Here is a 57671-nt window from a genome sequence, read left to right as displayed (position 1 = left end):
CCGCTCAGGCGGTCGACAGGGCGAAGGTCACGCTGCGGCGGACGATGTCGAGCAGCTCGTCGAGATCCGCGTCCGGGATGGTGAGCGGCGGGGCCACGTAGACGACGTCGCCGAGCGGGCGCAGGTAGGCGCCGAGGCGGCGCGCCTCGGCGTAGGCGCGCCAGCCGAGCTCGCCGAGGTACCCGGCGCCGCGGGAGAGATCGATGGCGCCGATCATGCCGAGCGCGCGGGCGCGCGACGCCCCCGGGATCGCGCCCATGTCCGCGAAGGCCCTGGCGATGCGCGCCGCCTTCGGCGCGGCCCGCGCGAGGATCTCCTCCTCGCGGTAGACCGCGAGCACCTCCCGCGCGACCGCGGCGCCGAGCGGGTTGCCGCAGAAGGAGTGGCCGTAATAGAAGGCCCGCTCCGGGGCGCCGAGGAAGGCGTCGAAGATCCGGGCGGTCGCGAGCGTGGCGGCCATGGGGAGCATGCCCCCGCTGAAGCCCTTGCCGGTGCACAGGAGGTCGGGGGCCACGCCCGCCGCCTCGCAGGCCCACATCGGCCCGGTCCGGCCGTAGCCGGTGAAGACCTCGTCGATCACGAGCAGCGCGCCGTGCGCGTCGCAGAGGGCGCGCGCGCGGCGGAGGTACTCGGGGTCGTAGATGCGCATGCCCGCGGTCCCCTGCACGAGCGGCTCGAGCACCACCGCGGCGATCTCGCCCGCGCCGCGCGCGAGCACGTCGGCGAGCGCCGCGAACGCGGCCTCGTGGCCGTCCTCGCGCGCGTGCGGCGGCGGCACGAAGATGCAGTCCATGAGCACGCCCCCGTACTGGCGCCGGAAGATCTCGACGCCGCCGAGGCTCGCGGCGCCGAGCGTGTCGCCGTGGTAGGCGCCGTCGAGCGCGACGAAGCGGCGGCGCCCCGGCTGGCCCTCGTTCCTGAAGAACTGGAGGCAGAGCTTCAGGGCCACCTCGACCGCGGTCGAGCCGTCGTCGCTGTAGAACACCCGATCGAGCGGCCTGGGCGCGACGGCGATCATCTCGGCGGCCAGCTCGGCCGCGGGCGCGTGGGTGACGCCGGCGAGGGAGGTGTGGCACATGGTGCGCGCCTGCCTGCAGAGCGCCTCGACGAGCCGCGGGTGGTTGTGGCCGAGCGTGGCGACCCACCAGCTCGAGTTCCCGTCGATGTAGCTCCTGCCGTCGGCGTCGAAGAGGCGCGCCCCCTCGGCGCGCTCGATGACGAGCGGGTCGACCTCGTCGATGTACCGCCGCATCGGGGTGTAGGGGTGCCAGATGTACCGCTTGTCGAGGGCGACGATGTCCGCGCGAGAGAGGTGGGCCATGGCGTGGCGGGAGGGTAGTGGGCGCGTGGCGGGGGGCCAAGGCCCGGGCAAGGGCGCGAGCCCCGCGCCGCCGCCGGGCGGGCGCCGCTCAGCCGCCGCTCAGCCGCCGCGAGCCGCGGGCGCGCCAGGGGCGGGCGCCGCCATGCGCGGGTTGCCGTGGGCGGGCGCCGCGCGTACTGCATGGCGCGCCGAGGTTCACCTCGAGCCCCCACGGAGGACGGAGACGATGACCCCTTCCCAGGACCTGGTCGATCTGGCCCAGCGGCTCGCGGACGCGAGCGGCGCGGTGATCCGGCGCTATTTCCGCAAGGGCATCGAGGCCGACGACAAGGAGGACACGAGCCCTGTCACGATCGCCGACCGGGAGGCCGAGGCGGCGATACGTGCGCTGCTCGCCGCGCACGCGCCGGGCCACGGGATCGTGGGCGAGGAGCTCGGCCGCGAGAACGAGGGCGCGGAGCTCGTGTGGGTGCTCGATCCCATCGACGGGACGAAGGCGTTCCTCACGGGCAAGCCGCTCTTCGGCACGCTCATCGCCCTGCTGCACCGGGGAGAGCCCGTGCTCGGGATCATCGATCAGCCGGTGCTCGGCGATCGCTGGCTCGGCGCCCTGGGGCGGCCGACGCTGTGGAACGGCGAGCCGGCGCGCGTCCGCGCCTGCGCCGGGCTCTCGCAGGCGCGCCTCTCCACCACCGGCCCGCAGTATTTCCCCCCGGCGGAGGCCCGCGCCTTCGAGGCGGTCGCGGCCCGGGCGAAGCTCCTGAGCTACGGCGGGGACTGCTACCAGTACGGCCTCGTGGCGAGCGGCTGCGTCGACGTCGTGGTCGAGCACGGCCTCAAGCTCCACGATTTCGCGGCGCTCGTGCCGGTGATCACCGGGGCCGGAGGGGTCATGACCGACTGGGACGGGCGCCCCCTCGGCGCCGCGAGCGCCGGCGACGTCGTGGCCGCCGGCGATCCGCGCACCCACGCCGAGGTGCTCGCCGCGCTCCGCGCCGGCCACCCGGCGCGGAGCGCGCGCTGACCTGCGGCGCCGGCGCGGTCTCCCGGCGCCGCGGCTCCCCTCCCCGGGCGCCGCGCGCTCGTCTCACCGGCGCCCCGCGCTCATCGCATCGACGCCGCGATGGCGGTGACCTCGTCCGGGGACAGCGCGATCGTCCTCGCGGCCCAGTTCTCCTCCAGGTGCTCGAGCGAGCCCGTGCCCGGGATGGGCACCATCACGGGCGACCGCGCGAGCAGCCAGGCGAGCGCGAGCTGCGCGGGCGTGGCGCCGTGCCGCTCCGCGGCCGCGGCGAGCGCGGGGCTGTCGCCGAGCTGCCCCATGACCAGCGGGAAGTAGGGCAGGAACGCGATGCCGCGCGCGGCGCAGAGGTCGAGCACCGCGTCCGGCGACTCCCCCTTGAAGTGCGGCTCCTGGGGGACCCCGGGCAGCCCGCCCGCGAGGTTGTAGAGGTTCTGGACCGCGACGATGGGCACCCGCGCGAGGGCCTCCTCGAGCTGCGCGGTCGACACGTTGCTCAGCGCGAGGTGGCGGATCTTGCCCTCGCGCTTTAGCTCGATCATCGCGTCGAGCGACTCGGCGAACGGCACGTCGGCCGGCACGTAGCGGAGGTGGACGACGTCGAGGCGCTCGCGCCGGAGCAGCTGCAGGTCCTCCTCGCAGCCGGCGCGCAGCTCCTCCGGCCGCAGCGCCGCCGCCCAGCTCTTGTCGGGCAGGCGCTTGCCGCCGAGCTTCGTGGCGATGACGAGGTGCTCCGGATAGGGGAAGAGCGCCTCGGCGATGAGGCGGTGCGCGACGTGCGGCCCGTAGTACCAGGCCGTGTCGATGAGGTTCATCCCGAGCTCGACCGCCCGCCGGACCACGGCCCGCGCGCGCGCCGGATCGTCGGGCTCGCCCCAGACGTCCTTGCCGGGGAGGCGCATCGCGCCGAAGCCGAGGCGGGTCACCTCGAGATCGCCGAGGCGGAGCGTGGCCGGGGGCACTGCGAACGAGGTTGCTGTCCGTGTCATGCGGCGAGCGTAGCGCCCCGCGCGCGGCGATGGATCGACGTCCGCGGCGACGCGGCGCCGGGTGGCGCAGGCCGGGGCGCGCTCAGGCCCGGAGCCCGCGGTGCTGGAGGGCGAGCGCGTTCTTCAGCACCGGATCCAGCGCGGCGCCGAGCGTCACGAAGCCGCTGAGCCAGGACAGGAGCGCCGCGAAATAGAGGGCGAACACGTTGTGCGCCGCGGCGAGCGGGTCGATGTCGGACGCGACCTCACCCCGCGTCTGGGCGTCGCGCACCAGGCCCGCGATGCGGTGCAGGAAGGCGAAGGTGAGCGCGCTCATCCGCTCTCCGTTCGGGCCGGCCGCGCCGGGGTACGCCCTCACGAACGCCTGCGCCACGCGCGGGTGCTCGCCGTACATCGCGAACAGCGCCTGGAACACGTGCATGAGCTGGCCGAGCAAGGGCTCCCTGCGCGGCAGCGACTCGAACGCCGCGTCGACCACCGCGCCCAGCCGGTCGTGCATCACGAGCATGAGCAGGTCCGCCTTGTCGCGCGCGTGCACGAACACCGTCCCCGCCGCGACCTCCGCGCGCTCGGCCACCGCCTTCGTCGTCGTCTCTTCGTACCCGAGCTCGGTGAAGAGCGCCCACGCGGCGTCCCGGATCCGGCGGCGGGTGTCGAGCTTCTGCTGCGCGCGCCCGCCGCGCTCGACCCCCTGCGCCTCCGCGCCGGGCGCGTCCGGCGCGGGCGCGCCCTTCCTTCGCGTCGTTCGCCGTGTACTGACCTTGCTCACTGAACCAGCAACGTGTGTGCCGCGTTGAATTCAGCGTCAAGCCTCATTTTCCCTTGACGCGCCCAGCAACAAGAATGACCATGGTCAGTGACCGCAGTCATTGAACGAGGTGCTGCCATGGTGCTGGTGCATTACGACGAAGACCTCACGATGCGAGAGGCGCGGGCGATCTACTTCGAGGTGAACGGGTTCGGCCCGGATGGCGGGTACGGGGACGCGTGGGTCGACTTCAAGCTCGGTCCGATCCCGGTGCCGTTCCCGAACACGAAGGCGCGCGTGCGCGCCGTGCGGTATCACGACCTGCATCACGTGCTCACGGGCTACGACACGAGCACGATCGGCGAGTTCGAGATCTCGGCCTGGGAGCTCGGCGCCGGCTGCAAGGACTTCGTCGCGGCGTGGCAGCTCAACCTCGGCGGCCTCGTCGCAGGGCTCGTCTCGGCCCCGCGCCGGACGGTGCGCGCGTTCCTCCGTGGGCGCCGCAGCGAGAGCCTGTACGGCCGTCCTTTCGAGGCGCTGCTCGATCGCACGGTGGGCGATCTCCGCAGGGAGATGCGCGTGGACGAGCCGGTCGCCGGGCCGACCGCGGGCGACGTGCTCACGCTGGCGCTCGCGAGCCTCGGGGGCCTCGTGTCGGCCGCCATCGGCCTCCCGGCCGTCGTCGCCGTGACGCCGATCGGGCTCGCGACCCTGGCGCTGCGCCGCCGCCGCGCGCAGCGCGCCGCGGAGGCGGGCGCCTGAGGGCCACCAGCGCCCCGCCCGCACGGCCGCCGCGTCGAGGTCCGGCGCCTGGCCCGCGGCCGGCCAGCTTGACCCGGAGCCCGCGCCGCCCGAGGATCCGCCTCGTGCCCCAGCGAAAACGCTATCTCTTCGTGTGCCTCAACCGGCGGCCGGACGGGGTCCCCAAGGGCTCCTGCGCCCAGCGCGGCGCCGAGGGCATCTACACCCAGCTCAAGGTCGCGCTCGCCGAGCGCGGCCTCGCCAAGGTCGAGGCGCGCGCCTGCTCCGCGAGCTGCCTCGACGTCTGCTGGGCGGGCCCGGCCATCGCCGTGCAGCCGGACGGCTACTTCTACGGGCGCGTGACCCCCGAGGACATCCCGGAGATCGTGGACGCGCTCGCCGCGGGCCGCCGCGTCGAGCGGCTCGTGCTCCCGCCCGAGGACTTCACGGAGGCGACCGCCGGCCCGCCGCTGCCCGCGCCGCCCCGGCGCACCCCGCCGGAGGCCTGATGCCCGGCTTCGAGTTCTGCGAGACCATGGCCGGGAGCTTCCACCTGGTCGAGTCCCCCGCCGACGAGCGGCCGATGTCGTTCACGATCCGCGCCCGCTCGCGCGGCCTCCGCAAGTTCCTGCGAAGGCCCGAGGTCGAGATCGAGGGCGAGATCGACGCCGAAGGGTTCGCCGACCACCGCTACCTGTCCGGGCGGCTCGGGCTCGACGTCGCGCGCACCGGCACCCTGCCCTACGCCTTCGAGTTCACCGCCAACGACGGCCGCCGCTGCGCCTTCGCGGGCCGCAAGACGCTCCGGGCCGGCGACCTCCTCTCGTCGATGACCGTCCTGCCCGGCGTCCTCGTCACCGACGGCGGCGCCGTCATCGGCGAGGCGCTCCTGCGCTTCGACCTGCGGAGCGACCTGCTCCGATTCCTGAGGAGCTTCCGGACCACGAGGTGAGCACCATGCGAAGGCTCGAGCCCGCCGCGAGCGCGGTCATCGTCGTCGACGTGCAGGAGAAGCTCTCGGCCGCCATGCCGGCGCCCCGGATGGAGGCGCTCACCCGCGCGGCGACGGTGCTCATCGAGGCGGCGCGGCGGCTCGGCGCGCCGGTCCTCGCGACCGAGCAGTACCCCGCGGGGCTCGGCCGCACCCTCGCGCCGATCGCCGAGCGGCTCGAGCAGGCGGGCGCGCCCGTCTTCTCCAAGATGGAGTTCTCCGCCTGCGATTCCGCCGACTTCGAGCGCGCGTGGAGCCAGCTCGGGCCGCGCGCCGCGATCGTCGTCGGCCTGGAGGCGCACGTCTGCGTGTTCCAGACCGTGCGCGACCTCGCCGCGCGCGGCGTCCCCGTCCACGTGCCCCTCGACGGCGTCGCCTCGCGGCGCGACGACCACCGGCTCGCAGGCCTCGACCTCTGCCGCGCGGCCGGCGCGACCATCACCACGGCCGAGACGGTCGTCTTCGACTGGCTCAGGGTCGCCGGGACGGGCGACTTCAAGCACCTGTCGAAGCTGATCCGCTGATCCTGGGCCCGGGAGGAGGGGCCCCCGGGGTGCTCACCTCCGGGGCTTGCGTTCCGGCGAGCCCCTCTCGTGGCTCGCCTGCACGAAAGCCCCTCCGGTGAGCCCCCCAGGGGCCCCTCCTCCCGGGCCTGCCGATCCCCTCGATGCGAATCAGCACACCGCGCGTTGCCAGTTTGTCACGGCCGCGCTCGGACGTTGTCAGACCTGTGCTCAACTCGACAGCGCGCCGCCGCCTGTGACATGATGACGTATGGCTGACGATCTGGCACAAGGCGGAGAGCCGTCGAGCTCGCCTGCGCCCGCGGGCGCCGCGCCGCCCGGCGCGCCGACGGTCCTCGTGGTCGACGACGAGCCGTCGAACCTCGCCTCGATCGAGAAGATCTTCCAGCGCGACGGCATGCGCGTCATCACGGCGGACAGCGCGAAGGCGGCGCTGGAGATCGTGCGGAGCCGCCGCGTCGAGGTCGTCCTGACCGACCTGATGATGCCGGGCGTCAGCGGGCTCGAGCTGCTGCGCGCGCTGAAGCAGCTCTCGCCCGACACCGAGGTCGTGATGATGACCGCGTACGGGACCGTCGAGACCGCGGTCCAGGCGATGCGCGAGGGCGCCTACGACTTCGTCGAGAAGCCGCTCAAGCGGATGACGATCATCAAGAGCGTGCGCAAGGCCGCCGAGCGCCAGTCGCTCGTCGCCGAGAACCGGTCGCTGCGGCAGGAGATCAAGCTGCTCACGAAGCGCGAGATCGTCGGCTCGAGCCCGACGCTCCGCCGCGTGCTCGACATCGCGACCCAGGCGGCGCCCTCGAGCGCCACGGTGCTCGTGCTCGGCGAGAGCGGCACGGGCAAGGAGCTGCTCGCCCGCTTCATCCACGAGCGCAGCGCGCGAGCGCGGGGGCCGTTCGTCGCCGTCAACTGCGCGGCCATCCCGGAGACCATCCTCGAGGCCGAGCTCTTCGGCCACGAGCGCGGCGCGTTCACCGGCGCGCTCGCCCGGCGCGACGGCCGCTTCGCCCGGGCCGCCGGCGGCACGCTGTTCCTCGACGAGATCGGCGAGCTGTCGCCCGCCGTGCAGGTGAAGCTCCTGCGCGTGCTGCAGGAGGGCGAGTACGAGCCGGTCGGCGGCGACACCGTGCGCGCCGACGTGCGCCTCGTCGCGGCCACCAACAAGGATCTCCGCGCCGAGGTCGCCGCGGGCCGCTTCCGGGAGGACCTGTTCTACCGGCTCAACGTGATCGCCATCACGGCCCCGCCGCTCCGGTCCCGGCGCGAGGACATCCCGCTCCTCGTCGACCACTTCCTCGGCGTCTACTGCACCAAGAACAACCGCCCCCGCCTGGAGGCGCCGCGCGACGTGCTCGCGCGCCTGACCGACTACCCGTGGCCCGGCAACGTGCGCGAGCTGGAGAACGTGATCGAGCGCGCCGTGGTGCTCTGCCGCGGCGAGCAGCTCTCGGTCGACGACCTGCCCGACTTCATCCGCGAGGCCGCCCCCGCCGAGCCGAGCTCGCTCACCTTCTCCGTCGGCACGCCGCTCGACGAGGTCGAGCGCAGGCTGATCCGCGAGACGCTCCGCCACGCCCGCGGCGACAAGTCCGTGGCCGCGCAGCTGCTCGGCATCTCCACGCGCACCATCTACCGAAAGCTCGGCGAGCTGGAGTGACGCCGCGCTCGCCGACCGGGGCACAGGGCGCGATCCGGCGCGCGGGGACCCCCCCGCGAAGATCCGTTTGTCACTTTGGCAGGGGGGGCCGCCCCGCGCGGCTGGGGAGCGTCACCTTGGCGGGGTGGCCTCCGCATTTCCGCGAAAATGCGGGCTGGCGCCGGCGATTGACCGCTGGCATGGAGCTCGCTTAGAGGAGCATGGGCGCATGGGCATCGACGCGATCCTGAAGCGGTATTTTCCCTGGGTAATCGGCGTGCTGATCGCGCTCGCCGCCTATTTCCAGGCCTCCGGCATGGGCCAGCTCGTGGCCTCCAGCGTCGCGGTCGACGCGCCGCCGGCCCCGCCCCCGCCGCCGCGGCGCCCGGGGTCGCTCGCGTCGACCGCGAACCAGGACCACGCGACCAACGCCGGGCCGATCCTCTCGCGCAACCCGTTCGACTCCGTGACGGGGCCCCTGGACGGCAAGCCGGTCGAGCTCCCGAGCGTCCAGCAGGAGCTCATCAACAGCGACCCGTACCAGGACCCGTCGTGCGACAGCGCCCGCGTCCTGCTCATCACGCAGGCCGATGATCCCGAGTGGTCGTTCGCGGCCATGGCCGGCTCGGACGGCAAGGCGATCCTGCGGCGTCAGGGGGATGAGATCGGCGGGCAGAAGGTTTACTACGTCGGGTGGGACCGGGTCTGGCTGACGTCCGGCAGCGCGCGGTGCCAGGCCATCGTGGGCGGCAAGGGTCCCGGCCCGCGCGTCAGCGCCGCGCCGGCGCCCCCGCCCCCGCCGACCGCGACGGGCACGCGGAAGCCGGTCACCACCCGCGGCGGCAGGAAGATCCCGCCCGAGATCGCGTCGAAGATCCAGCGGGTCAGCGAGACGGAGTTCAACGTGGAGCGCAGCGCCGTCGACCAGATCCTCGAGAACCAGGGAGAGCTGATGCGCTCTGCGCGTATCGTCCCCGAGAAGGAGGGCGACAAGGTGGTCGGCATCCGTCTGTTCGGGATTCGACCGGACTCGCTGCTCGGGACGCTCGGCCTGGAGAACGGAGATCGGCTGTCCAGCATCAACGGGTTCGAGATGAGCGATCCGCAGAAGGCCCTCGAGGCCTATGCGCGGCTCCGGACGGCGGACCGGCTCACGGTGAGCATCAACCGCAAGGGCAAACCGATGAACATCGACTTCAACATCAAGTGAGCTCTGCGCACTGAACTCCAGGGACGAAAGCAGGTAATGGCATGGCGCGATGGATCGGGAGCCTGAACGAGGGGAGCTTGCTGCGGAGGACGCTGCTGCATGTCGGCACGTTCGTCCTCGGCTCGCTCACGTTCGTCGGGGTCATCAGCCTGGTCCTCGTGTCGATCGCCAAGGCCGTCCTCCCGCCCCACGGCGACGGCGCCGCGGGGGGCTCCGCGGAGGAGGCCGGCGGTGAGGCCACGACCGGGACGAGCAAGACCGCCCTGGGCAAGACATCCCGCTCGAAGCGGCCGCGGCTCCCCGCCCAGGCCGGGCGCGAGAGCGCGCCGAGCGCCGACTGAGCGGCGCCGCCTCCCCCTTATCAATCAACGCAGAAACATCGAGCCGACTGATGGTGATGACGACCTTCGAGCGATCCCGCTGCCCCCGGAAGAGCCTCCTCGCCGCGCCGGTGGCGGCGCTCGTGTTCTCCGCGGCGGCCCTGCCCGCCGCGGCGCAGCCCGCGAACCGCAACGCCCCCGTGCTGCGGACCCCTGGCCAGGCCGCGCCGCCCGCCCCCGCGCGCCCTGGCGCGCCCGCCCCGGGCGCCGGAGCGCCGGGCGCCAATGACGACCCGCTCGCGGCGGTCAAGCAGGGCGTCCAGGAGATCGAGTTCAAGCCGAAGCCCGGTGGCTACAAGGTCAGCTTCAACCTCGACGACGCCGATCTCCCCGAGCTGGTGAAGGCGATCAGCAACATCACCGGACGCCGCTTCATCTACGGCGGCAAGCTCCGGCAGATCAAGGCCACGGTGTACGCGCCGGAGAAGGTGACCGTCGCCGAGGCGTACAGCGCGTTCCTGTCGATCCTCGCCTCCAACGACCTCACCGTCATCCCCCACGGGCGCTTCCTCAAGATCGTGGAGACGCCCGGCTCCGTCTCGGAGACGACGCCCGTGTACGGCACCGCCGCGCCCGTGCCCGGCGAGGACCGGTTCGTCACCCGCATGTACCGGCTGAACCACATCGACGCCAACGACGCGGGCGGCGTCCTCAACAAGTTCAAGTCGAAGGACGGCGACGTCACCGTCTACCCGCCCGGCAACCTGCTCATCATCACGGACACCGGGACGAACATCCAGCGCATGCTCCGGATCGTCGAGGAGATCGACGTCGGCGGCGCGGGCGATCAGCTCTGGGTGCAGCCGGTCCACTACGGCTCCGCCGCGGAGGTCGCGACGAAGCTGAACGAGATCGTCGACCCCGGCAGGGCAGGGCCGGGCGGCAGGCCGGGCAGGCCCGGCGCCGGCGGCACGGGCGCCCGCATCATCGCGGACGACCGGACCAACTCGCTCATCATCACGGCCTCGGAGCCCGACTACCTGCGCGTCCTCGGCATCCTGAAGCGCCTCGACGTGCCGCAGTCGGGCGAGGGGCAGGTCCACGTGCTCTCGCTCCAGCACGCCGGCTGCAAGGAGCTGTCGCAGACGCTGAACCAGGTCCTCGGCGGCAGCGCGGGCGGCCCGGCCGTGGGCGGCAGGGGCGCCGCGCGCAACGCCCCGCCGGTGCCCGGCTCGACCGACGACATCTTCGAGGGCCAGGTCAAGGTCACCTGCGACGAGGCGAGCAACAAGCTCCTCATCACCTCGTCACCCCATGATTTCGCCCAGCTCCGCAAGGTGATCGACCAGCTCGACGAGCCGCGGCGGCAGGTGTTCATCGAGGCGGTGATCATGGACGTGAACGTCAACCGTTCGCTCGACTTCGGCATCGGCTACCACGCCGGCACCACCTTCGAGGCGCTGAACGCGGACGACAGCCTGATCTACGGCGGCAACAACCCGCAGCCGTCCATCCTCGGCGTGCCGACGCAGCTCGGCGCGCTCGCGCTCGGCGTCCGGGGCCCCGAGATCCCGGGGTCGAACAACATCCTCGGGACGGGCATCTCGATCCCCGCGTTCGGCGTGGTCCTGCACGCGCTGGCCCAGGACAGCGACTCCAACGTCCTCGCGACGCCGCACATCCTCGCCACCGACAACGTGCCGGCCGAGATCTCGATCGGCCAGAACATCCCGCTCCAGACCAATGTGGGCGGCGGGCTCGGCTCGCTCGCCGGCCTGGCGGGCAACGGCGCCGCCGCCGCGGGCGGCCTCGGCGCGCTCGGCGGCCTGCTCGGCGGCCTCGGCGGCATCGGCGGCACCGCCGCGCGCCAGGACGTCGGCACGAAGATCAAGGTCATCCCCCACGTCAACGACTCGGACCAGGTGCGGCTGGAGCTCACCGAGGAGATCTCGGACGCCGGCCCGACCCTGGAGGGCGCGCTCGGCGCGATCCCCATCAACAAGCGCACGGCGAGCACGACCCTCGTCGTCCGGGACCAGCAGACCGTGGTGATCGGCGGCCTCGTGCGCGACTACACGACCACCGCCGAGACCAAGATCCCGGTGCTGGGCGACATCCCGGTGCTCGGGGCCCTCTTCCGGCAGCGGACCAAGAAGAAGATGAAGACGAACCTCCTGCTCGTGCTGACGCCCTACGTCATCCGCGACCAGGAGGACCTGCGCGCCATCTTCGAGCGCAAGATGCAGGAGCGGCAGGAGTTCATCGACCGCTACCTGGTCTTCAGCGACAGCGCCGCCTGGGAGCCGCCGCGCGACTTCAGCCGGGCGAACGGGCTCGTGGAGGACATCCGGCAGTCGATCCTGACCGAGGAGGAGCGGGCGCGCCTCGAGGAGGAGGCCCGCCCGAAGCAGCCGCGCGAGCACGCGCCGGTCGAGCCGGTCGGGCTGCCCACGTTCAGCGGGCAAGACGGCGGGCCCGCGGGCGCGATCGAGATGGACGGCGACATGCCCCCGCCGGGCAACGTCCAGCGGCCCGCGCGGCCCGCGCGGCCCGCGCGGCCCCCGCGGCGCACGCCCGGCACGCGGCAGATGGAGCGCGTGGAATGAGCGTGCAGCAACAGTACCTCGGCGAGATCCTCGTCCGGCGGGGCGTCGTCCCCGCCGAGCGGCTCGCGCCGCTCTACGACACGGTCCGCGAGCGCGGGCAGCCGCTCGCGGACCTCATCGTCTCGTCCAACATCGCCGACGAGGCGGCCATCGCGAAGGCGCTCGCGGAGGAGTGCGAGGTCGGCTTGCTCCAGCGCATCGACTCCGACGCCGTGCCGCTCGAGCTCGCGAGCCGGGTGCCGATCACCTACGCCAAGCAGCACAAGATCCTGCCGCTCGCGGAGAACGACGGGGTCGTCTACTGCGCGGTCGCCGACCCGCTCGACACGACCGCGGTCGACGACGTGCGGGCGCTGTTCGGCAAGCCGGTCGAGATCGCCGTCGCCACGAGCGACGCGGTGCTGAACGCGATCAACCGCGTCTGGGAGCGCAAGGAGGACGGGGGGGCGAAGCTCGAGGGCGACACCGCGCTCGAGGAGGACAACCTCGTCGACATCATCGACTCGGACGACGACGCCCCGATCATCGCCTGGGTCAACGGCCTGTTCGCGCAGGCGGTCCGCGAGCGGGCGAGCGACATCCACATCGAGCCCGAGGAGCGCGACGTCGTCGTCCGCTACCGGATCGACGGCGAGCTCTACGTCGCCAAGCGCGCCTCGAAGCAGTTCATGGCGCCGATCATCGCGCGCGTGAAGATCATGGCGTCGCTCAACATCGCCGAGAAGCGGCTCCCCCAGGACGGCCGCATCACCCTGAAGATCGCGGGCAAGAGCGTCGACATCCGCGTCTCGACCGTGCCGACGAGCCGCGGCTTCGAGCGGATCGTGATGCGCATCCTGCACAAGGCGTCGGTCCTGCTCGGGCTCGACGACCTCGGCTTCGCGCCGCGCGAGTACGCGCTGATGGACGGGCTCATCCAGCGCCCGGACGGCATCATCCTCGTCACCGGCCCGACCGGCAGCGGCAAGACGACCACGCTCTACGCCTGCCTCAACCGGATCAACGAGCCGAGCCGGAACATCCTCACGGCCGAGGATCCGGTCGAGTACGAGATCGGCGGCATCCACCAGGTCCACGTCCACCCCGGCATCGGGCTCACCTTCGCGTCGGCGCTGCGCGCGTTCCTCCGGCAGGACCCGGACGTGATCATGGTCGGCGAGATCCGCGACAAGGAGACCGCCGAGATCGCCATCCACGCCTCGCTGACCGGCCACCTCGTGCTCTCCACGATCCACACGAACGACGCCGCCGGCGCCGTGACGCGCCTCGTCGAGATGGAGATCGAGCCGTTCCTCGTGCGGAGCAGCGTGATCGGCATCCTCGCCCAGCGCCTCGTGCGCCTCCTGTGCCCGAGCTGCAAGGTCCCCTACCGCCCGTCCGACCACGAGCTCCAGCAGCTCGGCCTCGACCGCGACCGGCTCGCCTGGAAGGCGCGGCGGAAGCTGTCGAACCGCTACAGCGTGCACGGGCAGAAGTACGAGTACATCGGGCAGGACATCGACCGCGCCGTGTTCCACAAGCCGGGCGGCTGCGACGCGTGCAACCACAAGGGCTTCATCGGCCGGCGGGGCATCTACGAGCTGATGGTCATCGACGACGCGGTGGGCCCGCTCATCCTGAAGAGCGCGGACGCGCAGACGATCAAGCGCGTCGCCATCTCCCAGGGTATGGACACCCTCCGGGACGACGGGGCGCGCAAGGTGATCCAGGGCATCACCACCGTCGAGGAGGTGCTCGCGGCGACCCAGGAAGACGTCATCGTCGACGAGTAGGGAGAGCCGTGGCGGTATTCGAATACAAGGGCATCCTCGTCGCCAGCGGCAAGCCGGTCAAAGGGGTCCGCGACGCGGAGAACGCGAAGGCCCTGCGGGCCGCCCTGCGCAAGGACGGCATCATGCTCACCGGCGCGACCGAGGAGCAGGCGGCCAAGGAGAAGGCGAAGCGCGACATCCAGCTCTTCGCCTTCGCGAGCCGCCCCTCGACGACGGACGTCGCCGTGATGACCCGCCAGCTCGCGACGCTCATCGGCGCCGGCATCCCGCTGTTCGAGTCGCTCAACGCGCTGATCGAGCAGGTCGAGAAGGAGTCGCTGAAGAAGGTGCTCACGCAGGTGCGCGAGCAGGTGCGCGAGGGCACGAGCTTCGCCAAGGCGCTGGAGGGGCACCCGTCCGTCTTCCCGCCGCTCTACGTGAGCATGGTGCGCGCCGGCGAGGCGTCCGGCACGCTCGAGGGCGTGCTGAGCCGCCTGACCACGTTCATGGAGAACCAGGCGAAGCTCGTCGGCAAGGTGACGGCCGCGCTCGCCTACCCCGCGTTGATGGCGGTCATCGGCACGGGCCTCATCTCGGTGCTCATGGTCGCGGTCGTGCCGAACGTGACGGGCATCTTCGCGTCGATGGACCAGGCGCTGCCCTGGTACACCGCGCTGCTCATCGGCACGTCGGAGTTCGCCGCGAGCTACTGGTGGCTCGTCATCCTCGCGCTCGTCGGCGCGGTGTACGGGTTCCGCCGCTGGGTGCGCACGCCGAAGGGGCGCCTCCGGTGGGACACCTTCGTGCTCGGCGCGCCCATCTTCGGCAAGCTCATCCAGATGCTCTCCATCGCGCGCTTCGCGCGGACCCTGGCGACCCTGCTCTCGTCGGGCGTCGCGCTGCTCAGCGCGATGGACATCGTGCGGAGCGTGCTCGGCAACGCGGCCCTGGAGAAGGTCGTCACCGACGCCATCGGGTCGATCCGCGAGGGCCAGAGCATCGCCGATCCCTTGAAGCGCAGCGGCCGGTTCCCGCCGATCGTCACCCACATGATCGCCATCGGCGAGCGGAGCGGGCAGCTCGAGTCGATGCTGGAGAACGTCGCCGACGCCTACGACTCCGCCGTCGAGACCCGCGTCCAGGTGCTCACGAGCCTGCTCGAGCCGCTCATGATCGTCGTCATGGGCGGCGCGGTCGCGTTCATCGCGATCTCGATCCTCATGCCGCTCATCCAGATGTCGAGCTTCGTCGGGTAGGGGGGATCATGGGGCGGCGCAGGCAGCGAGAGAGCACGATCTTCTTCCCCTGGGAGCGCGGCGGCGGGCTCTTCCGGCGGACCGGCATGGCGCGCGCGACGCCGTTCGCGGCCGGCCTCGCCATGGCCCTCTTGCTCCTGCTCCTCGGCGCGCGCGAGCGGCGGCTCGTGGGAATCCGGTCGACCCGCGCCACGTTGTCCGTCGTCCACGGGGCCGTCACGCTCTACCGCGCCGATCACGAGCGGCGGTGCCCGGCCTCGCTGGAAGAGCTGAAGCGCGAGGGATACCTCGCGATGGACCCGGTCGACGCGTGGGGGCGGCCGCTCCGGCTCACCTGCCCTGGCAGGGCGGATCCGGAGGGATACGATCTGATGAGCGACGGGCCTGACGGCGAGATCGGCGGCCTGGACAGGGTGGAGTGAGGACGATGGGAATGAACAGAGCGAAGAACATTCGAAGGTTGGGCCGGAAGCTCTCGCGGGGCGTGACCCTGGTCGAGGTGCTGATCGTGGTGACGATCATGGCGATCATCGCCGGCGGCGCGACGCTCGCGCTGTGGCCGAAGCTCAAGGAGTCGCGCATCAAGAGCGCCTACACCGGCGCGACGGTCATCAAGAGCGCGGCGGAGCAGTACCAGCAGCTCGGGAGCGGCGGCGACACCTGCCCGACCCTCCAGACGCTGGTGAGCGCGAAGCAAATCGACGCCAACAAGACGGACGACCCGTGGGGCGTGCCGTACAAGATCAAGTGCGAGGAGGGCGAGATCCGCGTGATCTCGGCCGGCGACGACAGGAAAGAGGGCACCCAGGACGACATCCGGGACAACATGAAGCAGTCGGACCTCTCCAAGATCGCGGAGATGTAGCGCCGCGCTGGTAGCGAGGAGAGCGCCCATGGCACGCCGTCGCACGAGGGGACTCACGCTGGTCGAGGTGCTGATCACCGTCACGGTGATCGCGGTCATCAGCGGCTCGGTGATCCTCGGCATGGGCGCCGTCACGAGCGCCCGGCTGAAGCGGAGCGCGGCGCTCGTCGCGGGCGCGGTCCGGGTGGCCTACGCCCACGCGAACGCCCAGTCCAAGCCGGTGCGGCTGGTCTTCGATTTCGAGGAGCGGATGATCGCGCTCGAGGAGTCGACGAGCGCGCTCGCCATCGAGCGGAACGACCGGACCGGCGGCGCCGCCGCCGCGACGGACGCAGAGCGGGCGGCGGTGGAGGAGGCCGAGTCGATCCTGAAGGGGCCGCGCGCGCCGCGCCCCGCGTTCCAGCCGGCGAAGGCGTACGGCTTCAACCCCGAGGAGGGCAGGGCCGGCAAGGAGCTGTCGAGCGGCGTCCGCTTCCTCCAGGTCGAGACCGCGCACCAGGACGACCCCGTGGCGGAGGGGCGCGCCTATCTCTACTTCTGGCCTGGCGGCCAGACCGAGCGCGCCGCGATCCAGCTCAGCCTCGGCGCCGGGGGGACCGACGACTCGGTGATGACGGTGCTCGTCTCGCCGCTGACCGGCAAGACGGAGCTCCGGCGGGGCAAGGTGAGCATGCCCAGGCCGCGCGACGACGCCGAGGCGTCGGAGCGCGAGGACACGGGGTTCTGATGGGAGCGCGAGGACACGGGGGTCTGATGCGCGCCCGCGGCTTCACCCTGCTCGAGGTCATGGTGGCGGTCGCCATCCTCGGCCTCGGGCTCACGGCGATCCTCTCCGCGCAGGCCGGCGCCTTCTCGAGCGCGGCGCACGCGCGGAGCCTCAGCGTGGCGACCGGGCTCGCGCGCTGCAAGATGACCGAGCTCGAGGAGCGGCTCGCCAGGGACGGCCTTCCGGCGCTCGACGAGGCCGACAGCGGGCCGTGCTGCGAGGGCGACGAGACGCCGGGCATCAAGTGCTCGTGGCGCATCGAGAAGCCGGAGATGCCCGAGCCCAGGTACGGCGAGCTGGACCTCGACGCGGATCTCGACGGGCTCGGCGCGCTCGGCGATCTCGCGAAGCCGTCCGAGTCGACCGGCGCCGCCGCCCCGAGCGGCAACCTGAGCGATCTCGCGCAGTCGCTCGTCGGCGCCGAGGGCGGCGAGGGGGGCGGCGACGCCGCGGCCGCCGGCGGCATCGCGGGGCTGCTCCAGCCGTTCATCGACATGCTCGCGCCGACGATCCAGCCGATCTTCGAGGCGAGCGCGCGGCGGGTGACGGTCACGCTGACGTGGAAGCAGGGGGCGCGCGAGCACGATCTCGAGCTCGTGCAGTGGATCACCGTGCCCCAGCTCGGCGCGCCCGAGGGGACCGGCGAGGGCGGCGCGGGAGGTGGAGAGTGACCGCGGCGGCGCGAACGGCGAGCGCCCGGCGGCGCGGCGGCGCGGCCGGGATCACGCTCCTCGAGGTCCTCGTCTCGGTCGGCATCCTGGCGCTCATCGGGACGCTCATCTACGGCGCGTTCGACGGCATGAGCCGGGCGCGCACGGGCATCGCGCGCATGAGCGACCGCTACCACCAGGGCCGCGCCGCCGTCGCGCGCATCTCGCGCGAGCTCCAGGCCGCCTTCCTGTCCCGGCACCAGCCGGCCGACAAGAACATCGTCGTGCGGCTCACGGCCTTCACCGGGGAGGACTCCTCGCCCGCCGACCGCGTCGACTTCACCGCGTTCGCGCACCGGAGGCTCCTCAGGAACGCGCACGAGTCGGATCAGTGCGAGATCGGCTACTTCGCCTCGCGCGACCCGGAGCGCAGCGACAAGCTCGACCTCGTTCGTCGGGAGGCGAAGCACATCGACCTCGAGCCGACGCGGGGCGGGGTCGTCAACGTGCTCGCCGAGGACATCGAGAGCTTCGACGTCCAGTACCTCGATCCCATCACCGGCGAGTGGACCGACTCGTGGGACTCGACGCAGCCGGCGGCGCAGCTCGACCGGCTCCCGGCGCAGGTCTGGGTGACGCTGGTCCTGAAGGGCGGGCCGGGCGACGAGCCCATCAAGTTCGAGACGAAGGTCACGATCCCGATGCAGGTCCCCATCGCCTTCGGCGTGAGCAACTGAGCCATGACGCACCCCGCAGCACCCCACGCCGAGGAGCGCGCCTCCCCCACCCCGCCGGGCCCCACCCCGCCGGGCGGACGCGCGCGCCGCCGCCTGAGGAGGCGGCGCGACCGGCGGGGCGTGGCGCTGGTCATGGTGCTCGGCGCGATCACGGTGCTCACCGTGTTCCTGACCGAGCTCCAGGAGGAGACGTCCACCGAGCTGTCCGCGGCGCTCGCCGACCGCGACGCGCTCCGGGCCGAGTACTACGCGCGGAGCGCCGTGAACCTGTCGCGGATGCTCATCGCCGCCGAGCCGACCGTCAGCGCGGCGATCGGGCCGATGCTCGCGATCGTCGGGGTGCGGGGCGAGATCCAGGTGCCGATCTGGAGGTTCACCGACATCTTCCTCGGCCCCTTCAACGCGCAGCTCGTCGCGCCGGGCGAGGAGCCGCCCCCCGGGGCGGCCGACGGCAGCGCGGCGGGGGGCAAGAACCTGGGGCTCACCGGCGGCGGGCGCTTCGAGCTCAAGATCGTCGACGAGGACGCGAAGCTCAACATCAACCGCGCCGCCGACGACATCGCCATCCAGGACCAGCTCGCCGTGGCGGGCCAGCTGTTCGCCCTCATGGGCCCGGCGCAGTACAACCCGCTCTTCGAGGAGCGCGACGGCGACGGCCAGTTCTCCGACCGGACGGCGATCTGCAGCGCGCTCATCGACTGGGCCGATCCCGGCGACCAGCTCTTCAACTGCGATCTGTCCGCGAACGCCCAGGGCTCCACGGGCGCGGAGGACAGCATCTACCAGACGCTCGGCCTCGCCTACCAGCGCAAGAACGCCCCGTACGACTCGCTGGAGGAGCTGCGGCTCGTCCGCGGCATGGGCGACGACTTCTGGGCGACGTTCGTCGATCCGGACCCGAACGACCCCGACAAGCGGGTCCTGACCGTCTGGGGCAACCGCAAGCAGGGCATCAACGTGACCACGGCGAGCCCGCAGGCGCTCCTCGCGCTCACGTGCAGCCCCAACCTGGTGGATGTCGCCACGACGCCGCTCTGCAACGACCCGATCCAGATGACCGCCTTCCTCACGGTGGTCTCGCTCGTGCAGGGCCTGACCGGGGGGCTCATCTTCCCCTCCGCGGCCGATTACTACGCGGCGATGACCCAGCAGGAGGGCAAATCCATGTCCCTGGGATCCATGCTCGGTCAGCAGCTCAAGGCCATGGGCGTCGAGCCCGTCAAGTTCAAGACGAGCCTGAAGTCGATGCAAAGGCAGGGGCTCATCGGCAACAAGACCAAGTTCCTGAGCATCTACGCCGACGGCGTGGTCCCCGGGAACAAGCGCGAGACGCGCGTGCGCATCCACGCGGTGCTCGATATGACGGGGGCAGGGAAGCTCAGCGAGCCCGGCGGTAGCGGTAGCGGCGGTGGCGGCGGCGGTGGCGGCGCTGGCGGCGCTGGCGGGGGCGGCGCCGCCGCGACCCAGGACACTTACGAAACCCTGGTCCGGTCGAACCCCGCCGGGACGATCATCTACTATCGCATCCAATAGGACACCCCTCCGGGAAGAAGCGCGGAAATGCACAGGCTGCTCGGGATAGATGCTGGAAAATCGGTGGTGCGGACGGCGCTCATCCGCACCACGTACAGGCGGGTGTTCGTCGAGGCGCTCGGCGAGGCGTCCATCTCGGACGCCGGCTCCGAGGCCGAGGCGATCCGCGCCGCCGTGGGGCTCGTCCGCCCCGACGGCGCGGCCATCGCGCTCTCCGGGGAGAGGTCGTTCTACCGGCGCCTCGAGCTGCCCGCGGCGGCGCAGAAGGAGGTCGAGAACGTCCTCGGCTTCGAGCTCGAGGCCACCGTGCCGTTCGAGATGGAGGACGCGGTCTTCGACTACCGCCTCCTCCGGCGGCCGCCCGGCGCCGAGGCGCTGCCGATCTTCGCCGCGGCCGCGCGCGCGGACGACGTGCGCGAGCGCATCGCCGTCGTGAAGGAGGCGCTCGGCTTCGAGCCGGAGCGCGTCGCGCTCGGCGCGGTGGCGCTCGCCAACCTCGAGGCGGTGATGCCGGAGCTCACCGCGTCCGGCGCCGGCGCGAGCGCGCCGATCGCGATCCTCGACCTCGACCAGCTCACGTCCGAGATCGTGATCCTCTCCGGCGGCGAGCCGGTCTTCGCCCGGACGCTGTCGCGCGGGACGGCCGGGCTCCCCGACACGGCGCCGGCCCTCGCGCGCGAGCTCCGGCAGACCCTGGCGGCGTGGCGCAACCTGGGCGGCGAGCCGCTCGCGGGGCTGTACCTCGTCGGCGGCGGCACGGTCGTGCAGGGCGCGGAGCTGTTCCTGTCGACCCAGCTCGGCGTCGCCGTCCTGCCGCTGCCGCCCCCGCGCATCGAGGGGCTCACGCCCGAGCAGGCCGCGGCGCTCCCCCGCTTCGCCAAGGCGCTCGGGCTGGCGCTCGGGCTGACCCCGAAGACGAAGGGGTTCAACCTCCGGCGGGGCGCGCTCGAGGCCGAGCGCAGCTACCCGTTCCTGCGCGAGAAGATCCCGATCCTCGCCGGCCTCGGCACCGTCATCGCGCTGAGCTTCGGGTTCTCCATCGTCGCGGAGCTGCGCACGCTCGACGCGGAGCGGGAGCTCCTGCTCGCCTCGCTCGCGACCGCCTCGCGCGACGTGCTCGGCGAGGAGACGAGCGACCCTGACAAGGCCCGCGAGCTGCTCGAGCAGGGCCCCGGCGCGGCCGACGAGGACCCGATGCCCCGCGTCGACGCGTTCGACGTCATGGTGCAGCTCTCCAAGGCGGTGCCGAAGGAGATCACGCACGACGTGGTCGAGCTCGACGTGAACCGCGGCCACGTGACCCTCCAGGGCGTCGTGCCCTCGGTGTCGGACGCGCAGATCATCGCGGATCACATGAAGGAGCACCGCTGCTTCCGCGACGTGAAGATCGCGCGGACGAGCCAGTACGTGCAGGGCAAGCACAAGTACGTCCTCGAGCTGGACCTCAAGTGCGAGGACAAGAAGAAGAAGAAGACCGGCGCCGACTCGGCGGACAGCGCCTCCGCGGGCGCGCCGGAGAGACCCGAGGGATCGCGATGACGCTGCGCGAGCGACTCGACAAGCTGGAGCCGCGCGAGCGCCGGCTCCTCAACATCCTCGTCGGCTTCCTCGTGGCGGCCGTGATCCTGCTCGTGCCCATCGGGCTCGCCAGCATGGCGTCGAGCCGGCGCGCCAAGAACCAGGAGGTGCGCGACCTGCTCGAGTCGATCTACGAGGCGTCGGGGCGGGTCAGCGAGCGGAAGGCGCAGCGGGACGCGCTGCTCGCGCGCTACGCGCGGCCGGCGCCGCCCCTCGCCGGCTTCATCGAGGACGCGGCGAAGCAGCAGGGGCTCACCGCGGCCGAGTCGCAGGACCGCCCCGAGGTCCCGCACGGCAAGAAGTACACCGAGCGGATCACGGTGGTGAAGATGCACCGGATCGGGATGCTCGGGCTCGCCAAGATGCTCGAGCGCATCGAGAGCTCCGGCCACCCGGTCGCGATCACGAAGCTGAACCTCAAGCCCCGCGCCGGTGAGCCGGACTCGTACGAGGTGGAGCTCGGCGTCTCGGCGTACGACCGGAAGGCCGATCCGCCGCCGACGAGCCCCGCGTCGACCGGCGCCTCCGGGGGCGACCTCGAGGAGGAGGAGCCATGAGAGCGCGGCTCATCAAGATCGCGAAATGGGCGGCCTACCCGCTCTTTTACCTCTTCTGCCTGGGTCTCTTCGGATACCTCACCTTCCCGTATGACCGGCTCAAGGACCGGCTGATCGCCGAGTTCGATCGCACGCAGCGGAAGCGGGGCGCCCAGGCGCAGCGCCTCGAGATCGACGAGCTCGACTCCTACTGGTTCACCGGGGTGGAGATGACGGGCGTGCGGCTCATCATGCCGCCGAACGAGCTCGGACCGATGAGGCGATCGAGCGCCGCCGCGTTCACGTCGGGCGACGCGGCCAAGGACGGCCCGCCCAGGCCGACCGTCATCGAGATCGACGAGGCGCACGCCCGGGTGAAGATCCTGCCGCTCCTCATCGGGCGGATGCGGGTCTCGTTCTGGGCGAGCGTGTTCGGCGGGGAGATCGAGGGCGTCGCCCCGATGGATAAGTCGGGCGGCGACATGCACGTCGAGGTGTCGGACGTCGAGCTCGCCAAGGTGACCCCGCTCGGGGACATCCTCGGCCTGCCGATCGCCGGCACGCTGACCGCGAGCCTCGACCTCAGCGCGCCCGAGGGCAAGCTCAACAAGGCGAGCGGCGCGCTCGAGGTCTCGGCCAAGGACGTCTCCGTCGGCGATGGCAAGACGAAGATCCAGGGGCTCATCGCGCTCCCGGAGGCCAAGCTGGGCGAGCTCCTCCTGTCGGCCGAGGCGAACGACGGCGTCCTCAAGGTCACGAAGCTGAGCGCGAACGGCACGGATCTGGAGCTCGACGGCGACGGCAAGATCACCATGCGTGATCCGTGGAACAACTCCACGGCGGACCTCTACGTCCGCTTCAAGTTCTCCGACGCCTACCGCGGGAAGAACGATGTGACCAAATCGCTGCTCGGCGCGCCGGGCTCGAACGTGCCTGGGCTCATCGAGATGCAACAGCCCAAGATGAAGCGCTCGAAGCGGGCAGACGGATTCTACGGCTGGCACGTCCACGGCGTGCTGAGGCGGCCGCGGTTCGATCCGCACGCCGCGGACTCGCCCGCGGCGCGTGGCCGCGGAAAGACCGAAAACGCGCCGGGCGCGGGCCCGACCACGAGGCGGGCAGGCGCCGTGCCCCGGCCGCCCGACCTCCCGGAGGTGCCGGCAGCGGGGGACAGCGAAGAACCGGAGAGCGACGATACGCCTCCACCTCCACCGCCTGTGACCCAGACCCCCGCGCCGCCGCCTCCGCCGCCCCCCGCCGCCGAGGACGACCCGGTCGGGCGAGCGCCGCGCATGGTCCCGCCGCGTCCCCCGCTGGATCCGAACGCCGAGGGCGAGGGCGAGAGCGCTCCTCCCGTCGAATAGACCTGGACCTCACGCGCGACATGGCCGAGGATTGACGGCTCGGCGATGCGGGATCTCGGCTGGCGGCAGAACAGGCGCATCCTGCTGATCAGCGACAACGAGGCATTCCGCGACGACTGTCACAGGATCTTCCGCGCCGACGACGGCGCGCCGGCGCCCGCGCCCCTCGGAGCGGCGCTGTTCCGCGACTCGACCCCTCGCGGGCACGTGAGGTTCGAGCTCACGACCGTGACCCAGGGGGCGGACGGGCTGGAGCAGGTCCGGGAGGCGCAGCAGCGCGGCGCGCCGTACGCGCTCGTGATCGTGGACGTGCGCACGCCGCCGGGGTGGGACGGCATCGAGACGCTCGCCCGCATCTTCCGGGAGGACGCCGCCATCCAGGCGGTCCTCTGCGCGGCGCGCGCGGAGGATCCGTGGGGGGAGCTCTCCAGCCGATTGGCCCCCTCCGACAACCTCCTTGTCCTCGCAAAGCCGCTGGACCCGAGCGAGGTCCGTCAGGCGGCGATCGCGCTCACCGAGAAGTGGAGTCAGCGCCGCGCCCTCTCCGCGGCCAACTACAAGCTGTCGGCGCAGTACACCGTGACCAGGATCCTGGTCGAGTCGACGACGCTGCCGGAGGGCGCCGCGGCGCTCCTCGGCGCGCTCGGCGAGACGCTCGGCTTCCGGTTCGCGGCCCTGTGGCTCGGGGACGACGAGAGCGGCGCGCTGCGCTGCGAGCACACGTGGAGCGCCGCGCCCGACGAGGCGGCCGGCCTCGACGCGGCGACCCGGGGGAGCCGGTTCGCCCGGGGCGCGGGCCTGCCCGGCCGCGCGCTCGCCCAGGGGGAGCCGAGCTGGTTCAGCGAGCTCGACGCCGTGGACGACGACCCGCGCGCGCAGGCGGCGCTGGGCGCCGGCCTCCGCTTCGCGATCGAGCTGCCCGTCGCGGTCCGGGCCGACGCGGAGGTCGCGGCCGTGCTGGAGCTCATGGACGCCGAGCCGCGCGAGCGCGATCCGGGGCTGCTCGACGTGCTGCTCACGGTCGCCGCGGAGGCGGGGCACTTCATCGGCAGCAAGCGCGTGGAGGCCGCCCTGCGCCGCAGCGAGGCGAACAACCGCGCGCTCCTCTACGCGATCCCCGACACCATCCTCCGGATCAGCGGCGAGGGGGTCTGCCTGGACTTCAAGGCGTCGAGGGAGTCGAGGCCGTGGCTCCGCGCCGAGGACTTCCTGCACAGGCACGTCGCCGACGTGTTCCCCGCCCGCGTGGCCGAGCAGATCACCGAGCTCGTGGCGCGGGCGCTCGCCGACGAGGCGACGCACGTCTTCGAGTACCAGGAGCAGCGGCGAGAGGGCGCGCGCGATTACGAGGTCCGCATCGCCGGCAGCGACCGCGCCGAGGCGGTCGTCATCGTGCGCGACATCACCGAGCGCAAGCGCGCCGAGGCGGAGACCGAGGCGCGGCGCGCCCGCGAGGAGTCGCTCCGCGCGCAGAACGAGATCCTCGCGGCGCTGTCGACCCCGCTCATCCCCATCAGCGACGAGATCGTCGTGATGCCGCTCGTCGGGGCGCTCGACACGCAGCGGGCGCGGCGGGTGCAGGAGACCCTGGTCCGCGGCGTCGCGTCCCGCCGCGCGCGCGTCGCGATCCTCGACATCACCGGGGTGCCGCGGATCGACGGCCAGTGCGCGGACGAGCTCCTCCGCGCCGCGACCGCGGTCCGCCTGCTCGGCTCGGAGGTGATCATCACGGGCCTGAGCCCGGACGTGGCCCGGACGCTCGTCGAGCTCGGCGTCGACCTGAAGGGGATCATCACGCACAACACGCTGCAGAACGGCATCGCCTCGGCGATGGCCTCCTCGCGCTCGCGCTCGCTCGACAGGGGCCGGCGGCGGCGCGCGCGGCGACGCTGATCGATCCGGAGCGTGCGCCGATCGTCTCGCGCCGGGATGACCCGGCGCGCCGACGGGGGCGCTCAGCGCGCCTTCGCGGCGTGCGCCGCGTGCTGGTCGAGGGCGGCGAGGACGCGGTCGTAGTCGGGCGGCAGCTCGACCGGCGGGTTGGCGTGCCGGCTCGTCACGTCCGCGAGCGCGCGCTCGTGGTACTTCACCTTGAACTCGGTGAACTTCAGCCCGTTCGCGGTCGACACCACGACGACCCGCTGGCGCTTCTCGACGAGGCCCTTCTTCGCGAGCTTCTCCAGCGCGGCGAGCGCGACCGCCGTGTGCGGGCACGTGTACATCCCGGTGCGATCCGCGCGCGCCGCCGCGTCGCAGAGCTCGTCCTCGGTCACCTGCTCCGCGACGCCGTCCATCGCCTGGAGGGCCAGCATCGCCCGCGGCGCGCTCACCGGGTTGCCGATCTGGATCGCGGTCGCCAGCGTCTCGCCCGCCTTCATCGGCGCGACCTCGCGCCGCCCCTCGGTCCACGCCCGGTAGAGCGGGTTGGCCTGCGCCGACTGCGCCACGCACAGGCGGGGGAAGCGCGTGGTCAGGCCGAGGTCCTTCAGCATCTTGAAGCCGGCGTACAGGGCGTAGGCGTTGCCGAGGTTGCCGCTCGGCAGGATGACCCAGTCGGGCAGCGTCCAGTCGAACTGCTGCACGATCTCGATGGCCACCGTCTTCTGGCCCTCCAGGCGCAGCGCGTTCATCGAGTTCGCCAGGTAGACCACGCCGTCGGCCGACAGGCGCTGCACGATCGCCATGCAGCCGTCGAAGTCGGTGTCCAGCGAGAGGACCAGCGCGCCCGACGCGATCGGCTGCACGAGCTGCGCCGTCGACACCTTGCCCCGCGGCAGCAGCACCACCACGGGCAGGCCGGCCGCCGCGCCGTACGCCGCGAGCGAGGCCGAGGTGTCGCCCGTCGACGCGCACGCGATCGCGCGCACCTCGAGGCCCTCGCGGATCGCCTTGTTCACCACCGAGACGAGCACCGTCATCCCGAGGTCCTTGAACGACCCCGTGTGGCTGTTGCCGCAGAGCTTCACCCACACCTCGTCGAGCCCGAGCGAGCGGCCGTAGCGATCGGCCCAGAACAGGTTGGTGCCGCCCTCGTCCATCGACACGATGGCCTCGTCCGGGACCTCGGGCGCGACCCACTCCCGCTTCCCCCACACCCCGGAGCCGTAGGGCCACACGGTGCGCTTGTAGCGCTCGTCGAAGAGCTTCATCCAGGTGGCGGGGCTCCGATCGCGGAGCGCGTCGACGTCGTGCGCGACGTCGAGCAGGCCGCCGCAGGTGGGGCAACGGTAGAGCGGCTTCGTCAGCGGATAGCGCCCGGGGCAGCCGGTCAGACATCGGAATGCAGCAGTGTAGGCCATGGCAATACGGATCTCCTGGGTGACGGGAAGCGCTCGCGGGAGGTGGTGTCGTTCAGTCGCTGAAGCGTGGGGCTTCCATCCCGAGCCGCCTATAGAAGTAGATCGCCGCGTTTCTGGCAAACGATCCCTGCGGGACGTACACGTCGTCCGGCGCGGCGAGCGGCGCCTCCGCCGAGAGCGGCCCGTCGCGGTCGCCGGCCAGCCGCTCGAGGTCCTCGATGAACGCTTCCATGGAGGGATAGCGGTTCTCCGGGCGCTTGCGGATCGCCTTGAGGATCACGGACTCGAGCGGCCGGTCGATGCTCCGGCGCCGCTCCGACGGGCGGGGCGGCGGGGTCACGAGCTGCCGGGCGAGGAGCTCCGACTGCTGCGCGCGCGGGAACGGGAGCACGCCGGTGAAGGTCCGGAACATCACGACGCCGAGCCCGTACACGTCGGTGCGCGGGTCGGGCAGGTCGCTCACGACCTGCTCGGGCGCCATGTACTCGATGGTGCCCACGGCGGTGCCGCTCGCCGTGATGTGCTCGGCCGCCTGGATCTTCGCGAGGCCGAAATCCAGCACCTTGACCGCGTACGGGTCGCCCTGCGCGCCCACGAGGAAGATGTTGTCGGGCTTCACGTCGCGGTGGATGATCCCGGCCCGGTGCGCGGCGGCGAGCCCGGACGCGGCCTGGCAGAGCACCGGGAGCGCGAGGTCCGCGTCCATGCGGCGCTCGCGCCGGAGCCAGTCGCCGAGCGACTCGCCGAACAGGTACTCCATGACGAGGTACGGGGCGCCGTCGTCCGCGCGCGTGCCCGCGTCGAGCACCTTGACGATGTTCGGGTGCCCGATCATCGCGGCGCTCTGCGCCTCGCGCACGAACCGCTCGCGCGTGCGCTCCGCCCGGGCGGAGAACGACTCCAGGACCTTGATCGCGACCGGCTGCCCGGTCGCGCGCTCGATCGCCAGGTAGACGCGCGCCATCGCCCCCTTGCCGATGTAGCCGCACACCTCGTAGCGCTCCCCGAGGACCGTGCCCCGCAGCCGGGTGGGCTTGAACCGGAGGAGCTCGATGCGCCGCGCCTCGGCGAGCTCCGCGCCGTCGTAAGGGCAGAACCGATGGCCCGCGTCGTACTCCCGGTGGCAGCGCGCGCAGAACATGGCCCCGCATCGAATAGCGCCCCGCGCTCCGGCCACGCAAGCCCGGGGTGTGCGCGCCGTCACACGAGCTGCGGGCGCGGAGCCGTCGCCCCACCCCCCGCGGCGCGCCGTTCAGGCCCCCCTCCGCGGCGAGCGCCCTGTCAGCTTCGTGTACACCTGGTAGCCCAGCCAGCGGAGCGGCTCGGGCGGGATGCCGCCGAGGCGGGCCATGTAAAAGGGCATCGCCCGCCACCGGTCATGGTCGCCCGCGTAGAGATCGCAGAGCACGCGGCCCGCGAGGTTGGCGAGGACCACGCCGTGACCGCTGTAGCCGAGGGCGTAGTACACGTTCCGGTGCTCGCCGCGCACCCCCATGCTGCAGAGCCGGCTCATCGTGATGCCGAGGGTGCCGGTCCACCGGTGCGCGATCCGCAGGCGCTCGGCTGCGGGGAAATAGCCGACGAGCCGGCGCCGGATCGCCTCGAACGCCCGCCGCGCCGAGTCGGGGGAGCCCGGGTAGGAGGTCCGGCCACCGTAGAGGTAGGCGTACGCCGCGTTGCTGCCCCCGCCGAAGACGAGCTCTCCGGCCGGGGTCATGCTCGCGTACGCGATGCGGTCGTGATCGTCGCTGAAGCCCGCGACCTGCCCCCAGCCGAGCGCGGCGCGCGCGCCCTCGTCGAGCGGCTCGGTCGCGAGCACGTGCGAGTGCAGCGGCAGGACGCCGCCCTTGAAGTAGCCGAGCCGCGGCGTGTAGCCGTTCGTGGCGAGCACGAGCGCCCGGGCGCGCACCCGCCCGCCCGGCGTGGTCAGCGCGATCGTGCGCCCCTCCTCGACCCGGAGCACCGGCGTGTCCTCGTGGAGGGCCACCCCCCGCGCGAGGAGCAGCGGGCGCAGGCCGCGCAAGAGGTCGACGCCGTTGAGCTGCCCCTCGGTCTCGTCCAGCACGGCGCCGGCCGCCCCGCGGATGCCGAGCCGCCGCGCGACCGCCGCGCTGTCCAGGTACCGCAGCGGAATGCCCCAGGCGGCGAGCTGCTCCGCCCGCGCGTGGGCAGCCTCGGCCCGCCGCGCGTCCGTCAGCACCTCCAGGCAGCCGTCGCGCCGGTACCGCACCGGGAGCCCGTGCTCCTGGATCAGCCCGACGATGCCGTCGATGCCGTCGCGCGTCGCCTCGTAGACGCGGCGCGTGAGCTCGGGCTCGCGGTAGCTCACCCCGTTGATCCAGTTCAGCATCATCCCGCCGTTGCGCCCGCTCGCGCCGTTCGCCAGGCGGCGCGCCTCGAGGATCATGACGCGGAGGCTCGGAAATCTGCGGATGAGGTGGTATGCGGTGGAGACGCCCGTGAACCCTCCCCCGACGATGGCCACGTCGGCCACGGCGTCCCCGCGGAGCGGCGGGGCGGGCTCGTAGGCCGGCTCCGCCGCGCTCCACACGGAGAGCGCGGAATCGATGTGCGTGAGCGTGTGCATGTCGCCGAGAGATCCCGAAGCCACGAGGGTCACCTGTCAGCGTAGCGCTTCGTCTGGCATCATGGACCCCTGGAACCCCCCTTGAAGAGGCGCGTCCGGCTCTGCATGAAGGATCTCTTCCACCAGGACGTGGTGGAGATGATCGAGCGTGAAACCCGCAAATACCAGATCTGGTCCATCGAGGACCCCTCCGACCCGGACTTCGACGAGGCGTATCAGATCCTGTGGGATTGCTTCGGGCCCCACGGGGAGATGGAGCGCAAGGAGGCCATCCACGCGTTCCTCCGCGACGACCCGTTCACGCCCGAGCCGTCGGGCACCTTCATGCGCTACTTCCTGCTCGTGGCGCGGGGCCCGGACGGGAGGCTGCGCGGCGTCCGCGACGGCACCGTGCTCATCAACCCGGCGTACTCACCGGATCTCTGCGTCATCTACCTCGCCCACATCTTCATGATGCCCGAGGCGCGCGGGACGGTGCTGTCCTACTGGCTGCGGATCGCGCCGGTCGAGCTCGCCATGCAGTACCTCGCCGACCTGCACGCCATGGGGAAGATCACGCTCCCCGCGCCCTCGGCGCCGGGCAAGTACTTCGGGATGAGCCTCGATCTCGCGGCCGAGGTCGAGTACTTCACGCCGGAAGAGCGCCTGTCGTGGCAGCGGATCCTGTTCTACGGCCGCGGCGGGTTCGACGCGATCAACCCGCGCCACTTCCCCTACCGCCAGCCGGATTTCCGCGATCCGGAGCTGATCCGCGCGACCGGCAACCAGCCCGCGCCGTTCATGGTGCTCGTCCGGCGCATGGGCCGCGAGCGGCAGGCGCAGCTGCCGATCGACGAGGCGAGGGCGCTCATGCGGCTGCTCTACGACGACTTCGCCGACCACTGCGCGCCGCACCTCCTCGAGAACAGCCTGCAGCTCGTGCTCGACCGGCTGGAGGAGCGGGCGAAGCGGAAGAGCTTCGTCGAGCTCCTGCCCCTGCCGACCGGGGCCAGGGACCTGCACCGGCTGAAGCCGCTGTTCCGGTACAACGTGTTCAACAAGTACTACCCCGACACCCCGGACGTCCGCGGCTACCTGAACAGCGGCGTCCGCGAGCGGGTGCTCGCGAACCCGCGCTACCTCGACGAGGAGCTCGCGCGCATCGCGCGGGAGCTGGAGACCCGGCTGCCGTTCGTCTACGGCAGCCGGGACAGGAACGCGACCTGGGAGGGCACGCCGATCACGCCGGGCTCGGAGCCGCCCCCGCCGACCGACGGGGCCGACGCGGGCGCGGCCGACGCGGCGGAGATCACCCGCGACGTGCCCGCGCCGTCCTCGACCATGGTGCCGCGGTGATCGCGCGGGCGCGCGGGCGTGCCTGGAGCCCCCTTCCACCATGAACGTCATCACCGCCGGTCCGCTCCCCGCCGCCTCGATCCTCTGGCAATCCCAGGCCGGCTCCTGGGTGCTCACCGTCGTCTGCAAGGCGACGTTCCTGCTCCGCCCCGGCGAGGCGCTGTTCGCCCCCGAGCAGGACCCGCCGAGCCAGGGCGACGCGACGGGCGAGGAGGCGCCGTCGAGGAGCCTCCAGTCCGCGAGCGATCTCGCGCCCGCGAAGCCGCGCGCCGACGTCGTGCTCGTCGGCTTCGCGTTCGCTCCGGGCAAGGTGCCGGTGCGCTCGCTGATGACCAGGATGATCGTCGGCGACGTCGACAAGTCGATCGAGGTGTGGTGCGACCGGGTCTTCTCCCAGGACGGGGCGCTCCACGAGGGCCCGCCGTTCGCGCAGATGCCGCTGGTCTACGAGCGCGCCGCGGGGGGGCCGGGGTCGTGGAACCCGGTCGGGGTGAGCGGCGCCTCGCGCAACGCCTACGGGCAGATCGCCGTGCCCAACCTCCAGCCGCCGGGGCTGTTCATCGCCGAGCCGGGCAAGCCCATCGAGCCCGTCGGCTTCGGCCCGATCGCCCCCACGTGGCCGTCGCGCGTCGAGAAGCTCGGCCGCCACGCGGCCGGGTGGTCCCACCGCGACTGGAGCCGCAAGCCGCTGCCCGCCGGGCTCGACCTCGCCTACTTCAACATCGCCCCCGCCGATCAGCAGCTCCCGTCGCTGCGCGAGGACGAGCGCCTCGTGCTCGAGAACCTCCACCCCGAGCACCCGCGCCTCGTGACCAACCTGCCCGGCCTCCGCCCCGTGGCGACCGTCGAGGGCCGGCGAGGCGGCTCCCGGCAGGTCGCCATGCGCTGCGACACGCTCTGGATCGACGCCGCGCGGGGGCGCTGCTCGCTGACCTACCGCGCGCAGATCGCGCTCGAGCACCCGGAGGAGCGCGGGCGCGTCGTGGTGAGCCTGGAGCCGTCGCAGCTCGCGAGGACGGAGGCCGAGCGGTCCATGCCCCCGACCTCCCGGCGCGCCGGCCTGAGCGCGACCCAGACGCAGGTCCCCGCGCTCAAGCCCGAGCAGGCGCCGGTGCTGCCCTGGAAGACGGAAGAGCGCGGCGCCGACGGCGCGCCCCACTCGGGCCGCTCGAGCGCCGGGCTCCCGTTCCGCGCGCCCGGGGCCCCGGGCAGCCTCGCGGCGCTCCCCGTCTCGTCCGTGGTGCGGCAGGCCCCGCCGCCTCCGCCTGCGCCGCCTCCGCCTGCGCCCCCGCCGCCGCCGCCTGCGCCCCCCGTCGAGCAGGCGCCGCTGAGCGCCCTCGCGCCCGCGCCCTGGGCGGCGGACGCGGCGCCGCCGATGACGGTGGGCCAGAGGATCGGGGCCTCCGAGAGCGCGGCCCGCGCGCCGCTGCCTCGCCCGACCGAGGGCGACGGCGATCCCAGGGTCAGCGCGCCGGCGCCGCGGCCCGCGGCCGCGCCGACCGACGACATCGTCGAGCTCCTCTGGTTCGACCCCGACGCGCTGCCGCGCGTCCGCGCCCGGTGGCGCGAGCTGATCCTCGAGCTCGACTTCGAGGAGATCGACCCCCGCCACGACCTGCCGGCCGACGACGCGGCCGCGGCGAAGGATCGCCACCACGTCCTCGGCGTGCTCACCGACGGCTCGCTGATCGATCCGGGCGGCGTGCACAAGGCGATCCTCGCGTCGCTCGGCGACCGGAAGCGGTTCGCTCCGCCGCTCGTGCTCGTGACGGGCGAGGCGCGGTTCCCGTTCGATGAGCTCGAGGCGCTCAAGGCCACGGTCGCCGTGGTCACGCCGCTCGCGGGCCTCGACAAGCAGCTCAAGGACGCCATCGACTCGGTCGGGGAGCTCTTGAAGTCGCCTTACCTCCAGAGCTCGACCGGCGTCGTGGACCGGCTGACCCAGCAGCTCAAGGAGCACCTCGCGCAGTCGCACCGCGCGCTGCCGGCCGGCCAGATCGAGGCGTACACCGAGCGGCTCCTGCTCGAGCAGCGGCGGTACCAGACCCGCAAGGTGCTCGGCGACGAGTGGATCCGCGCGCTGCTCGCGGCGGGCGGGCAGGCCCCGATGCCGCTCTACCTGCCGAGGGCCCTGGAGCACCGGCTGCCCATGATGACGAGCCTCAAGGTGCGGGTCCTCGCGGAGGCGCACCTCCGGCAGGACCAGATCGAGCCCAGCCGCTACGCCCTCAAGGCGCTCGCGCTCGGGAGGGTCTTCACCGCGGACGAGCTGCGGCCCGCGCGCACGTCGGACTGAGTCGGACCGAGCCGAGTCGGACCGAGCTGGGTCGGGCCGAGGGGGGCGTCAGTCGAGCGGCTCGGTCGTGTCGACGTCGCGCGCGCCGACGAGCGGGAGCACCTCGACGATGAGCCGCTGCTGGGCCGCGAGGAGCTGCGCCCTCACGTCGCCGCCCGGCGAGGAGAAGCGCAGGTGCACCACGAACCCGGGGCCGTCCTCGTAGATGCGCGCCACCGCCTCGGGCGTGAGCCGGCCGGCCACGTAGTCGCCGTGGCGACCGCTGTCCGAGATCGACCACGTCGACGGCCATCGCTCGTCCAGCCGCCGGAGCATCTCGTCCTGGGAGAGATCGCTCTTGAAGGACCACGCGAGCGTCGTGCTGGCTGCCTTGCTCATGATCGCCTCCGCTCAGCCGTCGCCGTCCCCTGGCGTCGAGACGCTCGTCCCGCCGGCGCCGGCCGTCCCGGCGCTGCCCGCCGGCGCCCGCGGGGCGGGCGGCGTCGCGCCGTACGCGTCGGGACCCCGGTAGATCGTCGGGAAGTCGCCGCTCGGCTCCCGCGCCCCGTTGAGCTTGAAGTCGAAGCCGCCGTTGCTCGGGTTGGGCTCACCATAGATCTCCACGTTCCACCTCTCCGCCAGCGCGTTCAGCTTGCTCCCGAGCGACGTGTTGGAGAGCCCCGGCCTCCCCTCCGGGTTGAGCGCGCTCGGCGCCTCGCCGTTCTTGAAGATGCCGTACCTGGCGTTGTACGGCGCGCCGACCTGCTGCGCTTGCACGAGCGCCTGGTCGCTGAAGATCGCGAAATCCGTGTCCGACTTGGGCGACCAGAACCCGAACGGCTTGTCCGGGTTGCCCTTGAAGCCGTTCGTGGCCGAGCCGAGCTGCTGCACCGTCGCGTCCGTGATCCCCTCCGACTCGAAGACGCGCCGGACGTCGGACTGCAGCCTGTCGAACTGCGCGCGATCCCTGTACGTGAGCGGGACGCGCTGGCCGTCGGCGTCGCCCTCGACGGCCATCCTGAGCCGCTCGGGGGTCGTGTTCGGGTGCTCCAGCTCGCCCCGCTGCACCCGCTCGTACGCCGCGCGGTTCTCCGCGTTCCTCGCCTGGAGCCGGGCGTTCGCCGCGGGGTCCGGGGGCGGCGCCTCGGCCATCCGTTCATTGGTCCAGGCGCGCGCCCGCGCCACCTCCTCCGGGCTCGGCGTGGCCCTCCGCCCCGGCGGGCCCGGCTGCGCGGCGGGCGGGCGGACCCACCCGAGCCGCTCGCCGATCTTCACGGCGCGGATGCCGCCGACGAGGCTCCCGCCGAACTCGCCGACGATCTCGCCGATGCGCGCCCCGCGCTCGCCGAAGAGGCCGCCCACCGCCTCGCCCACGCGCCCGCCGAGGAACCCGCCGGCCAGCGAGCCGCCGAGCCCCAGCGCCGCCACGGCGACGCCGGCGCCCACGCCCGTCAGCACCAGCGCCACCCCGCCCGCGAGGAGCGCGGTCCACTGCAGCGTCGTGGTGAGCCACGACGGCACCTCCTCCTCGATCGGCACGAGCGTCAGCGTGTCGCCGCCGATGAACGTGTAGCTCGCGCCCTGGCGGATGACGCCGCCGCACTCGGCCTTCTCGGTCCTGCGCGCCAGGTGCTCGCCGTTGACGAAGACGGTGGAGCTGCCCTGCGCGACCTTCTTGCCGCCGTGCTCGATGACGTCGAGCACCGCGCGCACGGCGGCCCTCGCCTCGATGAACGTGTCCGGAGATCCGGTCTCCGTCGTCCCGCACGGGGACCCCTCGAACATCTTGCCGATCTCGGCGCCGGCCAGCGCGCCGGCGGCGCCGAGCCCGACGCCGCCGGCGATCGCCGCGCCGATGAGGACCGCCCCGGCGCCGCCGGTGACCGCGGTGAACAGGATCGCGCCGCCGATCGCGAGCCCGATGCAGGCCCCCGCGATGAGGCCGGCCCACGCGGACGTGTGGCCGATCTCGTCGCCCAGCCGGGCCGCTTCGAGGGCGCTCACGGCGTCACGGCTCCATCACCCCTCGCCGAGCTTCACGCTCGCGAGGATGCGGTCGAACACCGGGTTGAGCCGCGCCGCCTCGCTCTTCGGCATGGTCGCGGTGAAGGTCAGGACCGCCGGCTTGCGCCCGGCGACGAACACCAGCCGCTGCTCGAGCGGCCCGCCCTGCCCCCGCCACGCGAACCGGAGCTCCAGCGCCGGCTGCCCGTCGACCGCGATCTCCTGCCGGGCGTGGAGCTGGAAGCCGTCGAGCCGCCGGGCCACCTCGACGAGCTGCCGGTCGCCGTACCGCCGGATGTCCTCGCCCGCCGCGAGCGTGTCGCGCGTCATCACCAGGTTGGCGGCCATCGCCTGGGCGGCCCTGGCCGGCGCCGAGAAGGCCACCACCGAGCGGTCCTCCCAGTCGCGCGGCACGTCGAAGGACACGTCGCTGTGCTCATAACGCGGCATCGTTCTCGTCTCCACGCCGCGAGGGGCGGCGCGCGCGCGCCGACATCCCGCGGGCCTCCGGGATCACGGCTCCACCTTGGCGAAGCCGCCCTGCATGTCGCCCTGATACAGCGCCACGCCCTGCGTGGACAGCGCCCGCGCGTAGGCGCGCTCGGCGGGCACGCCCGAGGCCTCGGTCGCCTGCGCCTCGGCCCGCACCGCGCCGCCGTTCACCGACCGCGGCGCCGCCGCGGTCCGCAGCGCCAGGAACTGCGCCACCTGCCCGCCCGCGCCGCCCACGTGGACGATGCCGGCCGCGCTGCCCGCGTTCACGAGCGACCCGAGGTCGCTCGCGCTCAGGCCTCCGAGCGCGGCGCGCGGCTCGGTGAGCACCGGGCCGAGCACGTCCAGCGTCGAGGGCAGCGAGGCGAGGCTCTCCCCCTTCGCGAGCCTGAACAGCTCCACGGCGCCCGTCCCCGTCCTCACGAGCGCGGCGAGCGGCGAGGACGGCGCGCGGACCTCCTCCTGGATCGCCGCGCCGGCGGCGGGCCCGATCTGGAGCGCCGCCGGGGCCGCGGCCGGGGTGAGCGGCAGGGAGGAGGCGGCGCGGGCGAGCCCCAGCGCGGCGCCCCTCACCTCGACGTCCGCGATGCCCCCCGGCAGCTCGACGGCGCCGCCGCCGCGCAGGATCTCGGCGGCGACGCTCGTCGCGCCCCCTCCCCCCGGCCCGCCCGGCGCGCTCGGGGCCTTGGCCTTGCCAATCGTCGCCACCGAGGGCGCCTTCGCGGACGTGGTGTTGATGAACACGTTCGGCCCGCCGTCGATCTGGACCTCGGCGCCGGACAGCTTGAGCAGCCCGCCCGCCGAGATCTCGAGGTTGCCGTTCGCGTCGATGAAGATGCCCTCCGGCGTGATCCGGATCGACGCCACGCCGTTCGTGATCTGGACGGTCTTGTCCTTGTTGATCGTGTACCCGACGCCGTCGCCGACCGTGACGTTCTGGCTGTCGCCCGCGTCGACCGTGTCGGACGTGCCGATGATGGACGTGCGGCCCGCGCCGATGTTGTTGGTCTGCTGCTCGCCGATCGTGTGGCTCTGGCTCTTGAGGACGCTGAAGCTCTGGCTCCCCCCGACGGTCACCGCGTCGCTGGCGCCCACGCTGGCCGAGCGGTTCGAGAGCACGGTCGAGCGCTGATCGTGCTTGATGATCTCGGAGTAATCGCGCTGCGCCTGGACGTGGATGAGCTCGCGCCCCGCGGCGTCGTCGAACGAGAGCTCGTTGAAGCCGTTCGAGCCCGGCGAAGAGTCGCTCTTCCAGCCGCTCTTGGTCTTCTCGGCGGGCAGGGTGTACGGCACGCGCGTCGTGTTGTTGTAGACGCGGCCGACGATCACCGGCCGATCGGGGTCGCCGTCGAAGAAGTCGACGAGGACCTCCTGCCCGACGCGGGGGATGGCGATGAGCCCGTAGCGGCTCCCGGCCCAGCCCTGGCTGACGCGGATCCAGCACGAGCTCTCGTCGCTGAAGCGCCCCTCGCGGTCCCAGTGGAACTGCACGCGCACGCGGCCGAACTCGTCGGTGTGGATCTCCTCGCCCGGGGGGCCGACCACGATCGCGCTCTGCACGCCGACGACCCGCGGCCTCGGCGTCCGCCGCGCGGGGCGGTAGGGGTGACTGGCGAACACCGCCTCGCCGGTCGTGGTCCACTCGCGGTTGTGCTCGCCCTCGAACGAGGAGGCGACGACGAGCAGCGCCTGGCCCGGGGCGAGCTCCTTGCGGGGGTGCTGGCCGATCGACAGGACGACGCCGGGGCACAGGTCGAGGGCGTTGGTGCGGTACCGGACGGAGCGCCGGCCGCGCCGCTCGCCCTCGAGGCTCCGCGTCGCGAGCGCCTCGGCCTCCTTCATGTCGACGCGCGCGACGCCCCTGTCGTCGGCGACCGGCGTGTCCCCGCCCTTGCCCGGCTCGACCACGAACGCGCCCGGCAGGTAGTGGTAGTGCTCGTAGCGGAGCTCGTCGTCGGGCCCGTCCTTCGCCTCCGCGAGGAGCTGGTAATCGGGCCGCATCCTGAAGTCGAAGTCGCGGAGGGTGACGTGGCCGGGCCGGACCTCGTGGCTCACGACCACCTCGCTCACGAACTCGCGCCCGGCGGCCTCGTTCGGGTTGTCGACGTAGGCGATGGGCCCGGCGGAGCGCGGCTCGTTGCGCTGCGGGGCGTCGCAGAGGACGAGACGGGTGAGCTCGGCGCCCATGCCGTCGCCGGGCCGGTGCGCGAAATAGAAGGAGATGCCCGCCTCCTCGAGCAGCCGGCACAGGAACGCGAAATCGGTCTCGCCGTACTGCACCCGGTACTCGTAGGCCGGATACTTGGCGTTCAGCCTCACGTCCGGCTCGATCTCCCACTCCTTGAGCAGGAGGAGCACGATGTCGGGGATCGACAGGTGCTGAAAGATGCGGTTGTTCCGCCGGAGCGTCGCCCGGAACAGCGAGGGGACGATGCGCAGTCGGTACGTGGAGAGCCCTGTCGGCTCGGCCTGCACCTGCTCCATCTGGGCGCAGAGGCCGGCCCAGACCCGGGCGGGCACGAGCGAGTGCAGGACGTTCGACTCCACCTTGAAGGCGGCGGCCTTGCCCACGATGCCGTCGAGGTTGAGATCCTCGACCTCGGACACGGCCAGGATCGTCACCTCGAAGAGCGACGACATCTGCTCCCGGACCGCAAAGCGCCGTACCGAGAGCGATTCTTCTCTTGACGCGAACCACAGCGAGAGGCGCGACATGGGGCGGACGCCCAGTGTAAAGTACGTACGCGCTGCAATCCAGGCCACCGAACGCCGCCGCCCGGGGCGGGTCATCTGCGGTGGGTGGGTTGAATACATCCTCGCTCGGCGCGGGCAGCATGAGTGCCATGGGCTGCCGCGCGGAGGGCTCCATGGGCTGCCGCGCGGAGGGCTCCATGGGCTGCCGCGCGGAGGGCTCCACGGGCTGCCGCGCGGAGGGCTCCGTGGGCTGCCGCGCGGATTCGCGGCGCTCCTGCGGCGCTCTCGCGTTATGCCGCGCTGCCGGTCGGCGCCGCGGCGCTGCCGGCCGGCGCCGACCGCATGCGCTCGAGGCGCGCGCGGATCTGGCGCACCGCCGCGGAGGCGGCCTGGTGCGCGTCGGAGGCGCTGCGCACCGCGCGCGTCCCCTTGGCGGCGGCGGGGCCGTCGAGCACTCCATCGAGCACGCCCTCGGCGAGGCGGACGAGCGGGCCGAGCTCGGCCAGGTCCCGCGCGAGCGCCCGCGCCGCCGCGGTCATCCCGGACGCCGCCTCGAACGGGGCGTCGCGTTCGAAGGCCGCGGCGTCCTCGCAGAGCTCCTCGGCGACCGGGCCCATGTCGTGCCAGCACCCGACGGCCGCGCGCAGGTCGCCGGGCGTCACGCCCGCCCTGCCGGCCGGCGACACCGGCGCCCACGCCGGCGCCGGGCCCTGCGCCACCGCGACGACGGGCGCGATGGCGAGGAGCGCGCGCTCCAGCACGCGCGTGGCCTGCTCGATCCGGACGAGGCGCTCCTTGGCGGCGGCGCAGGTCTCGGCCGAGCCTCTCCGGGTGCAGGACGCGGGCACGCCCTCGACCAGCGCGGAGAGCCGCTGTGAAACGTCGAGGGCGAGCTGATCGAGGCCGCCCTGGACGCGCGGCTCGAAGCGGCGGGGCACGACGTCGAGCACGCAGAGCGAGCCGACCACGTGTCCGTGCACCCGCACGGGCACGCCCGCGTAGGCGCGGATGCCGAAGTGCTCGACGAGCGCCTTGGGCACGCGCGCGTCGCGCAGGGCGTCCTCGACGATGAGCGGCGCCTCGTCGAGCACGACGAGCTGGCAGAAGGAGTCGCTGCGCGACGTCGCGCAGCTCACGGCGAGCTCCAGCGGCAGGCCGTGGTGCGCGCGCAGGAGCTGGATGTGGCGGAGGACGAGGCTCACGAACGCGATCGGCGCCCGCGCGAGCCGAGCGGCCTGCGCCACGCAATCGTCCAGGATGGCGTCCGCGTCGGTGCGCAGCATGGCGCCGTGCAGCGCGGCGAGGCGGGCGGGGTCGTTCAGATCGGCCATGGCGGTCGCAGATTACCTTGCTTGCGGGTCCCGGCGCTCGCGCGCCGCGGAAGCGCAAGATAGCTTACCTGGCGCCGTTCCTGGACGGGGCGCCCGAGTTCCTGGACGGCGGGGTTCGGTTCCTGGACGGCGGGGTTCGGTTCCTGGACGGCGGGGTTCGGTTCCTGGACGGGGCGCCCGAGTTCCTGGACGATGAGGCTCCGTTCCTGGACGGGGCGCCCGAGTTCCTGGACGGGGCGCCCGAGTTCCTGGACGACGAGGCTCCGTTCCTGGACGGGGCGCGCGCGTTCCTGGACGGGGCGCCCGAGTTCCTGGACGACGAGGCTTCGTTCCTGGACGGCCTCGTTGCCGCAACGCCTCCCGCCGGGCAGGATCCCGGAGATGGCTGCCCCTGCACGCAGGCTCGACCCCGCCACCATGGCCGACCTCGAGGCGCTCCCGCCGCACATCAAGGGCGAGATCATCGAGGGGGTGCTGTACACCCAGCCGCGCCCGCGCTCGCGCCACCAGCGCGTGCTGTCGCTCATCGATCATGAGCTCATCGATCCCTATGACCGCAGCCGCGGCGGCCCGGGAGGATGGTGGATCCTGCCGGAGCCTGGCATCGAGCTGAAAGGATCACCGGAGTTCTCCCCCGACCTAGCGGGCTGGCAGCGCGAGCGCCTGCCCGAGCTGCCCGAGGACGATCCCATTCGCATCGCCCCCGACTGGCTCTGCGAGATCTTCTCGCCGAGGATGCGCGCCTACACGCAGGGTATCAAGCGCCCCTTCTATGCGCGCATCGGCGTTCGCTGGATCTGGTATGTCGATCTTGACGCGCAGACGTTCACCTGGAGCCGGCTCCACGAGGGCAAATGGCTGGAGCTTGGCGTGGCGGTCGGGGAGGCACGGGTACGCGCGGAGCCGTTCGACGCGGTGGAGCTCGATATCGCGGAGTGGTGGATGCGGGGTCCGGTACGTGAGGACATTCCGGGGTGACACGGTGGAGGTCGTGATCAGCGCGTCGCCAGGAGGCCCGGAGGCTCGCATGGCCCCCCTGCGCGCGCGGGTGCGCCGGCGTCCCCCGCGGCGCGCCTGCGCCTCCCGCGCCGGCAGCGCCTCGAGGAACGTGCCGAGGTGCACCTCGACCACCTTGCTCACGTCGGGCGTGTAGCCGCCCGCGAGCCCCCACGCGATCGGGATCGCGCCGCTCGAGCGCCGCCCGGAACACGAGCGCGTCGCGCGCGCAGGTCGGCTGCCCGCCACCATGCGCCCCCGCTGCCCGTACTCGTCGTACCCGATGTGCTCCAGGTACTCCGTCGTCCTCGGCTCGTTCGGGCGCTGCTGATTGATGCCCTGGTTCTCGCCGGTTGCCGAGATGAGCAGCCCGCCGCGGTCGTACCCGTAGCGCACGACCTCCTCGCCCGACCCGGGGAAGCGCAGCTCCTGCATCCGCCCCAGCGCGTCGAACGCGTACCGCATCGTCGCCTCGTGTTGCCCTTCGCGTCGCCGCCCTCGTTCGGCGCGCCGTACGTGTAGACGACATCCTCCGTCACCGGATAGTCGATCTTCCTCAGCCGGTTGTGATCGTACTCGTACCGGATGAGCTGCCCCCGCTGCGCGAGCTCCGCGTCCTGCTTCGCGCGCAGGTTGCCGACCAGGTCGTACCGCCACTCGGTCCGCCCAGCGTCCGGGCTCACCAGCTCCACCATGCGGCCCACCGTGTCGTAGGCCGCCTGCGTGTAGCCGCTCCGCAGAACGCGTTCTGAAGCGTGCTTGTGGAAGGCGACCCCGTGCGTAGAGTCGCGGTGCGATGACGAAGCGACGGAGCGGGGAGGAGGGAGTCGAGATCCCGAGCCTGACAACGGCGGTGCTGACGCTGTCTGCGCCGCACGTCGCGTGGCAAGGTCGCGAGGACGCCCCCGCCCGCGCGAAGGGGCAACCGCGTCGCGCGGCCGGGCAGAAGGAGCGCGCGGGAGCAGCCGACGCCGCAGGCGTGCGGCGCCGCGAGAGCGCCGCCCTCCCGTCCGCGGAGGAGGTGGGCGGACGGCGGCCGACGCGAGGCGCGGACAAGCAGCGCGGAAGCGATGCGACCCGAAGGCCCCCCGCCAGGACGAGCTCGACGGCGGCCGGGCAAAGCGACGACAGCGCCGGCTCGACGAGCCGACGCTCCTCGGCGCGGAAAGGACGCGCGCCTGGCTCGGCCGCTCCGAACGCGACGAGCGCTGTGGGCGCGATGGAAGCGGGCGACGCGGCGCGATCAGCGAGCGCGCAGGACGAGCCGCGAGCCGGTGATCCGAGCCAGGTCCAGGTACTTCAGCCGCCCCTCGGCGATGAGGCGTTGTCGCGTCGCGACCCAGTTCTTGGGACTCAGGTCGAGGATGCGGCTGAGCGGATAACTCGGAGCCACGGTCAGGATCTCCTGCAAGTAAAGCTCGGGATCGAGCCCGTGCACCTGGCAGGTCGCGATGAGCGACGTGATGGCGCACGCCCGGACCGCATGCTCGTCGCTGCCGTGGAAGAGCCAGTTGCGCCGCCCCTTGACGACGCGGCGCAGCGCCCTCTCGGAGGCATTGTTGTGGATGGGGATCTCCCCGTTGGAGAGGAACTCGCAGAGCGCGGCCCTCTGGTTGTGCAGATAGACCAGCCCTTCGCGCAATGGCGAATGCTCCGGGACGACCTGCCGCCGCGCCTCGACCCACGCGAAGAGCTTGCCAATCAGCGGTGCGGACTCGCGCTTCCGGATCTCGAGGCGCTCGTCGGGGCTGCACAGCGCGCATTCCTCCTCGACCCGGAAGAGCGCCTGGAGGGTCTGGAGCGCGAACGCCGCCTCCTTGCCCGCCCCGGCCTTGAACGCCTTGAAGAAGCGCCTTCGTGCATGGCTCCAGCAGCCGGCCTCGCGCGCCTTGCCCGGCCCGAACAGCACGTTGTGGTTGGACGAGGCATCGGCGACGAGCGTCCCCTGGTAGCCGCCGAAGAGCTTCGTGACGGTGGGGCCGTCGTACGTCGGTGTATAGCGAAACAGCACCCCATCGCCCGGCGCGACCAGGACGAAGACATGCCCGTAGCGGTGCTTCTCCTTGGCCCGGATGGCGGTGCCCGTCGCATCCATGGCGAACCACGACCTCGAGAGCGCGTCGCTCCAGATGGCATCGGCGATGCGCATCGCGATGCCACCACAATCGTACTGCCAGCGTGTCATGTTGCCGCGGCCGATGCGGAAGCCGTGGCGCTCCGACTCCACCTCTTGCCGGTAGTAGGGCGTGTGGTAGTCGAGCTTGTGGACGAACAGGTGGGCCAAGAGGCTCGGATCGGCAAGGCACCTGTCGATCGGGCGCTCCGGCAGCGAGGCGATCTTCACCGGTCCGCCGCTGTCCTCCGCAGCGTCCGACTCGGGCGTGTAGCGAACGAGGACGCCGTCGACGAAGGGGCTTCGCTTGAAGCCCGTGTCCGCGGGGATCCCCAGGAGCTCGTGCTCCCGCACGACGAGGGGCTCGTCGAGCTCGCGCGTGAGGGCCGGTCCACCGGCTGGCAAAGGAGCAGGCTCCTCGCCCGCTCCGCTGCTCGCCGCCGGCGCTTCCGCCTTGGCCACGTACTTGGGGCGACGCCAGATGATCTCCACGGGGCCGCCGCGCCGGTGGCCGATCACCGAGCTGTCTTCGGCGCCCACACGCTCGAAGCGCTCGATGCCTTTGAGCAGCACCTCCGGCGGCAGCGACTCGATGACTACCCGCGGAATGACACTGATGCGGCGGCGCCCGTGCTCGTGGCGCTTGGCTCGTTTGCCTCCTCCGGGATCCGAGCCGGAGGAGGATTCTGCCGTCCCCGCGCGCTCCGGCGGGCTCGCGGGGCCCGGCGGCGGGCTGCTGACCTCGTCTGCGTCTGCTTCGGGCGAGGCGTCGAGGCCCTCGGCCTGCGGTGCAGCCGCCCCCGAACAGGCATCGGGCTCCCCGGCCAGCGAAAGCCGCAGCTGGTCAGGCGAGACTCGCTCGGAAACATGGCGCCGGAACCCGATCTCCAAGGTCCGGATCGTCTCCTGCAGCTGTTGATTATACGCCTTGAGCGACTCGACAGAGCGAGCGAGCTCTTGCGCCTGCTGCGCCGCCGTCGAGAGGTCGGCCAGCCTCGCCTCGAGCTCCTGCACCCGCCGGAGCAGCGCGTCGACCACCGACGCGGCGTCGGCGGGGCTCCCCTGTCCTTGTCCCCTGGCCTGGAGATAGCCGAGCACGAGCGCCGCGCCGTCAAGGCGCTCTGTCTCCGCTGGCTGCGGCAGCTCGGTCTCACCGGGTCGGGTCGTCGAGGTCAAGGCGCGCCATGAATGCCCCCTTTGCTTGCGCTTGGCAAGTACCTTATGTAGACAATATTCGCTGTCTTTGATGAGAATTTCTCACCGAAGACGGGAATGCAAACAGGCATGGTGCGCCCTCGGCGCCGCGCTCTCGCGAGGTCTTCGGGATGATGCAGCTCGTGCCCTGATCCATCTCCGCATCGGGCTGCGCCGGCCACCATCGGGCTGCGCTGGCGCCGGCAGCGCGGTGAACGAGCGGCGGCGCAGACGCCTCAGTGGACCACCCGGCGGCGGCTTGCCAGCTCTTCCACGGGTAGACCGGCGAGCAGTTGCGCGAAGTCGTGTGCTGACAGCTCGATACACTTGCCGTCGGCCTCGGTGAACGAGGGCAGAACAAATGCACCCTTCGAGAGACGCTTGTACAGGATTGTATACCCGTTGCGGTCCCACCAAAGTGCCTTCAGCCGGTTGCGCCTCTTATTGAGGAACAAGAACAGCGCGCCACTGGCCGGGTCCAGACACAGCACCTGCCGGGTGATCGCGGCGAGCCGGTCGAATGCGCCACGCAAGTCCACTGGACCGACCGCCAGATAGACGGCTATCGTCGCGGGGGTCACCGTCCCCTCCGCAACGCTTCGATCGCTTCCACGAGGTCGCGCGCGCCTATCCCACATACCTGCATCCGCGTCCCATCGGTAAATGCGACGTTGAGCCGCAAAGACGGCGCTTCTCGGCGCTCCGGGCGCACCACGACGGGTAGGAACGGAACATCCTGTTGAGCCGCCTTGGTGGCTCCTGGCAACGCCCCGTCGTCTACGCGCTCACCGCCAGCCAGCCATCGGTCGGCAGTCATCTTGTGGACACCGAGCTCCGTGGCGATCTCGGTCGGCGTCGCCCCCGCGCGGGAACGCTCCCTGGCGTACGCCTCGGCTCGCTCCCGCAGCTCGCTCGGGTACTTCCCACGGCTCTTCTGCTCTCGATACCTCGACAGCTCCGCACGCAGCTGCACCAGCTCCCTGCTTCCTGGCATCGCTCGCTCCTCTTCGCTCGGCGAGGGCACGGCCCTCACCGGACGTCGCGTAGCGTGCAACCGAATCTGGCCAAGGGAAAGACGTGGTCTGCGGAGCGGCTACGCCTGCGTCACGTTCCCGTTCGCGTCCGTTACACGCTCCAGCTCGTCGAGCGGGTTGTGCTCGTACCGCGTCACGATCTGCCGCTCCACCCCTTCGATCCGATTGAACTCCTCCACCCCCCGATCCGGCCACCGACGTCTGAGCAGCGCCTTCAAGATGGAGGGGCGTTCGCGTCGATCACCATTTCCTCGAACAGCAGCCGCCCCTCGAACATCGACAGGTCGTGCTCGATCGCCGTCCGCGCGTACCCGTCCGACCCGTTCGTGTCCGGCCGCTCCACCAGCCGCACCCGCGACAGCACGTCGTGCTGCATGTGCGTCGGGCGCAGCATCTCCACCGCCACGAACGCCGTGTCCGGCTCCACGCTGAACACCGGCTGCCCCTGGTCCACCACGCGACCGAGCGCGTCGAACGCCACCGCCCCGCTCACGCTCATCCCCACCTCGGTCCCCGTGCCCGTGTCCCGCTCCAGGTCCTTCCTGGTCTGCAGCACCCGCCCCAGCCCGTCCGCGAACGTCACCGTCACGATCGGGTCGCCCGGATGCTGCACGTCCTTGTGGCTCGTCCTCGCCCACGCAGGCAGCGCCACCGACAGGTCCGGCTGCAACGCGTACTCGAACCCGACCGTCGGCTCCTCCGCGGCGCCCAACTCCTCCTCACGCAGCACGGGCTCCACCCCGACCGGCGAAATGTCGACCAGCACGTGCACCAGCAGAAAGGTGCGATGCCTCTAACGACGGTGCCGAGCACTGTGGGGAGCAATCAGCCCGCAGCTTCCAGTGAAACCAGTACAGCTGCTTCGGCTTGTACACCTCGCACCGCGCGAGCCTCTCGGCACTCCGGCCGCTCTGCTCGAATCCCTCCACCCGCTCGGCCCGCTTCACTCTCGTCGCCATCGCTTCCTCCTTCGCGATGGGAACAGGCAACCGGCGCTGCACCCGGCATGAAATCCGATGGGCTGACACGTCAGCAGGAAGCCCCTATCTCCTCAAACCAGCTCGACACAAGCTTTCGCATTCCTTCATCAGCAGACTCTGACAAAAGCTTTCGGAAATACCAGCGAACCCGCTCTCTCAAATCAGTATCCACCCTACACGACAAACCAAGTAAATCTACACAGAAACCACGCTCATCACCACTACCGCGCTCTAGAATATCAACATAGATCGAAAACCCTCGAGAAATCTCCCTCAGACACCGCTCAACAAGATCGACTTCTCCCAACATAAGCTCAGACGGCGCAGTCTCACCTCCTCCGATCTGAACGAGGAGCTCAAGGACGTAGCAACGAGCAACATCAGTACATCGAAGCAGCACTCCCAGGAGACACGACACAGTGGCAACAGCCGATTGATACACGCGCCCCTGCACAACGGCACAGTTATCGATCTTCCAATACGCATGCAGAGCCTCATCTTCTGTAGATGCGGATTCAAGCTCCTTAAGAGCTCGTGGAATATGCTCTGCGCCTCCTTCTGCACGCAAGCTTACCCAGTCATGACGAGACATTTCCCATTCCATGCTACTTCACCTTATCGGAGGCAAACTGCGTTTTTTCAGGAAATGGATCACGCCCATGCTTCATCTCACATCTGACACATACTGGAACCTCTCTAAATGGAGCGCCGCCGCGTCTTGGACGAACGGCCTCGGTAAACTTTACCTTGCTTGGGTCATTACCCAGAGCTTCCACAACTCGGTCCTCGGCACACAAACCTCCTCCGGAACACCCAGTCGCAACCTGACCGGTTTCCGTATTATAACCACCAGTGACTGCCGCAGGTCGCTCCGGTGGCCTGAGAGGCCCCAGTTCTGTAGCTTTCGTGTCGCGCGCAGCTCGTGCCGCAGCTCGGCCGGCGTCTGTCTTTTCAGCCTTCTTCGTCGCATCCCGAACGGCGTCCGCCCCGTCAATGGCGCGCTTGACATCCTTCAAATCGCTGGCGCTGACCGGCAAGAACTCGCTAGCAAGCGAGGCCCCTGCGATGAGCTTATCAACCACGGATGCATTCGGATCGACAACCGTCTTGACGTCCTGAATATTGTCCGCGAAGGCATCAGCAGCGTCCGCCCCCTTGAGCAGCTTTCGGCCGACCTTGATCACCTTCGTCAACCACGAGCGGCCATCCGGATCCCCATAGATGACGGGGTTGTTTCGCGCATAGGTATAGAGCCCGAGATTCACCGGCTCGTAGAGTCCGCCGTTGGGCGCGCCCCGCATGTACTGGTCCAGGATCGGATCCGGGCTCAACCACACCCCGAGCCGCGGCTCGTAGCTCCGCGCTCCGTAGTGGTACAGCCCCGTCGACAGGTCGAGCTCCTTGCCGTTGAACAGGTACGGCTGCCGGTTCTGGAACCGCGAGTCCGTCTGGTCGGCCCACAGCTCCCCGCTCGGCAGGTACTCCGCGTGCTGGCTCAGCGCCTGGTCCGCGTCCGTGACGTACTGCGTGCTCCCGAGGTGGTCCGGGTGGTAGTACAGCACCGGCGGCACCGGGAGCCAGTCCGCGTCCAGCTTGCTCGCGATCCGCGTCTCCCCCGCGAAGATGTGCTTCGTCGCGTATTGCCCGTTCCGCAGCACCAGGTGCTGGTCGACGTACGCCGTCTCCTCCTCCCCGGCGACCCGGTGCAGGTGTACCCGCCGCTCGCCCGCGCCGTCGTACAGCGCCCGCGAGATCTCCTGGGTGTTCTCCTTGACCAGGACCAGACGACCATCCTCGTCCCACTCCAGGCTGCGCTGCTGACTGCCCCGGTACCGCCACTCGATCTGGCGACCGCTCGCGTCGTACCGCAGCTCCCGCAGCCGCGGCTGCGACTCCGCGACCACGTACTCGTCCACCTCTCTCGGCGCGTGCGGCCTCGGGCCGTTGTACCGATACGCGTTCCGGTACGTGCTCTCCCGGATCTCGTACTGCTTGTTCCAGCCGCCGCGGCCATCGGAGGCGTACTTCGCGACCTCCTGGCCCTTCTCCTCCACGTTCCCGAGGACGTCGTACTTCAGGCCCAGGTCGTACCGCTCCTGCTCGTTGCCCCGCTCCTGGTAGATCCCCGACGCGTCCGTGAGCTGATTCAGGTCGTCGTACTGGAACCTCTGCTGCGTCGCCGCCACCATCACGCTGCCGCCGAGGCTGTCGTCGTATGGCACCTCGTTGTTCAGCTCCAGGATATTGCCGACCAGGTCATACCGGTAGCGCAGCCGCTGGAACGGCCTCGGCGCCCGCCCCATCCACCGCATCTGCGCGCTCTGGTGGTCCGCGTCGACGTCCTCCAGCCTCCGCGTCGACTCGTCGTAGCGGTACCGGGTCTCGACCCCGTTGCCCGCCACCATGCGCACCCGCTGCCCGTGCTCGTCGTACCCGATGTGCTTCAGGTACTCCGTCGTCCTCGGCTCGTTCGGGCGCTGCTGATTGATGCCCTGGTTCTCGCCGGTTGCCGTGATGAGCAGCCCGCCGCGGTCGTACCGGTAGTTGCGCGTCCCCCTCGCACTCGTCTCCTCCCGAGCCCGCCGTACGCGCGACGCAGCGACGATCGCGCCCTCGTGTTCGAGTAGCACAGATCCAGGGACAGTCGCGTCCCCGTGCTCGGAGGCCGCAGCCCAAGCCGAGGCATCCACGACGAGTGTGCTCACCGCTCGCTCGGGATCGATCTGCGGCGCCGTGCTCATCCGGAACTACCGTCTTGTCGCGCCGACACGACTAGCAATGGCTCGTGGCATTGCAGCGCCAGATGAAGCATAAGAATGGCGACCATCCGACTCGGCTCGCAGACGATAGCGTCCGTTTCATAGTTCACATCGCCGTAGATCAACGCACAGCTCTCGACGCTGCGATCGAGGACGATGCCGTCGAGCAGCCGTGGCAGCGGCGTGTCGAGGACACTCTTCATCGAGCGAGGCCAATCGCCATGGGGAGCATCGTCGAGGCAAGCGATTCGAGGAAGGTCTGCGCGAACCTGCTCTAACAGCATTTCCGGGAGCAAATCAAAAACCGAATCTCCGAGCGTGTCGTCGATGGGAGATGAATTAATCTGCACGCAGAGAGCACTGTAGTCCGTCAGGGGGAATCGCCTCCAGACACGCCCAAAATCCAACATATCATCAGGCGACGTCCAGCCGGGAAAGGTAAAGAACTCGCAGTAGAACCTCTCGGAAGCAGCCGCCGCGGCTATGGCCCACGCCTTCGAGCACAGGAATGAGCGCTTCTCGATGTAGGAATCAGACATAATTCTATATTTCAGCACACAACCGAGTCGGCTAATCTCTTGGTTCATGGCGTCCTCCGAGCTACGGATTCAGGGGGCCCTCTTTACCTCGCTTTGGTGAACCTCCCGTTGCATTGGGCAAGTACGGATGGGCAGTAGGAGGAGACCCATGCCCTGGACGTACGGCTCCGTTAGGAAACGTCGGCTGGGTGAAGCTTATGTCCCTGGTGGGATGCATGCCCCCATCGCCGAACTCCTTGGCGCCGTAAAGTCGACCGTTCGCGTCCCATCGCAAGACCGTGTGAGGCCGCCCCGCTGCAGCCGGATCCGGACCACTCACGTGCGGGGGTCGCTGGCTCTCCTTCACCAGGGTTCCGTCCCCGTATCGCCCTGCGTAGCCATCTGGCTTTGTTGCCTTTGGCGCCCTGGGGGCGCTGGCCTTGACACCAAGCTTTAACCCGCCTCCTTTGCCCCCCGGTGCCATCATCGAGGCGACAGGCTCGACTTTCTCGATGGCCCCCCGAAGCGTCCCGCTCGGATCGACGGTGTCCGCTGCGTCTTTGAGCGTCGCTATCGCTTGCTGCTGCATGTACGCCTGAGCAAACCCGGCAGGGTTGCTCATCGCGCCGTATGCTGTGAGGGAGCCCTGAGCCATCTCGTAGCCGAGCTCGATGCCCGACTTGCTGTCATGGATGGGCTCATTGTGCCCGGGTGCGTTAGCGTACTGCGGCGTTAAAAGCACGCCGACGGCAACGGCGGCGACAGCGACCCAAGCGAACCGGCCATCCTTGTCGATGCACAGGACGGGGTTATTGCCTGTATAGGTGTACAACCCGAGGTTCGACGGGCTGTAGACACCACCGTTCGGCGCCCCCCGCATGTACTGGTCGAGGATCGGATCCGGGCTCAACCACACCCCGAGCCGCGGCTCGTAGCTCCGCGCCCCGTAGTGGTAGAGCCCCGTCGACAGGTCGAGCTCCTTGCCGTTGAACAGGTACGGCTGCCGGTTCTGGAACCGCGAGTCCGTCTGGTCGGCCCACAGCTCCCCGCTCGGCAGGTACTCCGCGTGCTGGCTCAGCGCCTGGTCCGCGTCCGTGACGTACTGCGTGCTCCCGAGGTGGTCCGGGTGGTAGTACAGCACCGGAGGCACCGGGAGCCAGTCCGCATCCAGCTTGCTCGCGATCCGCGTCTCCCCCGCGAAGATGTGCTTCGTCGCGTACTGCCCGTTCCGCAGCACCAGGTGCTGATCGACGTACGCCGTCTCCTCCTCCCCGGCCACCCGGTGCAGGTGCACCCGCCGCTCGCCCGCGCCGTCGTACAGCGCCCGCGAGATCTCCTGGGTGTTCTCCTTGACCAGGACCAGACGACCATCCTCGTCCCACTCCAGGCTTCGCTGATGATTGCCCCGGTACCGCCACTCGATCTGGCGACCGCTCGCGTCGTACCGCAGCTCCCGCAGCCGCGGCTGCGACTCCGCGACCACGTACTCGTCCACCTCTCTCGGCGCGTGCGGCCTCGGGCCGTTGTACCGGTACGCGTTCCGGTACGTGCTCTCCCGGATCTCGTACTGCTTGTTCCAGCCACCGCGGCCATCGGAGGCGTACTTCGCGACCTCCTGGCCCTTCTCCTCCACGTTCCCGAGGACGTCGTACTTCAGGCCCAGGTTGTACCGCTCCTGCTCGTTGCTTCGCTCCTGGTAGATCCCCGACGCGTCCGTGAGCTGATTCAGGTCGTCGTACTGGAACCTCTGCTGCGTCGCCGCCACCATCACGCTGCCGCCGAGGCTCTCGTCGTATGGCACCTCGTTGTTCAGCTCCAGGAGGTTGCCGACCAGGTCATACCGGTAGCGCAGCCGCTGGAACGGCCTCGGCGCCCGCCCCATCCACCGCATCTGCGCGCTCTGGTGGTCCGCGTCGACGTCCTCCAGCCTCCGCGTCGACTCGTCGTAGCGGTACCGCGTCTCGACCCCGTTGCCCGCCACCATGCGCACCCGCTGCCCGTGCTCGTCGTACCCGATGTGCTTCAGGTACTCCGTCGTCCTCGGCTCGTTCGGGCGCTGCTGATTGATGCCCTGGTTCTCGCCGGTCGCCGTGATGAGCAGCCCGCCGTGATCGTACCCGTAACGCACGACCTCCTCGCCCGACCCGGGGAAGCGCAGCTCCTGCATCCGCCCCAGCGCGTCGAACGCGTACCGCATCGTCGCCTCGTACGGCCCCCGGTGCGGCTCGCGCAGCCTCGGGAACTCCGCCGTCAGCTCCGCCACGTTGCCGAATCGATCATACCCGTAGCTGCGCGTCCCCGCCGCGCTCGTCTCCTCCTTCACCCGCCCGGCGCGGTTGCCCTTCGCGTCGCCGCCCTCGTTCGGCGCGCCGTACGTGTAGACGACATCCTCCGTCACCGGATAGTCGATCTTCCTCAGCCGGTTGTGCTCGTACTCGTACCGGATGAGCTGCCCCCGCTGGGCGAGCTCCGCGTCCTGCTTCGCGCGCAGGTTGCCGACCAGGTCGTACCGCCACTCGGTCCGCCCCGCGTCCGGGCTCACCAGCTCCACCATGCGGCCCACCGTGTCGTAGGCCGCCTGCGTCACGTTCCCGTTCGCGTCCGTTACACGCTCCAGCTCGTCGAGCGGGTTGTGCTCGTACCGCGTCACGATCTGCCGCTCCACCCCTTCGATCCGATTGAACTCCTCCACCGCACCGATCCGGCCACCGACGTCTCGGTAGGTGTTGCGCACCTTGCCGTTCGCGTCGATCACCATTTCCTCGAACAGCAGCCGCCCCTCGAACATCGACAGGTCGTGCTCGATCGCCGTCCGCGCGTACCCGTCCGACCCGTTCGTGTCCGGCCGCTCCACCAGCCGCACCCGCGACAGCACGTCGTGCTGCATGTGCGTCGGGCGCAGCATCTCCACCGCCACGAACGCCGTGTCCGGCTCGGTGCTGAACACCGGCTGCCCCTGGTCCTCCACGCGAACGAGCGCGTCAAGTGCCACCGCCCCGTCCTAACAGCGGCATCAGACCCCTACACCAATCCACGAACCAAGGGTGACTAGTCGCAACGGGGCAAACAAAACGACCAACTCGAACGAACTCCGTAGCGAGCCCACACAACGAGCTCAACACGTAAGCCACCGGAACAACGGTCACACCTTTCGGGTGCCTATCAGGGTCGACAAGACGACGACATTCCACCACCACAATGCTACCATCCACCCGAAACGCGACGCTTTGCTCGATTCCTTGCTCGTAAAAGTCTAACTTAGCCAACGCACCAGCCTTGATACCACGAATAACATCAGGAAGTTGCTCCATGACCACACACAGATCTGTGTCCACCGTCACTGGCCACAATTCATCGGAACAGATCGCAACACGAAACTCAACACCTGGAATATCATGAATCACAGAGCAAACATCGTGGATTATTGACCTAACATCGTCCAATTCATTATCGTAGATCCGCACCTCCTCCTCGACCAAACGAACGCAACGCGGAACAACCAACTGAATCACAAACCCCATGTTCACTCTATCGGATATGCGGTTTTATATCCGCCGTTCGGCGCAGGCACCAAAACGGCCTTAGTAGCAGGCACTATCGCACCGTCAGAACGAACGACTTGCCCTAGACCTTTGGGAATCTCAACAGCCTTGACCTCAGCTATAGATGACCTCTGCTCCGCGAGGAACGTTGCAGCCGCATCGTTATCTAACCATTGTCCCTGCGGTTCCTTAGTACCTGCCGCTCGACCAGTGAGCCTGGCGGTATTCTTCGCCCCTGCCCCATGCCTCTCAAACGAGTGCCCATAGGTAGGTACACTTTTGGGGTTACCCCACTTCAGTTGTCCTCCGGCAGCGCTACTCCCTCCTTTGTTTCCACCCGTAGCCGCCATCTGCATGGTCACGGCGCCCTGCATGACAGCGGCACTGCCGCTTGCAATGAGCACCCCCGCCGCCTCGACGCCTGCCACCGCGACCGGGACCGCTACAGGCGCCGCCGTTCCGCCCGAGCCGACCGTCGCCGCGACGCCGCCGGCAGCCGATCCTCCGGCGATCGCTCCGCCTGCGGCCATCTGAACGACGCCACCTGCGATCTGCCCCGCGCCCATGCCGAGTCGAAACGACTCTGTGTCTCGCGGGGGCGGGAGGAACCCGGCCATATTGCCGACGACGGGAGTCGCGCCGAGCACAAATCCGTACGAGAAGCCGAGCACGGTGTCCCCTGCACGCGCCAGGCCCGCTTCGATTTCCTCTGCTGTCGGCCATTGCCCCGTGGGATCCGTGAGCACAAGCGGGTTGTTCCAGGTGTACGTGTACAGCCCCATGTTGATCGGCCGGTACACCCCCCCGTTGATCCTGCCGGTCATGTAGTCGGCGAGCACCGGATCCGGGCTCAACCACACCCCGAGCCGTGGCTCGTAGCTCCGCGCCCCGTAGTGGTAGAGCCCCGTCGACAGGTCGAGCTCCTTGCCGTTGAACAGGTACGGCTGCCGGTTCTGGAACCGCGAGTCCGTCTGGTCGGCCCACAGCTCCCCGCTCGGCAGGTACTCCGCGTGCTGGCTCAGCGCCTGGTCCGCGTCCGTGACGTACTGCGTGCTCCCGAGGTGGTCCGGGTGGTAGTACAGCACCGGCGGCACCGGGAGCCAGTCCGCGTCCAGCTTGCTCGCGATCCGCGTCTCCCCCGCGAAGATGTGCTTCGTCGCGTACTGCCCGTTCCGCAGCACCAGGTGCTGGTCGACGTACGCCGTCTCCTCCTCCCCGGCGACCCGGTGCAGGTGTACCCGCCGCTCGCCCGCGCCGTCGTACAGCGCCCGCGAGATCTCCTGGGTGTTCTCCTTGACCAGGACCAGACGACCATCCTCGTCCCACTCCAGGCTGCGCTGCTGACTGCCCCGGTACCGCCACTCGATCTGGCGACCGCTCGCGTCGTACCGCAGCTCCCGCAGCCGCGGCTGCGACTCCGCGACCACGTACTCGTCCACCTCTCTCGGCGCGTGCGGCCTCGGGCCGTTGTACCGATACGCGTTCCGGTACGTGCTCTCCCGGATCTCGTACTGCTTGTTCCAGCCGCCGCGGCCATCGGAGGCGTACTTCGCGACCTCCTGGCCCTTCTCCTCCACGTTCCCGAGGACGTCGTACTTCAGGCCCAGGTTGTACCGCTCCTGCTCGTTGCCCCGCTCCTGGTAGATCCCCGACGCGTCCGTGAGCTGATTCAGGTCGTCGTACTGGAACCTCTGCTGCGTCGCCGCCACCATCACGCTGCCGCCGAGGCTCTCGTCGTATGGCACCTCGTTGTTCAGCTCCAGGAGGTTGCCGACCAGGTCATACCGGTAGCGCAGCCGCTGGAACGGCCTCGGCGCCCGCCCCATCCACCGCATCTGCGCGCTCTGGTGGTCCGCGTCGACGTCCTCCAGCCTCCGCGTCGACTCGTCGTAGCGGTACCGCGTCTCGACCCCGTTGCCCGCCACCATGCGCACCCGCTGCCCGTGCTCGTCGTACCCGATGTGCTTCAGGTACTCCGTCGTCCTCGGCTCGTTCGGGCGCTGCTGATTGATGCCCTGGTTCTCGCCGGTCGCCGTGATGAGCAGCCCGCCGTGATCGTACCCGTAACGCACGACCTCCTCGCCCGACCCGGGGAAGCGCAGCTCCTGCATCCGCCCCAGCGCGTCGAACGCGTACCGCATCGTCGCCTCGTACGGCCCCCGGTGCGGCTCGCGCAGCCTCGGGAACTCCGCCGTCAGCTCCGCCACGTTGCCGTATCGATCATACCCGTAGCTGCGCGTCCCCGCCGCGCTCGTCTCCTCCTTGACCCGCCCGGCCCGGTTGCCCTTCGCGTCGCCGCCCTCGTTCGGCTTCCCGTACGTGTAGACGACATCCTCCGTCACCGGATAGTCGATCTTCCTCAGCCGGTTGTGCTCGTACTCGTACCGGATGACCTGCCCCCGCTGGGCGAGCTCCGCGTCCTGCTTCGCGCGCAGGTTGCCGACCAGGTCGTACCGCCACTCGGTCCGCCCCGCGTCCGGGCTCACCAGCTCCACCATGCGGCCCACCGTGTCGTACGCCGCCTGCGTCACGTTCCCGTTCGCGTCCGTTACACGCTCCAGCTCGTCGAGCGGGTTGTGCTCGTACCGCGTCACGATCTGCCGCTCCACCCCCTCGATCCGGTTGAACTCCTCCACCACCCCGATCCGGCCACCGACATCCCGGTACGTATTGCGCACCTTGCCGTTCGCGTCGATCACCATCTCCTCGAACCACAGCCACCCCTCGAACATCGAGAGGTCGTGCTCGATCGCCGTCCGCGCGTACCCGTCCGGCGCGTTCGTGTCCGGCCGCTCCACCAGCCGCACACGCGACAGCACGTCGTGCTGCATGTGCGTCGGGCGCAGCATCGCCGCCGCCACGAACGCCGTGTCCGGCTCCGTGCTGAACACCGGCTGCCCCTGGTCCACCACGCGACCGAGCGCGTCGAACGCCACCGCCCCGCTCACGCTCATCCCCACCTCGGTCCCCGTGCCCGTGTCCCGCTCCAGGTCCTTCCTGGTCTGCAGCACCCGCCCCAGCCCGTCCGCGAACGTCACCGTCACGATCGGGTCGCCCGGGTGCTGCACGTCCTTGTGGCTCGTCCTCGCCCACGCAGGCAGCGCCACCGACAGGTCCGGCTGCAACGCGTACTCGAACCCGACCGTCGGCTCCTCCGCGGCGCCCAACTCCTCCTCACGCAGCACGGGCTCCACCCCGACCGGCGAAATGTCGACCAGCACGTGCACCAGCAGAAAGGTGCGATGCCTCTAACGACGGTGCCGAGCACTGTGGGGAGCAATCAGCCCGCAGCTTCCAGTGAAACCAGTACAGCTGCTTCGGCTTGTACACCTCGCACCGCGCGAGCCTCTCGGCACTCCGGCCGCTCTGCTCGAATCCCTCCACCCGCTCGGCCCGCTTCACTCTCGTCGCCATCGCTTCCTCCTTCGCGATGGGAACAGGCAACCGGCGCTGCACCCGGCATGAAATCCGATGGGCTGACACGTCAGCAGGAAGCCCCTATCTCCTCAAACCAGCTCGACACAAGCTTTCGCATTCCTTCATCAGCAGACTCTAACAAAAGCTTTCGGAAATACCAGCGAACCCGCTCTCTCAAATCAGTATCCACCCTACACGACAAACCAAGTAAATCTACACAGAAACCACGCTCATCACCACTACCGCGCTCTAGAATATCAACATAGATCGAAAACCCTCGAGAAATCTCCCTCAGACACCGCTCAACAAGATCGACTTCTCCCAACATAAGAGCGCCTAACAATAGCCCGCCGACCTCGCTCGAGCGCCCGCTCGCTTGAGACAAACGGTACGCGCATTAGATTGCACGCGTGGGCAAGCTGTTGGTGCCGGACGAACTCTGGGAGCGAATCGAACCTCTATTGCCGAAGGCGGAGCCGAAGCCGCAGGGCGGCCGGCCGCGCACGCCTGATCGAATCGCCCTGACGGGGATCTTGTTCGTGCTGAAAACGGGGATTCCTTGGGAATATCTCCCGCAAGAGCTCGGCTGCAGCGGCATGACGTGCTGGCGCCGGTTGCGCGACTGGCAGCAGGCTGGCGTCTGGGGTCAGCTCCACAAGGCATTGCTGGATGAGCTCGGCGGGGCCGACAAGATCAACTGGGAGCGTGCTGCGCTGGATGCCTCGCTGGTTCCGGCAAAAAGGGGGGTGAAGAGACTGGCCCGAACCCCACAGATCGCGGCCGGCCGGGCACGAAATATCACATTTTGGTCGATCAGAATGGTATCCCGCTCGCCGTCGAGATGACGCCGGCGAACGTCCATGACTCGAAGATGTTCACGCCTATGGTGGATGCGGTACCGACGATCGCGCGGCCTTGCGGCCGACCGCGGCGCCGCCCCAAGAAACTGCACGCCGATAAGGCCTACGACGACCCGGCCCTGCGCTTGGCTTGCCATCTGCGCCACATCGTGCCCCGCATCGCTCGCAAGGGCATCGAGTCGTCGGAGAAGCTCGGCCGTTACCGCTGGGTCGTCGAACGGACGATCGCATGGCTCCGCCGCTTTCGGCGCTTGACTGTGCGGTATGAACGCCGTGCCGATATTCACCGAGCGTTCCTCCAGCTCGCCGTGTGCCTGATCTGCCTCTGCCATATCCAGGCCGGGTTTTGTTAGGCGCTCTAAGCTCAGACGGCGCAGTCTCACCTCCTCCGATCTGAACGAGGAGCTCAAGGACGTAGCAACGAGCAACATCAGTACATCGAAGCAGCACTCCCAGGAGACACGACACAGTGGCAACAGCCGATTGATACACGCGCCCCTGCACAACGGCACAGTTATCGATCTTCCAATACGCATGCAGAGCCTCATCTTCTGTAGATGCGGATTCAAGCTCCTTAAGAGCTCGTGGAATATGCTCTGCGCCTCCTTCTGCACGCAAGCTTACCCAGTCATGACGAGACATTTCCCATTCCATGCTACTTCACCTTATCGGAGGCAAACTGCGTTTTTTCAGGAAATGGATCACGCCCATACTTCATCTCACATCTGACACATACTGGAACCTCTCTAAATGGAGCGCCGCCGCGTCTTGGACGAACGGCCTCGGTAAACTTTACCTTGCTTGGGTCATTACCCAGAGCTTCCACAACTCGGTCCTCGGCACACAAACCTCCTCCGGAACACCCAGTCGCAACCTGACCGGTTTCCGTATTATAACCACCAGTGACTGCCGCAGGTCGCTCCGGTGGCCTGAGAGGCCCCAGTTCTGTAGCTTTCGTGTCGCGCGCAGCTCGTGCCGCAGCTCGGCCGGCGTCTGTCTTTTCAGCCTTCTTCGTCGCATCCCGAACGGCGTCCGCCCCGTCAATGGCGCGCTTGACATCCTTCAAATCGCTGGCGCTGACCGGCAAGAACTCGC

At 70.4% G+C, this 57671-nt stretch carries 45 protein-coding genes and 1 pseudogene (1 of these 46 running past the window's edge); 25 read left to right on the top strand and 21 right to left on the bottom strand.

Going from position 1 to position 57671, the window contains the following annotated elements; genetic code table 11:
* Window positions 1–4: 4 nt before the first annotated feature.
* A complete protein-coding gene (gene bioA, locus WMF31_RS42330) occupies window positions 5–1321 on the bottom strand; it encodes an adenosylmethionine--8-amino-7-oxononanoate transaminase (protein ID WP_436607534.1) in 1317 nt (438 codons plus the stop codon).
* A 226-nt stretch (window positions 1322–1547) separates the two neighbouring features.
* Between bioA and hisN the strand changes: the two genes are divergently transcribed.
* A complete protein-coding gene (gene hisN / locus WMF31_RS42325) occupies window positions 1548–2345 on the top strand; it encodes a histidinol-phosphatase (protein ID WP_436607533.1) in 798 nt (265 codons plus the stop codon).
* Between the two features lie 80 nt (window positions 2346–2425).
* On the opposite strand, the gene WMF31_RS42320 is transcribed toward hisN, so the two are convergent.
* Window positions 2426–3331, bottom strand: a complete 906-nt coding sequence (locus tag WMF31_RS42320; protein ID WP_436607532.1) for an aldo/keto reductase — start codon at window positions 3329–3331, stop codon at window positions 2426–2428.
* An 82-nt stretch (window positions 3332–3413) separates the two neighbouring features.
* Window positions 3414–4100, bottom strand: coding sequence for a TetR/AcrR family transcriptional regulator (locus WMF31_RS42315; protein WP_436607531.1), 687 nt, complete (start codon window positions 4098–4100; stop codon window positions 3414–3416).
* A 117-nt stretch (window positions 4101–4217) separates the two neighbouring features.
* Between WMF31_RS42315 and WMF31_RS42310 the strand changes: the two genes are divergently transcribed.
* From WMF31_RS42310 to WMF31_RS42215, 20 genes are all read left to right on the top strand, one after another.
* Window positions 4218–4841 (top strand): hypothetical protein, encoded by a 624-nt coding sequence (locus WMF31_RS42310; RefSeq protein WP_436607530.1) that lies wholly within the window; start codon window positions 4218–4220, stop codon window positions 4839–4841.
* 104 nt (window positions 4842–4945) lie between these two features.
* The gene (locus WMF31_RS42305) at window positions 4946–5329 is read left to right on the top strand and encodes a (2Fe-2S) ferredoxin domain-containing protein (RefSeq protein WP_436607529.1); all 384 of its coding nucleotides are present in this window, start codon (window positions 4946–4948) and stop codon (window positions 5327–5329) included.
* A complete protein-coding gene (locus WMF31_RS42300; RefSeq protein ID WP_436607528.1) occupies window positions 5329–5772 on the top strand; it encodes a hypothetical protein in 444 nt (147 codons plus the stop codon). Before WMF31_RS42305 ends, WMF31_RS42300 begins: the two co-directional genes overlap by 1 nt.
* Before the next feature lie 5 nt (window positions 5773–5777).
* Window positions 5778–6335 carry an isochorismatase family protein gene (locus WMF31_RS42295; RefSeq protein WP_436607527.1) on the top strand — a complete coding sequence of 186 codons (558 nt, stop codon included), beginning with the start codon at window positions 5778–5780 and terminating at the stop codon, window positions 6333–6335.
* Between the two features lie 250 nt (window positions 6336–6585).
* On the top strand, window positions 6586–7995 hold the full coding sequence (locus tag WMF31_RS42290) for a sigma-54-dependent transcriptional regulator (protein WP_436607526.1): 1410 nt from the start codon (window positions 6586–6588) through the stop codon (window positions 7993–7995).
* Between the two features lie 208 nt (window positions 7996–8203).
* Window positions 8204–9184, top strand: coding sequence for a type II secretion system protein GspC (gene gspC / locus WMF31_RS42285; protein WP_436607525.1), 981 nt, complete (start codon window positions 8204–8206; stop codon window positions 9182–9184).
* 41 nt (window positions 9185–9225) lie between these two features.
* Window positions 9226–9525: a hypothetical protein gene (locus WMF31_RS42280; RefSeq protein WP_436607524.1), complete on the top strand. Its 300-nt coding sequence runs from the start codon at window positions 9226–9228 to the stop codon at window positions 9523–9525.
* A 56-nt stretch (window positions 9526–9581) separates the two neighbouring features.
* Window positions 9582–12110 (top strand): type II secretion system secretin GspD, encoded by a 2529-nt coding sequence (gene gspD / locus WMF31_RS42275; RefSeq protein WP_436607523.1) that lies wholly within the window; start codon window positions 9582–9584, stop codon window positions 12108–12110.
* Complete coding sequence (gene gspE, locus WMF31_RS42270) at window positions 12107–13882, top strand: type II secretion system ATPase GspE (RefSeq protein WP_436607522.1); 1776 nt, start codon at window positions 12107–12109, stop codon at window positions 13880–13882. The genes gspD and gspE overlap by 4 nt, the downstream gene beginning before the upstream one ends.
* 8 nt (window positions 13883–13890) lie before the next feature.
* Window positions 13891–15117 carry a type II secretion system inner membrane protein GspF gene (gspF, locus tag WMF31_RS42265; protein WP_436607521.1) on the top strand — a complete coding sequence of 409 codons (1227 nt, stop codon included), beginning with the start codon at window positions 13891–13893 and terminating at the stop codon, window positions 15115–15117.
* 8 nt (window positions 15118–15125) lie between these two features.
* A complete protein-coding gene (locus WMF31_RS42260) occupies window positions 15126–15539 on the top strand; it encodes a type II secretion system protein GspG (protein ID WP_436607520.1) in 414 nt (137 codons plus the stop codon).
* Between the two features lie 11 nt (window positions 15540–15550).
* Window positions 15551–15982 carry a prepilin-type N-terminal cleavage/methylation domain-containing protein gene (locus WMF31_RS42255; protein WP_436607519.1) on the top strand — a complete coding sequence of 144 codons (432 nt, stop codon included), beginning with the start codon at window positions 15551–15553 and terminating at the stop codon, window positions 15980–15982.
* 28 nt (window positions 15983–16010) lie between these two features.
* A complete protein-coding gene (locus WMF31_RS42250) occupies window positions 16011–16709 on the top strand; it encodes a pilus assembly FimT family protein (protein WP_436607518.1) in 699 nt (232 codons plus the stop codon).
* 26 nt (window positions 16710–16735) lie between these two features.
* Window positions 16736–17419: a type IV pilus modification PilV family protein gene (locus WMF31_RS42245; RefSeq protein ID WP_436607517.1), complete on the top strand. Its 684-nt coding sequence runs from the start codon at window positions 16736–16738 to the stop codon at window positions 17417–17419.
* A complete protein-coding gene (locus WMF31_RS42240) occupies window positions 17416–18135 on the top strand; it encodes a type II secretion system protein GspJ (RefSeq protein WP_436607516.1) in 720 nt (239 codons plus the stop codon). The genes WMF31_RS42245 and WMF31_RS42240 overlap by 4 nt, the downstream gene beginning before the upstream one ends.
* A gap of 3 nt (window positions 18136–18138) precedes the next feature.
* Entirely contained in the window at window positions 18139–19668 is a 1530-nt protein-coding gene (locus WMF31_RS42235; protein ID WP_436607515.1) for a general secretion pathway protein GspK, read from the top strand.
* 27 nt (window positions 19669–19695) lie between these two features.
* Window positions 19696–21207: a type IV pilus biogenesis protein PilM gene (pilM, locus tag WMF31_RS42230; protein WP_436607514.1), complete on the top strand. Its 1512-nt coding sequence runs from the start codon at window positions 19696–19698 to the stop codon at window positions 21205–21207.
* On the top strand, window positions 21204–21803 hold the full coding sequence (gene gspM / locus WMF31_RS42225; RefSeq protein WP_436607513.1) for a type II secretion system protein GspM: 600 nt from the start codon (window positions 21204–21206) through the stop codon (window positions 21801–21803). Before pilM ends, gspM begins: the two co-directional genes overlap by 4 nt.
* Window positions 21800–23146, top strand: a complete 1347-nt coding sequence (gene gspN, locus WMF31_RS42220) for a type II secretion system protein GspN (RefSeq protein ID WP_436607512.1) — start codon at window positions 21800–21802, stop codon at window positions 23144–23146. The genes gspM and gspN overlap by 4 nt, the downstream gene beginning before the upstream one ends.
* Window positions 23147–23191: 45 nt before the next feature.
* Window positions 23192–25039, top strand: a complete 1848-nt coding sequence (locus WMF31_RS42215; RefSeq protein ID WP_436607511.1) for an STAS domain-containing protein — start codon at window positions 23192–23194, stop codon at window positions 25037–25039.
* Between the two features lie 62 nt (window positions 25040–25101).
* Here the strand turns inward: WMF31_RS42215 and thrC are convergent, their stop codons facing one another.
* The 3 genes from thrC to WMF31_RS42200 form a co-directional block, all read right to left on the bottom strand.
* Entirely contained in the window at window positions 25102–26445 is a 1344-nt protein-coding gene (thrC, locus tag WMF31_RS42210; RefSeq protein ID WP_436607510.1) for a threonine synthase, read from the bottom strand.
* Between the two features lie 52 nt (window positions 26446–26497).
* Window positions 26498–27586: a serine/threonine-protein kinase gene (locus WMF31_RS42205; protein WP_436607509.1), complete on the bottom strand. Its 1089-nt coding sequence runs from the start codon at window positions 27584–27586 to the stop codon at window positions 26498–26500.
* 111 nt (window positions 27587–27697) lie between these two features.
* Entirely contained in the window at window positions 27698–29056 is a 1359-nt protein-coding gene (locus WMF31_RS42200; protein WP_436607508.1) for an NAD(P)/FAD-dependent oxidoreductase, read from the bottom strand.
* Window positions 29057–29113: 57 nt separating this feature from the next.
* Between WMF31_RS42200 and WMF31_RS42195 the strand changes: the two genes are divergently transcribed.
* Window positions 29114–30367: a hypothetical protein gene (locus WMF31_RS42195; protein WP_436607507.1), complete on the top strand. Its 1254-nt coding sequence runs from the start codon at window positions 29114–29116 to the stop codon at window positions 30365–30367.
* 40 nt (window positions 30368–30407) lie between these two features.
* Complete coding sequence (locus WMF31_RS42190; RefSeq protein WP_436607506.1) at window positions 30408–32663, top strand: DUF2169 family type VI secretion system accessory protein; 2256 nt, start codon at window positions 30408–30410, stop codon at window positions 32661–32663.
* A gap of 48 nt (window positions 32664–32711) precedes the next feature.
* Here the strand turns inward: WMF31_RS42190 and WMF31_RS42185 are convergent, their stop codons facing one another.
* The 5 genes from WMF31_RS42185 to WMF31_RS42165 all read right to left on the bottom strand — a co-directional run bounded on the left by WMF31_RS42185 (window position 32712) and on the right by WMF31_RS42165 (window position 39163).
* Window positions 32712–33041 (bottom strand): hypothetical protein, encoded by a 330-nt coding sequence (locus WMF31_RS42185; RefSeq protein ID WP_129356205.1) that lies wholly within the window; start codon window positions 33039–33041, stop codon window positions 32712–32714.
* A gap of 12 nt (window positions 33042–33053) precedes the next feature.
* Window positions 33054–34646 (bottom strand): PAAR domain-containing protein, encoded by a 1593-nt coding sequence (locus WMF31_RS42180; protein WP_436607505.1) that lies wholly within the window; start codon window positions 34644–34646, stop codon window positions 33054–33056.
* 15 nt (window positions 34647–34661) lie between these two features.
* A complete protein-coding gene (locus tag WMF31_RS42175; RefSeq protein WP_129356201.1) occupies window positions 34662–35096 on the bottom strand; it encodes a DcrB-related protein in 435 nt (144 codons plus the stop codon).
* Between the two features lie 63 nt (window positions 35097–35159).
* Window positions 35160–37853 carry a type VI secretion system Vgr family protein gene (locus WMF31_RS42170; RefSeq protein WP_436607504.1) on the bottom strand — a complete coding sequence of 898 codons (2694 nt, stop codon included), beginning with the start codon at window positions 37851–37853 and terminating at the stop codon, window positions 35160–35162.
* 269 nt (window positions 37854–38122) lie between these two features.
* Window positions 38123–39163 carry a GAF domain-containing protein gene (locus WMF31_RS42165; protein WP_436607503.1) on the bottom strand — a complete coding sequence of 347 codons (1041 nt, stop codon included), beginning with the start codon at window positions 39161–39163 and terminating at the stop codon, window positions 38123–38125.
* 417 nt (window positions 39164–39580) lie between these two features.
* Between WMF31_RS42165 and WMF31_RS42160 the strand changes: the two genes are divergently transcribed.
* Window positions 39581–40141, top strand: a complete 561-nt coding sequence (locus WMF31_RS42160; protein ID WP_275938791.1) for a Uma2 family endonuclease — start codon at window positions 39581–39583, stop codon at window positions 40139–40141.
* A 1261-nt stretch (window positions 40142–41402) separates the two neighbouring features.
* Here the strand turns inward: WMF31_RS42160 and tnpC are convergent.
* The 9 genes from tnpC to WMF31_RS42115 form a co-directional block, all read right to left on the bottom strand.
* Window positions 41403–43448, bottom strand: a complete 2046-nt coding sequence (tnpC, locus tag WMF31_RS42155; RefSeq protein WP_436600076.1) for an IS66 family transposase — start codon at window positions 43446–43448, stop codon at window positions 41403–41405.
* A 254-nt stretch (window positions 43449–43702) separates the two neighbouring features.
* The gene (gene tnpB / locus WMF31_RS42150; RefSeq protein ID WP_436600077.1) at window positions 43703–44047 is read right to left on the bottom strand and encodes an IS66 family insertion sequence element accessory protein TnpB; all 345 of its coding nucleotides are present in this window, start codon (window positions 44045–44047) and stop codon (window positions 43703–43705) included.
* Window positions 44044–44460 carry a helix-turn-helix domain-containing protein gene (locus WMF31_RS42145; protein ID WP_436600078.1) on the bottom strand — a complete coding sequence of 139 codons (417 nt, stop codon included), beginning with the start codon at window positions 44458–44460 and terminating at the stop codon, window positions 44044–44046. The genes tnpB and WMF31_RS42145 overlap by 4 nt, the downstream gene beginning before the upstream one ends.
* A 254-nt stretch (window positions 44461–44714) precedes the next feature.
* Window positions 44715–45266: a hypothetical protein gene (locus WMF31_RS42140; protein ID WP_436607502.1), complete on the bottom strand. Its 552-nt coding sequence runs from the start codon at window positions 45264–45266 to the stop codon at window positions 44715–44717.
* A gap of 819 nt (window positions 45267–46085) precedes the next feature.
* Window positions 46086–48110, bottom strand: coding sequence for an RHS repeat domain-containing protein (locus tag WMF31_RS42135; protein WP_436607501.1), 2025 nt, complete (start codon window positions 48108–48110; stop codon window positions 46086–46088).
* A 107-nt stretch (window positions 48111–48217) separates the two neighbouring features.
* Window positions 48218–48826 carry a hypothetical protein gene (locus tag WMF31_RS42130; RefSeq protein WP_436607500.1) on the bottom strand — a complete coding sequence of 203 codons (609 nt, stop codon included), beginning with the start codon at window positions 48824–48826 and terminating at the stop codon, window positions 48218–48220.
* A gap of 13 nt (window positions 48827–48839) precedes the next feature.
* A complete protein-coding gene (locus WMF31_RS42125; RefSeq protein WP_436607499.1) occupies window positions 48840–51749 on the bottom strand; it encodes an RHS repeat domain-containing protein in 2910 nt (969 codons plus the stop codon).
* On the bottom strand, window positions 51739–52278 hold the full coding sequence (locus tag WMF31_RS42120; RefSeq protein ID WP_129356195.1) for a hypothetical protein: 540 nt from the start codon (window positions 52276–52278) through the stop codon (window positions 51739–51741). The genes WMF31_RS42125 and WMF31_RS42120 overlap by 11 nt, the downstream gene beginning before the upstream one ends.
* A gap of 2 nt (window positions 52279–52280) precedes the next feature.
* Entirely contained in the window at window positions 52281–55520 is a 3240-nt protein-coding gene (locus WMF31_RS42115; protein ID WP_436607498.1) for an RHS repeat domain-containing protein, read from the bottom strand.
* A 606-nt stretch (window positions 55521–56126) separates the two neighbouring features.
* On the opposite strand from WMF31_RS42115, the pseudogene WMF31_RS42110 reads away from it, so the two are divergent.
* Window positions 56127–56929 (top strand): annotated as a pseudogene (locus tag WMF31_RS42110) (IS5 family transposase).
* A 302-nt stretch (window positions 56930–57231) separates the two neighbouring features.
* Here WMF31_RS42110 and WMF31_RS42105 read toward each other — a convergent pair.
* Window positions 57232–57671 carry the 3' end of an RHS repeat domain-containing protein gene (locus tag WMF31_RS42105; RefSeq protein ID WP_436607497.1) on the bottom strand. Its footprint extends 2068 nt past the window's final position, so only the last 440 of its 2508 coding nucleotides appear in the window; its start codon lies off the right edge, out of view; it ends in the stop codon at window positions 57232–57234.

It is taken from the genome of Sorangium sp. So ce1036 (genome assembly GCF_051369805.1).
Taxonomy (GTDB): domain Bacteria; phylum Myxococcota_A; class Polyangia; order Polyangiales; family Polyangiaceae; genus Sorangium; species Sorangium cellulosum_F.
This window is presented reverse-complemented; position numbering and strand designations above follow the sequence as displayed.

Coding starts and splice junctions, on each gene's coding strand:
- WMF31_RS42185 (WP_129356205.1), bottom strand. CDS start 33,041: ATGAGCAAGGCAGCCAGCACGACGCTCGCGTGGTCCTTCAAGAGCGAT.
- WMF31_RS42145 (WP_436600078.1), bottom strand. CDS start 44,460: ATGCCAGGAAGCAGGGAGCTGGTGCAGCTGCGTGCGGAGCTGTCGAGG.
- WMF31_RS42175 (WP_129356201.1), bottom strand. CDS start 35,096: ATGCCGCGTTATGAGCACAGCGACGTGTCCTTCGACGTGCCGCGCGAC.
- gspM (WP_436607513.1), top strand. CDS start 21,204: ATGACGCTGCGCGAGCGACTCGACAAGCTGGAGCCGCGCGAGCGCCGG.
- WMF31_RS42205 (WP_436607509.1), bottom strand. CDS start 27,586: ATGTTCTGCGCGCGCTGCCACCGGGAGTACGACGCGGGCCATCGGTTC.
- WMF31_RS42215 (WP_436607511.1), top strand. CDS start 23,192: ATGCGGGATCTCGGCTGGCGGCAGAACAGGCGCATCCTGCTGATCAGC.
- WMF31_RS42120 (WP_129356195.1), bottom strand. CDS start 52,278: ATGGGGTTTGTGATTCAGTTGGTTGTTCCGCGTTGCGTTCGTTTGGTC.
- gspD (WP_436607523.1), top strand. CDS start 9,582: ATGACGACCTTCGAGCGATCCCGCTGCCCCCGGAAGAGCCTCCTCGCC.
- WMF31_RS42310 (WP_436607530.1), top strand. CDS start 4,218: ATGGTGCTGGTGCATTACGACGAAGACCTCACGATGCGAGAGGCGCGG.
- bioA (WP_436607534.1), bottom strand. CDS start 1,321: ATGGCCCACCTCTCTCGCGCGGACATCGTCGCCCTCGACAAGCGGTAC.
- WMF31_RS42190 (WP_436607506.1), top strand. CDS start 30,408: ATGAACGTCATCACCGCCGGTCCGCTCCCCGCCGCCTCGATCCTCTGG.
- gspC (WP_436607525.1), top strand. CDS start 8,204: ATGGGCATCGACGCGATCCTGAAGCGGTATTTTCCCTGGGTAATCGGC.
- WMF31_RS42320 (WP_436607532.1), bottom strand. CDS start 3,331: ATGACACGGACAGCAACCTCGTTCGCAGTGCCCCCGGCCACGCTCCGC.
- hisN (WP_436607533.1), top strand. CDS start 1,548: ATGACCCCTTCCCAGGACCTGGTCGATCTGGCCCAGCGGCTCGCGGAC.
- WMF31_RS42280 (WP_436607524.1), top strand. CDS start 9,226: ATGGCGCGATGGATCGGGAGCCTGAACGAGGGGAGCTTGCTGCGGAGG.
- WMF31_RS42290 (WP_436607526.1), top strand. CDS start 6,586: ATGGCTGACGATCTGGCACAAGGCGGAGAGCCGTCGAGCTCGCCTGCG.
- thrC (WP_436607510.1), bottom strand. CDS start 26,445: ATGGCCTACACTGCTGCATTCCGATGTCTGACCGGCTGCCCCGGGCGC.
- WMF31_RS42165 (WP_436607503.1), bottom strand. CDS start 39,163: ATGGCCGATCTGAACGACCCCGCCCGCCTCGCCGCGCTGCACGGCGCC.
- gspN (WP_436607512.1), top strand. CDS start 21,800: ATGAGAGCGCGGCTCATCAAGATCGCGAAATGGGCGGCCTACCCGCTC.
- WMF31_RS42250 (WP_436607518.1), top strand. CDS start 16,011: ATGGCACGCCGTCGCACGAGGGGACTCACGCTGGTCGAGGTGCTGATC.
- WMF31_RS42130 (WP_436607500.1), bottom strand. CDS start 48,826: ATGAACCAAGAGATTAGCCGACTCGGTTGTGTGCTGAAATATAGAATT.
- WMF31_RS42255 (WP_436607519.1), top strand. CDS start 15,551: ATGAACAGAGCGAAGAACATTCGAAGGTTGGGCCGGAAGCTCTCGCGG.
- pilM (WP_436607514.1), top strand. CDS start 19,696: ATGCACAGGCTGCTCGGGATAGATGCTGGAAAATCGGTGGTGCGGACG.
- WMF31_RS42260 (WP_436607520.1), top strand. CDS start 15,126: ATGGGGCGGCGCAGGCAGCGAGAGAGCACGATCTTCTTCCCCTGGGAG.
- WMF31_RS42170 (WP_436607504.1), bottom strand. CDS start 37,853: ATGTCGCGCCTCTCGCTGTGGTTCGCGTCAAGAGAAGAATCGCTCTCG.
- gspE (WP_436607522.1), top strand. CDS start 12,107: ATGAGCGTGCAGCAACAGTACCTCGGCGAGATCCTCGTCCGGCGGGGC.
- WMF31_RS42295 (WP_436607527.1), top strand. CDS start 5,778: ATGCGAAGGCTCGAGCCCGCCGCGAGCGCGGTCATCGTCGTCGACGTG.
- WMF31_RS42300 (WP_436607528.1), top strand. CDS start 5,329: ATGCCCGGCTTCGAGTTCTGCGAGACCATGGCCGGGAGCTTCCACCTG.
- WMF31_RS42235 (WP_436607515.1), top strand. CDS start 18,139: ATGACGCACCCCGCAGCACCCCACGCCGAGGAGCGCGCCTCCCCCACC.
- WMF31_RS42245 (WP_436607517.1), top strand. CDS start 16,736: ATGCGCGCCCGCGGCTTCACCCTGCTCGAGGTCATGGTGGCGGTCGCC.
- WMF31_RS42160 (WP_275938791.1), top strand. CDS start 39,581: ATGGCCGACCTCGAGGCGCTCCCGCCGCACATCAAGGGCGAGATCATC.